Annotated in this window: 58 protein-coding genes, 2 rRNA genes and 1 other annotated feature (2 of these 61 cut by a window edge); of the genes, 1 reads left to right on the forward strand and 59 read right to left on the reverse strand. The window is 47.5% G+C overall.

Annotated features, from left to right (window positions below):
• The 44 genes from rplF to EI981_RS25635 form a co-directional block, all read right to left on the reverse strand.
• On the reverse strand, positions 1–269 hold the 5' end (the start) of the coding sequence (rplF, locus tag EI981_RS25425) for a 50S ribosomal protein L6 (RefSeq protein ID WP_127002984.1). Its footprint begins 274 nt before the window's first position; only the first 269 of its 543 coding nucleotides appear in the window; it begins with the start codon at positions 267–269; its stop codon lies off the left edge, out of view.
• Positions 270–299: 30 nt separating this feature from the next.
• Positions 300–698 carry a 30S ribosomal protein S8 gene (gene rpsH / locus EI981_RS25430; RefSeq protein ID WP_127002986.1) on the reverse strand — a complete coding sequence of 133 codons (399 nt, stop codon included), beginning with the start codon at positions 696–698 and terminating at the stop codon, positions 300–302.
• A gap of 30 nt (positions 699–728) precedes the next feature.
• Positions 729–914, reverse strand: coding sequence for a type Z 30S ribosomal protein S14 (locus EI981_RS25435; RefSeq protein WP_010348808.1), 186 nt, complete (start codon positions 912–914; stop codon positions 729–731).
• Between the two features lie 46 nt (positions 915–960).
• Entirely contained in the window at positions 961–1,503 is a 543-nt protein-coding gene (rplE, locus tag EI981_RS25440; protein WP_127002988.1) for a 50S ribosomal protein L5, read from the reverse strand.
• Positions 1,504–1,535: 32 nt separating this feature from the next.
• The gene (gene rplX, locus EI981_RS25445) at positions 1,536–1,889 is read right to left on the reverse strand and encodes a 50S ribosomal protein L24 (protein ID WP_127002990.1); all 354 of its coding nucleotides are present in this window, start codon (positions 1,887–1,889) and stop codon (positions 1,536–1,538) included.
• Between the two features lie 56 nt (positions 1,890–1,945).
• Positions 1,946–2,317: a 50S ribosomal protein L14 gene (rplN, locus tag EI981_RS25450; protein WP_127002992.1), complete on the reverse strand. Its 372-nt coding sequence runs from the start codon at positions 2,315–2,317 to the stop codon at positions 1,946–1,948.
• Positions 2,318–2,353: 36 nt separating this feature from the next.
• Positions 2,354–2,617: a 30S ribosomal protein S17 gene (gene rpsQ, locus EI981_RS25455; RefSeq protein ID WP_127002994.1), complete on the reverse strand. Its 264-nt coding sequence runs from the start codon at positions 2,615–2,617 to the stop codon at positions 2,354–2,356.
• 50 nt (positions 2,618–2,667) lie between these two features.
• Entirely contained in the window at positions 2,668–2,865 is a 198-nt protein-coding gene (gene rpmC, locus EI981_RS25460) for a 50S ribosomal protein L29 (protein ID WP_068779108.1), read from the reverse strand.
• Entirely contained in the window at positions 2,855–3,289 is a 435-nt protein-coding gene (gene rplP, locus EI981_RS25465; RefSeq protein WP_120463617.1) for a 50S ribosomal protein L16, read from the reverse strand. The genes rpmC and rplP overlap by 11 nt, the downstream gene beginning before the upstream one ends.
• Before the next feature lie 2 nt (positions 3,290–3,291).
• Complete coding sequence (gene rpsC, locus EI981_RS25470) at positions 3,292–3,960, reverse strand: 30S ribosomal protein S3 (RefSeq protein WP_068779107.1); 669 nt, start codon at positions 3,958–3,960, stop codon at positions 3,292–3,294.
• Between the two features lie 13 nt (positions 3,961–3,973).
• Positions 3,974–4,306: a 50S ribosomal protein L22 gene (gene rplV / locus EI981_RS25475; protein ID WP_127002996.1), complete on the reverse strand. Its 333-nt coding sequence runs from the start codon at positions 4,304–4,306 to the stop codon at positions 3,974–3,976.
• Between the two features lie 36 nt (positions 4,307–4,342).
• Positions 4,343–4,621 carry a 30S ribosomal protein S19 gene (gene rpsS / locus EI981_RS25480; protein WP_068779105.1) on the reverse strand — a complete coding sequence of 93 codons (279 nt, stop codon included), beginning with the start codon at positions 4,619–4,621 and terminating at the stop codon, positions 4,343–4,345.
• Between the two features lie 72 nt (positions 4,622–4,693).
• Positions 4,694–5,524 (reverse strand): 50S ribosomal protein L2, encoded by an 831-nt coding sequence (gene rplB / locus EI981_RS25485; protein WP_127002998.1) that lies wholly within the window; start codon positions 5,522–5,524, stop codon positions 4,694–4,696.
• A gap of 28 nt (positions 5,525–5,552) precedes the next feature.
• The gene (rplW, locus tag EI981_RS25490; RefSeq protein ID WP_127003000.1) at positions 5,553–5,843 is read right to left on the reverse strand and encodes a 50S ribosomal protein L23; all 291 of its coding nucleotides are present in this window, start codon (positions 5,841–5,843) and stop codon (positions 5,553–5,555) included.
• Complete coding sequence (gene rplD / locus EI981_RS25495; protein ID WP_127003002.1) at positions 5,843–6,466, reverse strand: 50S ribosomal protein L4; 624 nt, start codon at positions 6,464–6,466, stop codon at positions 5,843–5,845. Before rplD ends, rplW begins: the two co-directional genes overlap by 1 nt.
• Positions 6,467–6,492: 26 nt before the next feature.
• Positions 6,493–7,116 carry a 50S ribosomal protein L3 gene (gene rplC, locus EI981_RS25500; RefSeq protein WP_127003004.1) on the reverse strand — a complete coding sequence of 208 codons (624 nt, stop codon included), beginning with the start codon at positions 7,114–7,116 and terminating at the stop codon, positions 6,493–6,495.
• Between the two features lie 44 nt (positions 7,117–7,160).
• Positions 7,161–7,469, reverse strand: a complete 309-nt coding sequence (gene rpsJ, locus EI981_RS25505; protein ID WP_006676490.1) for a 30S ribosomal protein S10 — start codon at positions 7,467–7,469, stop codon at positions 7,161–7,163.
• A 204-nt stretch (positions 7,470–7,673) separates the two neighbouring features.
• Complete coding sequence (locus EI981_RS25510; protein ID WP_227011589.1) at positions 7,674–9,011, reverse strand: globin-coupled sensor protein; 1,338 nt, start codon at positions 9,009–9,011, stop codon at positions 7,674–7,676.
• 225 nt (positions 9,012–9,236) lie between these two features.
• A complete protein-coding gene (tuf, locus tag EI981_RS25515; RefSeq protein WP_127003008.1) occupies positions 9,237–10,427 on the reverse strand; it encodes an elongation factor Tu in 1,191 nt (396 codons plus the stop codon).
• Positions 10,428–10,527: 100 nt separating this feature from the next.
• Positions 10,528–12,606: an elongation factor G gene (gene fusA / locus EI981_RS25520; RefSeq protein WP_127003010.1), complete on the reverse strand. Its 2,079-nt coding sequence runs from the start codon at positions 12,604–12,606 to the stop codon at positions 10,528–10,530.
• 48 nt (positions 12,607–12,654) lie between these two features.
• Positions 12,655–13,125 carry a 30S ribosomal protein S7 gene (gene rpsG, locus EI981_RS25525; protein ID WP_127003012.1) on the reverse strand — a complete coding sequence of 157 codons (471 nt, stop codon included), beginning with the start codon at positions 13,123–13,125 and terminating at the stop codon, positions 12,655–12,657.
• Between the two features lie 46 nt (positions 13,126–13,171).
• Positions 13,172–13,591, reverse strand: a complete 420-nt coding sequence (gene rpsL, locus EI981_RS25530) for a 30S ribosomal protein S12 (protein ID WP_068779097.1) — start codon at positions 13,589–13,591, stop codon at positions 13,172–13,174.
• Positions 13,592–13,733: 142 nt separating this feature from the next.
• Positions 13,734–13,985, reverse strand: a complete 252-nt coding sequence (locus tag EI981_RS25535) for a ribosomal L7Ae/L30e/S12e/Gadd45 family protein (RefSeq protein ID WP_127003014.1) — start codon at positions 13,983–13,985, stop codon at positions 13,734–13,736.
• A gap of 205 nt (positions 13,986–14,190) precedes the next feature.
• The gene (rpoC, locus tag EI981_RS25540; protein WP_127003016.1) at positions 14,191–17,805 is read right to left on the reverse strand and encodes a DNA-directed RNA polymerase subunit beta'; all 3,615 of its coding nucleotides are present in this window, start codon (positions 17,803–17,805) and stop codon (positions 14,191–14,193) included.
• 56 nt (positions 17,806–17,861) lie between these two features.
• A complete protein-coding gene (rpoB, locus tag EI981_RS25545) occupies positions 17,862–21,407 on the reverse strand; it encodes a DNA-directed RNA polymerase subunit beta (protein ID WP_127003018.1) in 3,546 nt (1,181 codons plus the stop codon).
• 451 nt (positions 21,408–21,858) lie between these two features.
• A complete protein-coding gene (locus EI981_RS25550) occupies positions 21,859–22,458 on the reverse strand; it encodes a class I SAM-dependent methyltransferase (RefSeq protein WP_127003020.1) in 600 nt (199 codons plus the stop codon).
• A 486-nt stretch (positions 22,459–22,944) separates the two neighbouring features.
• Positions 22,945–23,310 carry a 50S ribosomal protein L7/L12 gene (gene rplL, locus EI981_RS25555; RefSeq protein WP_127003022.1) on the reverse strand — a complete coding sequence of 122 codons (366 nt, stop codon included), beginning with the start codon at positions 23,308–23,310 and terminating at the stop codon, positions 22,945–22,947.
• Positions 23,311–23,375: 65 nt separating this feature from the next.
• Positions 23,376–23,885, reverse strand: a complete 510-nt coding sequence (gene rplJ / locus EI981_RS25560; protein WP_127003024.1) for a 50S ribosomal protein L10 — start codon at positions 23,883–23,885, stop codon at positions 23,376–23,378.
• 36 nt (positions 23,886–23,921) lie between these two features.
• Positions 23,922–24,055 (reverse strand) — a sequence feature (ribosomal protein L10 leader region).
• An 81-nt stretch (positions 24,056–24,136) separates the two neighbouring features.
• Positions 24,137–24,829 carry a 50S ribosomal protein L1 gene (gene rplA, locus EI981_RS25565; protein WP_127003026.1) on the reverse strand — a complete coding sequence of 231 codons (693 nt, stop codon included), beginning with the start codon at positions 24,827–24,829 and terminating at the stop codon, positions 24,137–24,139.
• 131 nt (positions 24,830–24,960) lie between these two features.
• Positions 24,961–25,386, reverse strand: coding sequence for a 50S ribosomal protein L11 (gene rplK, locus EI981_RS25570; protein ID WP_044482537.1), 426 nt, complete (start codon positions 25,384–25,386; stop codon positions 24,961–24,963).
• 70 nt (positions 25,387–25,456) lie between these two features.
• Positions 25,457–25,990: a transcription termination/antitermination protein NusG gene (nusG, locus tag EI981_RS25575; protein ID WP_127003028.1), complete on the reverse strand. Its 534-nt coding sequence runs from the start codon at positions 25,988–25,990 to the stop codon at positions 25,457–25,459.
• Between the two features lie 23 nt (positions 25,991–26,013).
• Complete coding sequence (gene secE / locus EI981_RS25580) at positions 26,014–26,205, reverse strand: preprotein translocase subunit SecE (protein WP_068779088.1); 192 nt, start codon at positions 26,203–26,205, stop codon at positions 26,014–26,016.
• Positions 26,206–26,226: 21 nt separating this feature from the next.
• Positions 26,227–26,376 (reverse strand): 50S ribosomal protein L33, encoded by a 150-nt coding sequence (gene rpmG, locus EI981_RS25585; protein ID WP_009226622.1) that lies wholly within the window; start codon positions 26,374–26,376, stop codon positions 26,227–26,229.
• Between the two features lie 263 nt (positions 26,377–26,639).
• Positions 26,640–27,263 carry an RNA polymerase sporulation sigma factor SigH gene (gene sigH / locus EI981_RS25590; protein WP_285861005.1) on the reverse strand — a complete coding sequence of 208 codons (624 nt, stop codon included), beginning with the start codon at positions 27,261–27,263 and terminating at the stop codon, positions 26,640–26,642.
• 184 nt (positions 27,264–27,447) lie between these two features.
• Positions 27,448–27,969: an NYN domain-containing protein gene (locus EI981_RS25595; protein WP_127003032.1), complete on the reverse strand. Its 522-nt coding sequence runs from the start codon at positions 27,967–27,969 to the stop codon at positions 27,448–27,450.
• A gap of 5 nt (positions 27,970–27,974) precedes the next feature.
• Positions 27,975–28,727, reverse strand: coding sequence for a 23S rRNA (guanosine(2251)-2'-O)-methyltransferase RlmB (gene rlmB / locus EI981_RS25600; RefSeq protein ID WP_127005005.1), 753 nt, complete (start codon positions 28,725–28,727; stop codon positions 27,975–27,977).
• Between the two features lie 196 nt (positions 28,728–28,923).
• Positions 28,924–29,412, reverse strand: a complete 489-nt coding sequence (locus EI981_RS25605) for a Mini-ribonuclease 3 (RefSeq protein WP_127003034.1) — start codon at positions 29,410–29,412, stop codon at positions 28,924–28,926.
• Positions 29,409–30,818, reverse strand: a complete 1,410-nt coding sequence (cysS, locus tag EI981_RS25610; RefSeq protein ID WP_127003036.1) for a cysteine--tRNA ligase — start codon at positions 30,816–30,818, stop codon at positions 29,409–29,411. Before cysS ends, EI981_RS25605 begins: the two co-directional genes overlap by 4 nt.
• 42 nt (positions 30,819–30,860) lie before the next feature.
• Positions 30,861–31,520 (reverse strand): serine O-acetyltransferase, encoded by a 660-nt coding sequence (gene cysE / locus EI981_RS25615; RefSeq protein WP_127003038.1) that lies wholly within the window; start codon positions 31,518–31,520, stop codon positions 30,861–30,863.
• A gap of 70 nt (positions 31,521–31,590) precedes the next feature.
• On the reverse strand, positions 31,591–31,755 hold the full coding sequence (locus EI981_RS29135; RefSeq protein ID WP_162616271.1) for a hypothetical protein: 165 nt from the start codon (positions 31,753–31,755) through the stop codon (positions 31,591–31,593).
• 469 nt (positions 31,756–32,224) lie between these two features.
• Positions 32,225–33,679 (reverse strand): glutamate--tRNA ligase, encoded by a 1,455-nt coding sequence (gene gltX / locus EI981_RS25620; RefSeq protein WP_127003040.1) that lies wholly within the window; start codon positions 33,677–33,679, stop codon positions 32,225–32,227.
• Positions 33,680–33,778: 99 nt separating this feature from the next.
• Positions 33,779–34,267, reverse strand: coding sequence for a 2-C-methyl-D-erythritol 2,4-cyclodiphosphate synthase (gene ispF / locus EI981_RS25625; RefSeq protein WP_127003042.1), 489 nt, complete (start codon positions 34,265–34,267; stop codon positions 33,779–33,781).
• 80 nt (positions 34,268–34,347) lie between these two features.
• On the reverse strand, positions 34,348–35,043 hold the full coding sequence (gene ispD / locus EI981_RS25630) for a 2-C-methyl-D-erythritol 4-phosphate cytidylyltransferase (RefSeq protein WP_127003044.1): 696 nt from the start codon (positions 35,041–35,043) through the stop codon (positions 34,348–34,350).
• A gap of 393 nt (positions 35,044–35,436) precedes the next feature.
• Positions 35,437–36,522: a PIN/TRAM domain-containing protein gene (locus EI981_RS25635; RefSeq protein WP_127003046.1), complete on the reverse strand. Its 1,086-nt coding sequence runs from the start codon at positions 36,520–36,522 to the stop codon at positions 35,437–35,439.
• A 231-nt stretch (positions 36,523–36,753) separates the two neighbouring features.
• On the opposite strand from EI981_RS25635, the gene EI981_RS25640 reads away from it, so the two are divergent.
• Complete coding sequence (locus tag EI981_RS25640; RefSeq protein WP_127003048.1) at positions 36,754–37,149, forward strand: nucleoside triphosphate pyrophosphohydrolase family protein; 396 nt, start codon at positions 36,754–36,756, stop codon at positions 37,147–37,149.
• Between the two features lie 96 nt (positions 37,150–37,245).
• Here EI981_RS25640 and pssA read toward each other — a convergent pair whose 3' ends face one another.
• The 15 genes from pssA to EI981_RS25715 all read right to left on the reverse strand — a co-directional run.
• Positions 37,246–37,971: a CDP-diacylglycerol--serine O-phosphatidyltransferase gene (gene pssA / locus EI981_RS25645; RefSeq protein ID WP_127003050.1), complete on the reverse strand. Its 726-nt coding sequence runs from the start codon at positions 37,969–37,971 to the stop codon at positions 37,246–37,248.
• A 52-nt stretch (positions 37,972–38,023) separates the two neighbouring features.
• Positions 38,024–39,100 (reverse strand): DNA integrity scanning diadenylate cyclase DisA, encoded by a 1,077-nt coding sequence (disA, locus tag EI981_RS25650; RefSeq protein WP_127003052.1) that lies wholly within the window; start codon positions 39,098–39,100, stop codon positions 38,024–38,026.
• 11 nt (positions 39,101–39,111) lie between these two features.
• Positions 39,112–40,479, reverse strand: a complete 1,368-nt coding sequence (radA, locus tag EI981_RS25655; RefSeq protein ID WP_127003054.1) for a DNA repair protein RadA — start codon at positions 40,477–40,479, stop codon at positions 39,112–39,114.
• Positions 40,480–40,787: 308 nt separating this feature from the next.
• Positions 40,788–43,232, reverse strand: a complete 2,445-nt coding sequence (gene clpC, locus EI981_RS25660) for an ATP-dependent protease ATP-binding subunit ClpC (protein ID WP_127003056.1) — start codon at positions 43,230–43,232, stop codon at positions 40,788–40,790.
• Between the two features lie 194 nt (positions 43,233–43,426).
• The gene (locus EI981_RS25665; RefSeq protein ID WP_127003058.1) at positions 43,427–44,491 is read right to left on the reverse strand and encodes a protein-arginine kinase McsB; all 1,065 of its coding nucleotides are present in this window, start codon (positions 44,489–44,491) and stop codon (positions 43,427–43,429) included.
• Between the two features lie 12 nt (positions 44,492–44,503).
• Positions 44,504–45,028 (reverse strand): protein-arginine kinase activator protein McsA, encoded by a 525-nt coding sequence (locus EI981_RS25670; RefSeq protein WP_127003060.1) that lies wholly within the window; start codon positions 45,026–45,028, stop codon positions 44,504–44,506.
• Between the two features lie 32 nt (positions 45,029–45,060).
• The gene (locus tag EI981_RS25675; protein WP_127003062.1) at positions 45,061–45,519 is read right to left on the reverse strand and encodes a CtsR family transcriptional regulator; all 459 of its coding nucleotides are present in this window, start codon (positions 45,517–45,519) and stop codon (positions 45,061–45,063) included.
• 432 nt (positions 45,520–45,951) lie between these two features.
• The gene (locus EI981_RS25680; protein ID WP_127003064.1) at positions 45,952–47,169 is read right to left on the reverse strand and encodes a response regulator transcription factor; all 1,218 of its coding nucleotides are present in this window, start codon (positions 47,167–47,169) and stop codon (positions 45,952–45,954) included.
• Between the two features lie 4 nt (positions 47,170–47,173).
• Positions 47,174–48,997 (reverse strand): cache domain-containing sensor histidine kinase, encoded by a 1,824-nt coding sequence (locus EI981_RS25685; RefSeq protein WP_127003067.1) that lies wholly within the window; start codon positions 48,995–48,997, stop codon positions 47,174–47,176.
• A gap of 36 nt (positions 48,998–49,033) precedes the next feature.
• Entirely contained in the window at positions 49,034–50,041 is a 1,008-nt protein-coding gene (locus EI981_RS25690) for a substrate-binding domain-containing protein (protein ID WP_127003069.1), read from the reverse strand.
• 171 nt (positions 50,042–50,212) lie between these two features.
• On the reverse strand, positions 50,213–51,379 hold the full coding sequence (gene mmsB, locus EI981_RS25695; RefSeq protein ID WP_127003071.1) for a multiple monosaccharide ABC transporter permease: 1,167 nt from the start codon (positions 51,377–51,379) through the stop codon (positions 50,213–50,215).
• Positions 51,363–52,916, reverse strand: coding sequence for a multiple monosaccharide ABC transporter ATP-binding protein (gene mmsA / locus EI981_RS25700; protein WP_127003073.1), 1,554 nt, complete (start codon positions 52,914–52,916; stop codon positions 51,363–51,365). Before mmsA ends, mmsB begins: the two co-directional genes overlap by 17 nt.
• 308 nt (positions 52,917–53,224) lie before the next feature.
• The gene (gene chvE / locus EI981_RS25705) at positions 53,225–54,307 is read right to left on the reverse strand and encodes a multiple monosaccharide ABC transporter substrate-binding protein (RefSeq protein ID WP_127003075.1); all 1,083 of its coding nucleotides are present in this window, start codon (positions 54,305–54,307) and stop codon (positions 53,225–53,227) included.
• 839 nt (positions 54,308–55,146) lie between these two features.
• Positions 55,147–55,263: ribosomal RNA gene (gene rrf, locus EI981_RS25710) — 5S ribosomal RNA — on the reverse strand.
• A 101-nt stretch (positions 55,264–55,364) separates the two neighbouring features.
• Positions 55,365–57,671: ribosomal RNA gene (locus tag EI981_RS25715) — 23S ribosomal RNA — on the reverse strand; it runs 626 nt beyond the window's last position.

Below are 57,671 nucleotides of genomic sequence, written 5' to 3' on the forward strand. Positions count from 1 at the left end.
ACTAGTTCAAGAGTCTTGGAATAACCTTCAGTTACCCCGCTCACCATGTTGTTCACTACACTGCGAGTAGTACCGTGCAGGGAACGATGCAATTTATTATCAGAAGGACGTTCTACGAGGATTTGGTTGTCTTCAACCGTTACCTTAATGTCCTTATGAATCTCACGAGTCAAAGTGCCTTTAGGGCCCTTCACTGTAATGACGCTATTGTTAAGTGTGACATCCACACCACTAGGTACTGTAATTGGTTTGCGACCAATACGTGACATTTGCTGCACCTCCTTGTTTTGTGACGTTAATTACCAAACGTAGCAGAGAACTTCTCCGCCGGCTTTCGATTGACGTGCTTCCTTATCGGTCATAACTCCCTTGGAAGTAGAGATAATCGCGATACCCAAGCCGCCGAGAACACGCGGAACTTCGTTGCTCTTCGTATATACGCGAAGACCTGGTTTACTGATTCTTTTCAAACCAGTAATAACACGTTCATTGTTGGATCCGTATTTCAAGAAAACACGAATGATCCCTTGTTTATTATCATCGATATACTCCGCATCACGGATGAAACCTTCGCGTTTCAAGATCTCAGCGATTTGTTTCTTGATCGTGGATGCAGGCATTTCCACCGTTTCGTGACGAACTGTGTTCGCATTACGAATACGTGTAAGCATATCTGCAATTGGATCTGAAATGTTCATTCATGAAACCTCCTTCCCGTTGTTGATGGTTTACCAGCTTGCCTTCTTAACGCCAGGGATCTGGCCTTTATATGCTAATTCGCGGAAGCAAATTCTGCAGATTTTAAACTTTTGCAATACAGAATGTGGACGACCACAACGTTCGCAGCGAGTATAAGCCCGCACTTTGAATTTTGGCGCACGTTGTTGTTTAACTTTCATTGAAGTTTTTGCCACTAAACCTGACACCTCCTAAATAATTTCGGAGCTGATATGCCATTTATTATTTAACAAATGGCATTCCGAGCCCTGTAAGCAGCTCGCGGGACTCTTCGTCCGTTTTAGCTGTTGTAACGATAACGATATCCATACCACGTACTTTATCAACTTTGTCATACTCGATCTCTGGGAAGATCAATTGTTCCTTAAGACCAAGTGTGTAGTTACCGCGTCCATCGAATGCTTTGTTCGATACGCCGTGGAAGTCACGAACGCGTGGAAGCGTTACATTGAACAATTTGTCAAGGAAATAGTACATACGCTCGCCGCGAAGAGTTACCTTCACACCGATTGGCATGTTCTCGCGAAGTTTGAAACCAGCGATGGATTTCTTAGCGCGAGTAATTACTGGTTTTTGACCAGCGATAAGTTGCATATCATTAACTGCAGAATCAAGCACCTTCGAGTTAGCAACAGCGTCACCAACACCCATGTTAATAACTACTTTCTCGACTTTCGGTACTTGCATTACTGTAGAGTAGTTGAATTTTTGAATCAAAGCAGGTGTTACTTCGCTCAAATAGCGTTCTTTCAATCTAGTTGCCATGAATCATGGACCTCCTTTCTTAAGTTCCTGGATTAGTCGATTACTTCACCGGATTTCTTAGCTACACGAACCTTCTTGCCGTTGTCCAATACTTTGTAACCGATACGGGTTACTTTTCCGCTCTTAGGATCAACGTGCATTACGTTCGATACATGAATCGGAGCTTCCTTCTCGATAATGCCGCCTTGTGGATTCAACTGGCTAGGCTTTTGGTGTTTCTTCACCATGTTCACGCCTTCCACAAGAACGCGGTTCTCACGAGGATAAGCGGCGATGACGCGGCCTTTTTTGCCTTTGTCTTTGCCGGAGATCACGATAACCGTGTCGTCCTTCTTAACATGAAGCTTATTGTTATGGGATTCCAGAATCTTTTTCAATCTAGGCATCTATTTACACCTCCTGTTTCGCACAGCTTAACGTACCATAGGATACGCAATCTTTATTAGATAACTTCCGGAGCCAAGGAAACGATTTTCATGAAGTCTTTATCGCGAAGTTCGCGGGCAACTGGTCCGAAAATACGAGTACCACGTGGGCTCTTGTCTTCTTTAACAACTACCGCTGCGTTCTCATCAAATGCGATGTAAGAACCGTCTTTACGACGTACGGAACGTTTTGTACGAACAACAACCGCTCTGACTACATCGCCCTTTTTGACAACGCCGCCTGGTGTTGCTTGTTTCACAGAACAAACGATCAAATCGCCAATTTGTGCTGTGCGCGCACGACCAGTACCACCCAAAACGCGAATACACATCAATTCCTTCGCGCCAGAGTTATCAGCCACATGCAAACGTGTAAATGGTTGAATCATCGTTATATCCTCCCTTCGATCAAAACTACGGTGCTATTAAATAACAATTGCTTTTTCAATAACTTCAACGAGTCTCCAGCGCTTGTCTTTAGACAACGGGCGTGTTTCAGCAATTTTAACAGTATCACCGATTTTAGCTGTGTTATTTTCATCATGTGCTTTAAATTTCTTCGTATATTTCATACGTTTATGATAAAGATCATGCTTCTTGTAGGTTTCTACTGCTACAACAATGGTCTTATCCATTTTGTCGCTTACGACTTTACCAATTTGCACTTTACGGGCGTTACGTTCGCTCATGGTTAGCCTCCTTCCTGAACATTCGCGCTTGGTCCGAGCCAGGCGCAATATTAGCTAATCCCAAGTTCTCTTTGACGTAATACGGTTTTAGCACGAGCTATTTCCTTACGCACATCACGGATCCGAGTCGGGTTATCAAGCTGGCCAGTAGCCAATTGAAAACGGAGGTTAAAGAGTTCTTCTTTAAATCCTGCAACTTTTTGTTCAATCTCAGCAGTGGTTAAGTTGCGAAGTTCATTAGCTTTCATTTGCTTCACCACCCAATTCTTCACGTTTCACAAACTTAGTCTTGATTGGCAGTTTGTGAGCGGCAAGACGCATAGCTTCACGAGCAACTTCCTCCGATACACCGGCAAGTTCAAACATGATCTTACCAGGTTTCACAACTGCAACCCATTTTTCTACGTTACCTTTACCGCTACCCATCCGAACTTCAAGAGGCTTTTGAGTAATCGGCTTGTCAGGGAAAATTTTAATCCATACTTTACCGCCCCGTTTGATGTAACGCGTCATTGCAATACGCGCTGCTTCAATTTGACGGTTTGTAATCCAAGTTGGCTCAAGAGCTTGCAGGCCGTATTCACCGAAGTTCAATTCAGTGCCGCCTTTTGCTTGACCTCTCAGACTACCGCGTTGTTGCTTGCGGTGTTTTACACGTTTTGGTACCAACATGATTAGTTGCCTCCTTCCTGAGCAGCTGGTTGTTTCTTAGCCGTAGGAAGAACCTCTCCACGATAGATCCATACTTTCACGCCAATACGTCCATAAGTCGTATGTGCTTCTGCCGTACCGTAATCGATGTCGGCGCGGAGCGTATGAAGTGGAACAGTTCCTTCACTGTAGCCCTCTGTACGAGCAATTTCAGCACCGCCGAGACGACCGCTGACTGCTGTCTTAATCCCTTTCGCTCCTGAACGCATAGTTCTTTGGATTGCTTGCTTCAAAGCACGACGGAAAGAAACACGACGTTCCAATTGTTGTGCGATGCTCTCAGCAACGAGAATTGCGTCAAGATCAGGGTGTTTAATTTCAGAAATATTGATGTGAACCTTCTTGCCACCTGCAATCTTCGTAATTTCGTTACGCAGATTTTCAACTTCCGAACCACCTTTACCGATAACCATACCTGGTTTCGCAGTGTGGATCGTCACATTCACACGATTAGCCGCTCTCTCGATTTCGATGCGAGATACTGCGGAGTCTTTCAATTTATTCTTCAGGTGTTCACGAATTTTAACGTCTTCAAGCAAGAGATCACCGAAATCTTTACCTGCATACCATTTGGATTCCCAATCACGGATAATCCCTACTCGTAATCCGACCGGATTTACCTTTTGGCCCACACGTTTTCCCTCCTTATTTTTCGGATACCACCAAAGTAATGTGGCTTGTGCGTTTGTTGATCCGGCTAGCACGTCCCATTGCACGAGGGCGGAAACGTTTCATTGTCGGACCTTGGTTTACGTAAGCTTGTGTAATAACCAATTTATTTACATCCATAGAATAGTTGTGTTCAGCATTAGCAATCGCCGAATTCAGAAGCTTCTCCACGATCGGGGATGCGCCCTTTGGAGTATGGCGGAGAATTGCGATCGCTTCGCCAACTTGCTTACCACGGATCAAGTCAACTACGAGTTGAGCTTTGCGGGGAGCAATGCGAACAGACTTTACATGTGCTTTAGCTTCCATGTGTTGTTACCTCCTCTCAAACGAAGAACTTATCGTTTAGCGTCTCGTTTTCTTGTCGTCATCCGTATGACCTTTGTAGGTACGGGTTGGAGCAAATTCACCAAGTTTATGCCCTACCATGTCCTCTGTTACGTATACCGGTACGTGTTTACGTCCGTCGTATACACCAAAAGTATGGCCGATGAATTGTGGAAAAATTGTCGAACGGCGCGACCAAGTTTTAATAACCACTTTCTTGTTCGATGCGCTCGCTTCTTCCACCTTTTTCAACATATATCCGTCAATAAAAGGTCCTTTTTTAAGACTACGGCTCATTGAATATCCTCCCTTCATACTGCTTGTTTCGAACTATAATTCAATGCCGTGAAGTGATCCGCGAGGCGCGGATTACTTCGTGCGGCCACGAACGATATACTTATCAGATGCTTTGCCTTTTTTACGCGTTTTGTAACCAAGGGTTGGTTTGCCCCAAGGAGACAATGGCGATTTACGGCCGATCGGAGCACGACCTTCACCACCACCGTGAGGGTGATCGTTAGGGTTCATAACAACACCGCGAACTTCAGGACGTTGGCCCTTCCAGCGATTGCGGCCTGCTTTACCGATCTTGATCAATTCATGGTCTGCATTACCTACAGAACCGATTGTAGCACGGCAAACTTTGAGAATTTTACGCATTTCGCCAGAAGAAAGACGAACTGTTACGTATTTTTCTTCTTTACCGAGCAATTGAGCTTCAGTACCGGCAGCACGAACGAGTTGTCCACCTTTACCTGGTTGCAGCTCAATGTTGTGGATAACTGTACCCACTGGGATGTTCTCGAGTGGAAGAGCATTACCGATTTTGATGTCGGAACCTACGCCAGACTCGATAACATCGCCTACTTTAAGCCCTTGTGGAGCAATAATGTAGCGTTTTTCACCGTCAGTATAGTGGATCAAAGCAATGTTAGAAGTCCGGTTCGGGTCGTACTCGATAGTAGCAACGCGGCCTGGAATTCCATCTTTGTTCCGTTTGAAGTCGATGATACGATATTTACGTTTGTGTCCACCGCCATGGTGACGCACAGTGATTTTACCTTGGTTGTTGCGGCCAGCTGTTTTGCTCAGCGGCGCAAGCAAGGATTTCTCCGGTGTATCTGTGGTGATTTCTTCGAATGTCGATACGGACATTCCACGTCTTGCCGGAGATGTCGGTTTATACTTTTTAATAGGCACTAGATTTCCCTCCTTACTTCAGACAATTTTATACCGATTCAAAGAATTCGAGCGGTTTGCTGTCCGGAGTCAAAGTCACGAACGCTTTCTTCCATTCCGGAGTATAACCGAAATGACGTCCATAACGTTTTGGCTTGCCAGGAACACGCAGAGTATTCACATTGCTCACTTTAACTTTGAAGATCTCTTCAACCGCTTTTTTAATTTCGGTTTTGTTAGCACGAATGTCAACTTCGAACACATATTTAAGCTCGTTCATGTAATCAGCAGTACGTTCTGTGATTAATGGACGCTTAATAATATCACGAGGATCTTTCATTACGCGAGCACCTCCTCTACCTTCTGAACTGCTTCCTTCGTAATGATCAGTTTGTCGTGCGAGAGCACGTCAAGAACATTAATGCCGTCAGCTGCTACGAATTTAACACCAGGAATATTGCGAGCGGAAAGTGCTACATTGTCATCATAGCTAGGAGCTACTACAAGCGCCTTGCGATCAACCTTCAGGTTGTTCAAGATTGCAGCAAATTCTTTGGTCTTAGGTGCATTCAAGCTCAATGCATCAAGTACGATAATGTCCTGATCAATAACTTTAGCAGACAAAGCCGATTTGATCGCCAGACGACGAACTTTCTTCGGCAATTTGTAAGCATAGCTGCGTGGAGTCGGTCCAAATACGATACCGCCACCAACCCATTGCGGAGAACGGATCGAACCTTGACGGGCACGTCCTGTTCCTTTTTGCTTCCAAGGTTTACGACCACCGCCGCGAACTTCGGAGCGTCCTTTTACTTTGTGGGTACCAAAGCGAAGGGAAGCGCGTTGCATAACAACAGCTTCATGAAGCACATGAGTGTTCGGTTCGATACCGAATACCGCATCGTTCAATTCTACCTCGCCAACTTGGCTACCGCTAACATTAAAAAGTGCTACTTTTGGCATTCTCTGTTCCTCCTTTCTTCAGTTAATTATTTTTTAATGGATTCTTTAACTTTTACGAAACTATTTTTAGGACCTGGGATCGAACCTTTAACGAGCAGCACATTACGTTCTGCATCAACTCTCACGATTTCAAGGTTTTGAATCGTAACAGTGTCGCTACCCATATGTCCTGGAAGGCGTTTGCCCTTAGGAACACGGTTTGCTTGGATGGAACCCATGGAACCAGGTCTACGATGGTAACGGGAACCGTGAGACATAGGTCCGCGGCTTTGTCCCCAACGCTTGATTACACCTTGGAAACCTTTACCCTTCGAAATACCTGTTACGTCAACAAATTCGCCCTCAGCAAAAACATCAACCTTGACCTCCTGGCCAACTTCATATCCTGCCAAGTCAACACCGCGAACTTCGCGAACGTAGCGCTTAGGCGTTGTATTTGCCTTTTTCGCATGGCCAGCTTCTGGCTTAGTTACTCTGCTTTCTTTCTTATCGGAGTAACCAAGTTGGATCGCTTCATAGCCATCGTTCTCTACGTCTTTCTTTTGCAGAACTACGTTAGAACTTGCTTCAATAACTGTTACAGGAATGACATTACCTTCTGGGGTAAATACTTGAGTCATTCCGAGCTTTTTCCCTAAGATACCTTTCATGTTGACACCTCTTTTCCTCTTTCGTTTCCATTCAATAATGGATATTACAATTTAATCTCGATATCTACACCGGACGGCAGGTCCAAGCGCATCAAGGCATCCACAGTTTGTGGAGTCGGGTTCACAATATCGATCAAACGCTTATGAGTACGCATTTCGAATTGTTCCCGAGAATCCTTGTACTTGTGTACCGCACGGAGAATAGTAATCACTTGTTTTTCAGTTGGAAGCGGAATCGGTCCAGATACACCAGCACCCGAACGTTTTGCCGTTTCAACGATTTTCTCTGCGGATTGATCAAGAATTCTGTGGTCGTAAGCTTTCAAACGAATACGAATTTTTTGCTTTGCCATTTCATTCCCTCCTTCTATCGCCCAATTTGAGATCGGACATACTCCGTGGAAATTTTCTAACTGCCCACCCCATGGCAAAGGGGCCGGGTGTGTCAGTAACCTCCCACATCATCGCAACGTCACAGAACAACATTCATTATTATATAGAAAAGCTGTGCTCATTGCAAGCAAAATTTATTATATTTATCTTATAATTGTTGAATCTTATAATTCTGAGGATGCCGCGTTCAATTGCTCTGCTGATCTGGCGACCTGAGACATGGCTGATCCGATTTCTTCTATTATATAGACGAGATGTTTGATCCGGGTCTCCACAGTTACAATCTCATCCGAGCTGCGCTGTACGGACCCTATAATATGAAGAAACACATCTCTGCTTAAATCTGAATACTCTCTTCCTTGACCAGCTGCCTGCTGCGCACCTCCAACAGCCTCAATTACTTCTGTTGTCATTCTCGAGGATTGCTGAAGTTTGTCCTTGATTTGTGCAACCGTAAACCTCGCTTCCTCTGATAGCTTCCTGACCTCCTGCGCTACCACTGTAAATCCTCGCCCATGTTCACCGGCTCTCGCTGCTTCAATGGCCGCATTAAGCGAGAGTAAATGAATCTGTCCAGCGATATTCTCGACCGATTGAGCTACTTGCCCGATCTGCTGTGAGAAGCTGCTTAAGTGTTGTGCTGTCTCCTCCACAGCATGCATGCTCTCAAAAATATAATCGATACGGTTTTTCAGTTCCTGAAGACTCTTTCTGCCTTGTTCAGCCAAGCCTTTAGATGACACAGCAAAATCAGCCAAGTGCTGAATAACCTCATTTACCCCATTTGCATCAGTGATAAGGTTATCTACAGATCGCCGTGTATCTTCACTCTTCAGCTCCAATTCTTTACTGAATATGCTGATCTTTCGTTGGAGTTCCTGTTTGACTTGTTCATACTGTGCTTCCTTCTCGTGAATATTCTCTTTCTCGTAAGCTTCAAGCACTAATTGCTGTTCAAAATTAAGCAGCTTCGTTGTTGTGGTAATCATCTGCAACATTTGCTTCTCATCATGAACCTGCTCACAAATAACCTGAATGACGGCATTTTGCAAATTCTGAAAAGCAGATAAATACCACTTCGGCTCCAGCCCAACCCGCTTATGAACCTTTGCAATTGCCAGCCGCTTCATGATGAATTCCTGACCGATTTCACCGTTGAACATTTCAAGCAAATGCCCCTCCAGCGTCTGTTTAAGTCGTTCGATCGTACTATGTTGCTCTATGATCTCCTTAAGCTTATCTACACCTAGAACAGACTGATAGAAAGAATCGACGATCCACTCCATATGCTTCGCTATAACCGGCCGCATCTGCCTTAGAACGTCCAGATCTGTATCAGTGAAGTGGATCATCTTCAATTGAGCATTGACCTCCGCCTCATCCTCAATAGCATAGGTTTGTTCATCAATTTGCCTATCTGGAGAATTCCCACTGCGATCGTTGAACATAACCTTGTGCTCTGCTAAGAATGAACGCTTCAAATTAGAAAAAGGGCATCTCATCATAATAACCCCCGATTTAAATGTAAGGACCTCGGACTACTTGAGGGCATTATAACGATGATAACCCATAAATGTAAAGCCAAATTACCCTATAATTCGACTTATTACGACATTTTTCTGCTCAATCGACTGAAAGAATAATATTTTGCTTTAATCCAACCAAACTGCACAGTGCAAAAAGACTCGTTCCATAAGGAACGAGTCTCTAAGAAGCATAAGCTTGAATTATTTGCTGATGGATACAACAGCGCCGGATCCAACAGTACGTCCACCTTCACGGATGGAGAAGCGAGTTCCTTCTTCAATCGCGATTGGGGAGATCAGGGCAACAGCAACTTCGATGTTGTCGCCAGGCATAACCATTTCAGTACCTTCTGGCAGGCTGATAACGCCTGTTACGTCAGTTGTACGGAAATAGAATTGTGGACGGTAGCCAGTGAAGAAAGGTTTATGACGTCCGCCTTCTTCTTTAGTCAATACGTATACTTGAGCGGAAAACTCAGTATGCGGATTAACGGAAGCTGGCTTTGCCAATACTTGGCCACGCTCGATTTGTGCGCGGTCAACACCACGGAGCAATGCACCGATGTTGTCGCCTGCTTCAGCGGAATCAAGCAATTTACGGAACATTTCTACGCCAGTTACGACGGATTTCTTAGTTTCTTCCTTGATACCAACGATTTCGATTTCATCGCCGACTTTAACAGTACCACGCTCTACACGGCCTGTAGCAACTGTACCACGGCCAGTGATGGAGAATACGTCCTCGACAGGCATAAGGAATGGCTTGTCAACTGGACGCTCTGGAAGCGGAATGTACTCGTCGATGATTTCGAACATCTCAACGATTTTCTTAGCCCAGTCACCATCTGGGTTCATAAGAGATTCACGAGCGGAACCTTGGATGATTGGAGTATCATCGCCAGGGAATTCGTATTCGTTCAGCAAGTCGCGAACTTCCATTTCAACCAATTCAAGAAGTTCAGCGTCTTCAACCATGTCGCATTTGTTCAAGAATACAACGATGTAAGGAACGCCTACGTTACGGGACAACAGGATGTGCTCGCGAGTTTGCGGCATTGGGCCGTCAGCTGCGGATACAACCAGGATTGCTCCGTCCATTTGAGCAGCACCAGTGATCATGTTTTTAACATAGTCGGCGTGTCCTGGGCAGTCAACGTGTGCATAGTGACGGTTAGGAGTTTCATATTCAACGTGAGACGTGGAGATTGTGATACCGCGTTCGCGTTCTTCTGGAGCCTTGTCGATTTGATCAAACGACATAGCAGCACCGCCGTAAGTTTTGGACAATACAGTTGTGATTGCTGCAGTCAAAGTAGTTTTACCATGGTCAACGTGACCAATTGTACCGATGTTAACATGCGGTTTTGTACGTTCGTATTTAGCCTTTGCCATTTTAAACATTTCCTCCTTAAAAATAAGATTAATATGTTGGACTAACCTGGGAGCAAATCCTTATTCAGGTCATCCACTCCCGGCTAGAAAATACAGAAGATTATTCTGCACCTTTGTGTTTCGATACGATCTCTTCGGAGATGTTACGAGGAACTTCTTCATAGTGAGACAATTCCATCGAGAACACGCCGCGTCCTTGTGTACCGGAACGAAGAGTTGTGGAGTAACCGAACATTTCGGAAAGAGGCACTTTCGCGCGAATGATTTGAGCGCCGCCGCGTGAGTCCATACCTTCGATACGTCCACGACGGGAGTTCAGCATACCCATAACATCACCCATGTACTCTTCCGGAACAGTAACTTCAACCTTCATGATTGGCTCAAGCAGAACCGGTTGTGCTTTTTCCTTAGCAGCCTTAAGCGCCATGGAACCAGCAATTTTAAACGCCATTTCACTGGAGTCAACGTCATGGTACGAACCGTCTACGATTGTAGCCTTTACGTCCACTACAGGGAAACCAGCGAGAACACCGTTCTTCATTGCTTCTTCGATACCTTGTTGAGCAGGTGCGACGTATTCTCTAGGAACCGAACCACCGACAATCTTGCTCTCGAATTGGTTGCCTGAACCTGCTTCAAGCGGTTCGAACTCAACCCATACGTGACCGTATTGACCACGACCACCGGATTGGCGAACGAATTTACCTTCAACGCGCGCAGGAATCTTGAATGTCTCACGGTAAGCAACCTGTGGTTTACCCACGTTGGTATCTACCTTGAACTCACGACGCATACGCTCGATGATGATATCGAGGTGAAGCTCACCCATACCAGCCAAGATCGTTTGACCTGTCTCTTCGTCCGTATGAGCACGAAGGGTAGGGTCTTCCTCAGTCAATTTACCGAGGGCAACGCTCATCTTGTCTTGGTCCGCTTTTGTCTTAGGTTCAACAGCAATTTCGATAACCGGATCAGGGAAGTTCATCGATTCCAGAATTACTGGAGACTTCTCATCACACAGTGTATCACCAGTTCCTGTGTCTTTCAAACCAACAGCTGCTGCGATATCACCAGCGTATACTTCGCTGATCTCTTTACGGCTGTTAGCATGCATTTGCAGGATACGTCCGATACGTTCGCGCTTGTTCTTCGTTGCATTCAGTACATACGAACCGGATTGCAAAATACCGGAGTATACACGGAAGAACGTAAGTTTACCAACGTAAGGGTCTGTCATAATCTTAAATGCAAGCGCGGAGAACGGCTCTTCGTCAGAAGAATGACGTTCAACCTCAGTACCGTCATCCAAGTGACCTTGAATGCTTGGTACATCGATTGGCGCAGGCAAAAAGTCTACGACTGCATCAAGCATAAGCTGGATGCCTTTGTTACGATAAGAGGAACCGCACACAACTGGGAAGATCTTAACTTCTACTACACCTTTACGAAGAGCTGCTTTCAGTTCTTCGATAGTGATTTCTTCACCTTCAAGGTACTTCATAGTTAATTCTTCATCAAGTTCTGCAACCTTCTCTACCAATTCTGCACGAAGTTCTTCAACTTTCGCTGCATAATCAGCAGGAATTTCAGTTTCCTCGATATTTTGACCTAAGTCATCTTTGTACATGTAAGCCTTTTGAGCGATCAAGTCGATAATTCCGACAAAATCATTCTCGGCTCCGATAGGCAATTGGATAGCTACTGCATTTGCTTGCAAACGCTCGCGCATATCGTTAACTACGTTAAGATAATCTGCGCCGATGATATCCATCTTATTGACATAAGCGATACGAGGAACGTTGTATTTGTCAGCCTGTCTCCATACAGTTTCAGACTGAGGCTCTACGCCTTCCTTCGCACTGAACACGCCTACTGCCCCGTCCAATACACGCAGGGAACGTTCAACTTCTACTGTGAAGTCAACGTGTCCCGGGGTATCGATGATATTTACGCGGTGACCTTTCCAAGAAGCGGTCGTTGCAGCGGACGTAATCGTAATTCCGCGCTCTTGTTCCTGGTCCATCCAGTCCATCGTTGCGGAGCCTTCATGAGTCTCCCCAATCTTATGGTTAATACCGGTGTAGAACAAGATACGTTCCGTCGTGGTAGTTTTACCGGCGTCAATATGCGCCATGATCCCGATGTTACGTGTATTTTTCAAGGAGAACTCTCTTGCCATGCAATTTTTCTCCCTTCAAAATAGAAGTTTATTATTAGTTGCTGAATCCTACCAACGATAGTGTGCGAACGCTTTGTTCGCTTCAGCCATTTTATGCGTGTCTTCGCGTTTCTTAACGGAAGCACCCGTGTTGTTGGAAGCATCGATAATCTCTGCTGCCAAACGCTCTTCCATAGTCTTCTCGCCGCGGTTGCGGGAGTAGTTTACGAGCCAACGTAATCCTAAGGAAGTACGTCTTTCCGGTTTAACTTCGATCGGCACTTGGTAGTTAGCACCACCTACACGGCGAGCTTTAACTTCCAAGACTGGCATAATATTCTTAATCGCTGCTTCAAACACTTCCATCGGGTCATTACCCGTACGTTCTTGAATGAGGTTGAACGAATTGTACAGAATGCTTTGTGCAACACCGCGCTTACCATCGATCATAATGCGGTTGATCAAGCGAGTAACAAGTTTGCTGTTATACACCGGATCCGGCAATACGTCTCTTTTTGTAACTGGACCTTTGCGTGGCATAGTTATCCCCCTTTCATTATTAGTCCAAACCTATTTTTCGGAAATATTATTTCTTAGCTTTTGGACGTTTAGCACCATACTTGGAACGAGCTTGCATCCGGTTGTTAACACCAGCGGTATCAAGCGCACCGCGCACGATGTGATAACGTACCCCCGGAAGGTCTTTTACCCGTCCACCACGAATCAAAACAACGCTGTGTTCTTGCAAGTTATGACCGATCCCTGGAATGTAAGCCGTCACCTCAACACGGTTCGTCAAACGAACACGGGCATATTTACGAAGTGCGGAGTTCGGTTTCTTAGGAGTCATCGTACCTACACGAGTACAAACACCACGTTTTTGTGGGGAACTAAGATCGGTAGCTTCACGTTTAAGAGCGTTATAACCTCTTTGCAATGCTGGCGATTTAGATTTGTACACCTTGTCTTGACGTCCTTTACGGACTAATTGGTTAATTGTTGGCATGTTGTTGCCACCCCCTTCCTCGATTCTTTAACATTCTTTACAAACCTTTTTGTTAAGCCCACAGACCCAGGCGGTTCATAAAAGAACAAATGAAAAGTTTTTGCCATTAAGGTATCCCTTCAGCAAAAACATTCCTATCAAACTATGGTTTTACAACCGCAGCCATCGCCGCACCAACTTCAATCCCGCAGGCTTTGCCGAGATCTTGCATCGTATCCACCAAAGTGACTTTGACCGCATGTTGATTGCATAATGCGATGATCTTCGATTTCAAACGTGGATCTGCATCTTCAGCTACATATACTTCCTCGGCTCGTCCAAGCTCGATGATACGAATCGTTTGCTTGGTACCGATCTTAACATGAGCGTCCTGTAATTCTTTATCGTAAGACATATCATCGTCCTCCAAAGTACAGGGAATTCCGTACTCACGCACTACGATATATTAGCATTCTCGTTAGGCGATGTCAAGCAATTTCTATCAATGTTTTTCCCAGCCAAACTTCTTCTCTAAGAGCACTGATAATCAGATTCACTTCCTAAACATGAATCGTGATCCGAACGGAATCATTCCGCTCGGATCACGCATGTTAAGTTAGTTACTCAACGGATACAGTCTCCAGATTTTCCTCAGTCGCCTCGTTGCCTTCCGGCTCATCGAATTGAACACTGCGATACTGGTTCATACCTGTACCTGCCGGAATCAGCTTACCGATGATGACATTCTCTTTCAGGCCGAGCAGTTTATCCACTTTGCCTTTGATTGCCGCATCAGTGAGGACACGAGTTGTCTCCTGGAAGGATGCTGCCGACAAGAAGGAATCTGTCTCAAGAGATGCCTTGGTGATACCCAGCAATACCGGTTTGGCCACGGCAGGCTCTTGACCGGATAAGATCGCGTCTTTGTTGGCTCTCTCGTATTCATGCAGGTCGACGAACGAGCCTGGCAAGAGTGTAGTATCGCCGGAATCGACAATACGGATCTTGCGAAGCATCTGTCTAACCATAACTTCAATATGTTTGTCGTTAATTTCTACGCCCTGGTTACGATATACGCGCTGTACTTCCTGCAGAATGTAGTTCTGTACGCCACGAATACCTTTGATACGCAGAATTTCTTTCGGGTCAATCGAACCGTCGGTCAGTTCATCCCCTGCTTCAATATGCAGTCCTTCGCTTACGCGCAGACGGGAACCGTAAGTAACCGAGTAGGTCTTGGTCTCTGCTTCGCCCTCAACTTCGATTTCACGACGATCCTTAGCTTCGCGAATTTCCTTCACGACGCCATCGATCTCACTAATCGTAGCTTGCCCTTTTGGATTCCGCGCTTCGAAGAGCTCCTGAATACGTGGCAAACCTTGCGTAATATCGTCACCGGCAACACCGCCGGTATGGAACGTACGCATGGTAAGCTGGGTCCCTGGTTCACCGATGGATTGAGCAGCGATAATACCGACTGCCTCACCAATCTCAACGTGTTTACCAGTAGCCAGGTTGCGGCCATAGCACTTCTTACATACGCCATGACGAGCACGGCAGCTAAGAACCGAACGGATCTGCAGCTTCTTAACACCTGCATTCACAATCGCATTCGCCTTGTCGCTATCGATCAGGTCATTGCGGTGAACGATAATCTCACCAGTCTCCGGATGCTTAATCGTCTCGAAGGAGTAACGTCCTTCAATACGGTCATACAGGTTCTCGATGATTTCCTTACCGTCTTCAATCTGGCTAACCATGATACCTTTGTCGGTTCCACAATCATCCTCGCGAACGATTACGTCCTGCGCAACGTCAACTAGACGGCGTGTCAGGTAACCTGAGTCAGCGGTACGAAGCGCTGTATCAGCCAGACCTTTACGCGCACCGTGCGTGGAGATAAAGTACTCCAAGACTGTCAGACCCTCACGGAAGTTCGCTTTGATTGGCAGTTCATAAATTCGGCCAGATGGCGTAGCCATGAGACCCCGCATACCACCGAGCTGGGTGATCTGCGATTTATTACCCCGTGCCTTAGAGTCAACCATGAGCATGATCGAGTTGAAGCGATCCATGGATTTCATCAGGACATCGGTAATTTGGTCCTTCGCCTTCGACCAGATGTCGATAACGCGGTCATACCGTTCTTCATCAGTAATCAAGCCACGACGATATTGATTTGTAATAACTTGCACTTTTTCATCAGACTCACGCATGATTTCTTGCTTCGCATCAGGCACGACAACGTCGGATACCGCGATACTAACACCTGCGCGCGTCGAATACGTAAAGCCGGTTTGTTTGATTCTGTCGAGAATTACCGAAGTTTCCGTCGTCTGATAAATTTCAAAGCAACGGCCGATAATTTCGCCCAAATACTCCTTGCCTACCCCGCTCATTAGCTTCTCGCCCATGATGCGCTCTTGAATATTAGCGCCCTTCTCATAGATGAAGTAATGATCTGGAGTTCCCTCAAGCAAATTGGTACGAGTCGCTTCGTTAATGTATGGGAAGCTAGCCGGGAAGATTTCGTTGAAGATAATCTTACCCACCGTCGTAACCAATAATGCATTTTGTTGTTTCTCAGTAAATGAAGTCTTATTCAGCGCTCTAACCGGAATCGCTACACGTGCGTGCAGGGAAGCAGTACCGCGTTGGTATAATGACACAGCCTCATTTACAGAAGCCAGGAGCATGCCTGTACCTTTGGCTTCCTTGTTATCTACTGTCAGATAGTAGGAGCCGAGGACCATATCCTGAGAAGGTGTTACAACTGGCTTGCCGTCTTTCGGGTTCAAAATGTTGCCCGATGCAAGCATCAGAATCCGAGCTTCCGCTTGAGCTTCTGCGGACAATGGAACGTGCACGGCCATTTGGTCGCCGTCGAAGTCGGCGTTGTAAGCCGTACATACGAGCGGGTGAAGACGAATGGCGCGTCCTTCAACAAGGATCGGTTCAAAGGCTTGGATACCGAGACGGTGAAGCGTAGGCGCACGGTTAAGCAGAACCGGATGTTCCTTAATGACTTCTTCAAGTACATCCCAAACTTCTGGGCTAACGCGTTCTACTTTGCGTTTTGCACTCTTAATATTATGAGCCAGACCTTTGTTAACCAGCTCTTTCATCACGAATGGCTTGAACAGCTCAAGCGCCATTTCCTTCGGCAGACCACATTGATACATCTTCAGATAAGGTCCCACGACGATTACGGAACGACCGGAATAGTCAACCCGTTTACCGAGCAGGTTCTGACGGAAACGACCCTGTTTACCTTTGAGCATGTGGCTCAGGGATTTCAACGGACGGTTACCCGGTCCAGTTACAGGACGACCGCGGCGACCGTTGTCGATCAGCGCGTCAACTGCTTCTTGCAGCATCCGTTTCTCGTTCTGAACGATGATGTCAGGAGCGCCAAGATCAAGCAGACGCTTCAAACGGTTGTTACGGTTTATAACACGACGATACAGATCATTCAAGTCTGATGTGGCAAAGCGGCCACCATCGAGTTGAACCATTGGGCGGAGCTCCGGTGGAATGACCGGAAGCACGTCAAGAATCATCCATTCCGGTTTGTTGCCGGAGTTGCGGAATGCTTCGATAACCTCAAGGCGTTTGATTGCCCGGTTACGACGTTGCCCTTGAGCTGTACGTAGTTCTTCTTTGAGGAAGTCCATTTCCTTATCGATATCGAGATCCTGAAGCAATTCCTTAACTGCTTCCGCACCCATGCCGGCTTGGAATCCGTAGCCATACTTCTCACGGTAGCTACGGTATTCTTTCTCGGACAACAGTTGCTTTTTCTCCAGTGGAGTTTCCCCTGGATCGGTAACAACATAGGATGCAAAATAAATGATCTCTTCGAGAGAGCGTGGCGACATATCGAGTGCCAAGCCCATACGGCTTGGAATCCCTTTGAAATACCAAATATGGGACACCGGAGCGGCCAGTTCAATATGCCCCATCCGCTCGCGACGAACCTTCGCTCTCGTTACTTCAACGCCGCAGCGATCGCAGACAACGCCTTTGTAACGAACTCTTTTATATTTACCGCAATGACATTCCCAGTCCTTGGTTGGGCCGAAGATCTTCTCGCAGAAAAGCCCTTCCTTCTCCGGTTTTAATGTCCGATAGTTAATTGTTTCAGGTTTTTTAACTTCTCCGCGGGACCAAGAACGAATTTTCTCTGGGGAAGCAAGCCCGATTTTCATATACTCGAAGTTGTTGACATCCAACAAGGAGCATCCCTCCTTAACAAGGTTTATCACCATTTGACGGCAAGCCGCCAAAAACTTTATTCTACTCCGACTTCAGCGCCTTCCAGGTTAAGGCTCAGTTTATCCCCTGTTGCATCATCTTCATCATCAAGTTCCTTCATCTCGATCTCTTGCTCATCTCCAGATAGGATCTTAACATCCATACCCAAGCTTTGAAGCTCCTTGATCAAGACTTTGAACGATTCTGGTACACCAGGTTCAGGGACGTTCTCGCCTTTGACGATAGACTCGTAGGTCTTCACCCGGCCGACCACGTCATCGGATTTGACAGTCAGGATTTCCTGCAACGTATAAGCTGCACCGTAAGCTTCTAGCGCCCACACTTCCATCTCACCGAAGCGTTGTCCACCGAATTGAGCTTTACCGCCAAGTGGCTGCTGCGTAACGAGCGAGTAAGGACCTGTTGAACGGGCATGGATCTTATCGTCAACCATGTGCGCCAGTTTGATCATATGCATGACGCCAACAGTAACTTCACGTTCGAATTCTTCACCTGTACGTCCGTCATACAAGATCGTCTTACCATTGCGCTGCATTCCCGCTTCTTCCATCGTATCGAAGACGTCATACTCATTGGCGCCGTCAAATACAGGAGTAGCCACGTGAATACCGAGTTGGAGAGCAGCCATACCCAAATGCACTTCAAGCACCTGACCGATGTTCATCCGTGAAGGAACGCCGAGTGGGTTAAGAACAACCTGTACAGGCGTACCGTCCGGCATGAACGGCATATCTTCCTCTGGCAAGATACGAGCTACGACACCCTTATTACCATGGCGTCCTGCCATCTTGTCACCCTCGGAAATTTTACGTTTTTGGGCAATATATACACGAACGAGTTGGTTAACTCCTGGTGGAAGCTCATCACCGTTCTCACGAGTAAATACTTTCACGTCTACAACGATACCATCAGTACCGTGAGGAACACGAAGTGAAGTATCGCGAACTTCGCGAGCCTTCTCACCGAAGATTGCATGTAGCAAACGTTCTTCCGCAGTCAACTCAGTTACACCCTTCGGAGTAACCTTACCAACGAGGATATCGCCTGCGCCAATCTCGGCACCTACGCGGATAATACCACGCTCATCCAAATTGCGGAGCGCTTCTTCACCGACGTTCGGAATATCACGTGTAATTTCTTCTGGTCCCAGCTTCGTATCACGGGCTTCGGACTCATATTCTTCAATATGAATTGAAGTGTAGACATCTTCTTTGACAAGCTTCTCGCTAAGGAGGATCGCATCCTCATAGTTGTAACCTTCCCAAGTCATGAAGGCAACGACTACGTTGCGTCCAAGCGCCAATTCGCCCATCTCTGTCGAAGGACCATCAGCAAGGATATCGCCTTTCTTGATAACATCGCCGCGCTTCACAATTGGACGCTGATTGATGCATGTCCCTTGGTTCGAGCGCATAAATTTGTGTAGTTTATGTTTAACAAGGTCGCCTTTGACTTCCTTGCCATCCACCATCTCAACGCGACGCAGCCAGATTTCATTAGCTGCCGAGCGTTCAATAATTCCGTCGTATTTGGATACGATACATACACCGGAGTCTTTTGCCGACTTATGCTCCATACCAGTACCAACAAGTGGCGCCTTAGGAATCAGAAGCGGAACAGCCTGCCGCTGCATGTTCGAACCCATCAGTGCACGGTTCGAGTCATCGTTCTCCAGGAACGGAATCAACGCCGTAGCGACGGATACGACCTGTTTTGGAGAGATGTCCATGTAGTCAACCCGCTCACTTGGCATCGTCAAGATGTTATCGGATTGTTTATTGTAACGAACGATAACATTTTCGTCTTTGAATCTGTTATCTTCCGTAAGTTCTGCGTTTGCCTGAGCAATAACATAGTTATCCTCTTCATCTGCAGTCAGATAAGAGATTTGCTCCGTAACTTCTCCTGTCTTCGGATCCACCCAACGATACGGAGCTTCAATGAAGCCGTACTCGTTAATACGGGCGAAGGTAGACAAGGAGTTAATCAGACCAATGTTCGGACCTTCCGGGGTCTCGATCGGACACATCCGGCCATAGTGAGAGTGGTGAACGTCACGCACTTCCATGCCGGCACGTTCCCGTGTCAGACCGCCAGGGCCGAGTGCTGACAGACGACGCTTATGCGTCAGCTCTGCAAGCGGGTTCGTCTGATCCATAAATTGCGACAACTGGGAGCTTCCGAAGAACTCCTTAATCGAAGCAATTACCGGACGAATATTAATCAGAGCCTGCGGCGTGATCAAGTTTGCGTCCTGAATCGACATTCTCTCGCGCACAACGCGTTCCATCCGGGACAAACCGATACGGAACTGGTTCTGCAACAGTTCGCCAACCGAACGAAGTCTGCGGTTACCGAGATGGTCAATATCGTCAGTGCTGCCGATACCATGAAGCAGGTTCAAGAAGTAGCTGATCGACGAGATAATATCCGCTGGAGTAATGTGTTTCACCGATTTATCGATGTTGCGGTTGGCAATTACTTTGACAACCTTCCCATCTTCGATTGGTGAGAATACCTCAATCACTTGCAGAGGGACATCATCTGCATCAAGAACACCATTAGCTACATGATAATCCTTGAAACCTACACCGTTCTCGAGATAGGTTAGAATTCCATCAAGTAAGCGGCGATCTACCATTTGACCTGCTTCTGCAATAATCTCACCAGTCGAAGTATCAATCAAAGACTCAGCAAGACGATGATTGAACAGACGGTTCTTGATATGCAACTTTTTATTAATTTTGTAACGGCCTACGTTGGCCAGATCGTAACGTTTTGGATCGAAGAAGCGCGCCACTAGCAAGCTCTTCGCATTGTCTAGCGTAGGCGGTTCACCCGGACGAAGACGCTCGTAAATCTCGATCAGGGCCTTCTCCGTAGAGTCGGTGTTGTCCTTATCGAGTGTGTTGCGAATATATTCATCATTACCTAGCAAATCGAGAATCTCGGCGTCCGTACCAAAGCCAAGAGCACGAAGCAGTACGGTTACTGGAATTTTACGAGTACGGTCAATCCGGACATACACAATGTCCTTCGCGTCCGTCTCCAGCTCCAGCCATGCGCCGCGGTTCGGGATTACTGTAGCGGTATAGGCTTTTTTGCCGTTCTTATCTACTTTAGTACTGAAATAGACGCTAGGAGAGCGAACCAACTGGCTGACAATTACCCGTTCCGCACCATTAATAATGAACGTACCGGTTTCCGTCATCAGCGGGAAATCTCCCATGAATACTTCCTGCTCTTTGACTTCGCCCGTTTCCTTATTAATGAGCCGGACTTTGACCCGAAGCGGCGCTGCATATGTTACATCGCGTTCCTTTGCATCATCTACCGTATACTTCGGTTCGCCGAGACTATAATCGATAAATTCCAGCACCAAATTACCCGTGAAATCCTGAATTGGAGAGATGTCCTGGAACATTTCCCGCAGTCCTTCTTCAAGGAACCACTCATAGGATTTCTGTTGGATTTCGATCAGGTTTGGAACTTCGAGTACCTCGTTAATTCGTGCATAACTTCGCCGAGTGCGTCGACCATATTGAACAAGATGTCCTGCCAACTTATACTCACCCCTTATGTCTACTCACTTTAAAAATCATTGCGAACCCGTGTTTGTACCCTTATAATAGGTTCTAACGGATTCATCCACATCCACAAATAAAGAAAAGCCCTTATCGAACACTTTCGAAAAAAGAGCGTCATTATCCGTGTCATCACTGTCCTAATGGCTCCGTATCAGTAGATTTACCCAAAATGTACATAATATACGTAGAACTATGCGGTTTTATGCATTGTCTTCGTAAAAAACTCTTGACATTTCAGTAAACTAAAGACATAAAGAGCATTCTAATACTGACATTTTATAATAATATCACAATGAAAATGCCAAGTCAAACATTATTTTCGACTTTTTTATGCCGTTAATATCATAGACGATAGGATTAATCGATGTGTTAATGTCATTATTCTAATGGAATTAATCCTCGCTATTCCCTCTAAAGCTGAATCTCTTATTTGATCGCCCGATAGATACGGTAGCCTTTATCCTTCGTAACTTCCTCGATCTGAGCGAATAATGATTCCAGCTTCTGCTTCGCTGAAGGTGCGCCTTGCTTCTTCTGAATGACGATCCATAAAGAACCTCCTGAACGAAGCCGCTCATAAGCCCCTTCAAAAATGGCATGTACCACTTCTTTTCCAGCACGGATTGGCGGATTCGTCAGCACAACATCGAACTGTGCAGTTGGATCTAAAGCAGCGAACAAATCACTCTCTAGAATCGTGACATTATCTATTTTGTTGTTTCGCGCATTTTCACGCGCCAATTCCACCGCCCGGCCATTTACATCTATCATCGTAACATGACCTTGACTAGCCAGCTTCGCTGCCGTCAACCCAATCGGGCCATATCCACATCCCACATCCAACACTTCCGCGCTTGCCGGAATTTCCATCGCTTCGATCAAAGTACGGCTGCCGTAATCGACGCCTCCTTTAGCAAACACACCGGCATCACTAACAAAGCGCAGCTTATAACCGTGCAGTTCCGCTTCCCAATTTTTCCGGTCATGCGCTGTAGTAGGACGACTGGTATAGTAATGATCAGACATTCTAACAGTTCCTCCGTAACGTCATTTCCTTACGTTTTCCCGACATCATCTTCCTAGTTTAGCCAACATTCTGCAAAATCAACGCACTCCTTTTCAACCCAGGAAGAGTATTCTTCTATCTAACTCTCATACCCAGCCCTCATTTTTGAGTCTGGGGATCCCTTGCGATCCGAACCAATGAACATAGAAGGTTGAACTAGAGAAATAACAGGAACAGGCAGGAGGGAGAAATGATTCTGGAGAAGCGGAGCGTTCGCCTTTGTGAACGGATTTCTACCTCATTGGATTCTACTAGATCAAGAAATCCGCGAACAACAGCGATCGGAAGAACATTTCACCCGGATGCCTTTATCCGGAATATCATTAGTTCGACTTTCTCCCAAGTGCAGTCCGAAGAGCAAAGAGAGCACCAGGATCAAAAATTCAGGATTATTCAAAAACAAACCCCCTGAATCAAGTTCAAGGGGTTTGCTATAGAAGAAACGATTATTTTACTTCTACAGTTGCGCCTGCTTCTTCCAATTTTGCTTTTACAGCTTCTGCATCTTCTTTGCTTACTTTTTCTTTCAATGGTTTTGGTGCGTTGTCAACGAGTTCTTTAGCTTCTTTCAAGCCAAGACCCGTGATTTCGCGAACCACTTTAATTACGTTGATCTTGGATCCACCAGCACTAGTCAAGATTACGTCAAATTCGCTTTGCTCAGCAGCTTCAGCGCCGCCAGCAGCGCCACCTACAACAGCTACTGGAGCTGCAGCAGTTACGCCGAATTCTTCTTCAATTGCTTTTACAAGATCGTTCAGTTCAAGAACAGTCATGCCTTTAATGGCTTCCAAGATTGCTTCTTTACTCATGATAGAACCTCCGTATATTTTTATTTTATTGAATTTTCGTTAGTTAACTAACTTTGGGTAGAAGATTAAGCGCTTGCTGCGCCTTCTTCTTTCTCCGCAACAGCTTTGACTGCCAAAGCGAAGTTGCGAACAGGTGCTTGAAGCACGCTGAGGAGCATCGAAAGGAGACCTTCGCGGGATGGAAGTTCCGCGAGCGCTTTGATTTGGTCTGCGCCAACAACACGGCCTTCAACCACGCCACCCTTCACTTTAAGCGCATCATTCTTCTTAGCGAAATCGTTAAGAATTTTTGCTGGAGCTATAGCATCTTCTACACTGAAAGCGATGGCTGTTGGACCAGTCAACACTTCGTCTAGTTCAGTAAGCTCGGCAGCTGCTGTCGCACGGCGAACAAGCGTATTCTTAAGCACTTGGAATTCCACGCCAGCTTCACGAAGCTGTTTGCGAAGTTCCGTAACTTGAGCAACGTTAAGTCCGCGGTAGTCAGCGACTACTGTAGTTGCGCTCTCACGCAGCTTCGAAGTAACCACATCAACGGCTTCTTGTTTTGCTTGAATCACTTTTGCGTTTGCCACACTGAACACCTCCTATAAGTTTTTGTAGAGGCTCTTCTCTTCATGAAAAAAGCCTCCGTAGAATTACGAAGGCTTGATAAGTCATCATAGGTTGACGCTCTATCAGAACACCTCGGTAGGAAATTAAGCCTTAAGGCACCTACTGTCTACGGTAAACATATTCAAATTCAAATCTCATCTTAGAACAACTCGTTCAGTTTACCAAGAGATTCACCTGAAGTCAATCCCGTTCTCGCTAAGCGAGGCTAGTATTACTTGTAAGAAGCTGTGCTAACATGAGCACTTGGGCCCATCGTCGAGGAGATCGCGATGTTCTTCAAGTATACGCCTTTTGCAGCAGCTGGTTTAGCACGGTTCAGTGCATCAACAAGAGCCTTAAGGTTTTCGTTCAATTGCTCTGCAGTAAAGGAAACTTTACCAACTGGCGCATGAATTTGACCTTGCTTGTCAAGACGATACTCAATTTTACCCGCTTTGATTTCTTGAACCGCTTTGGAAACGTCAAAAGTAACGGTACCTGCTTTAGGGTTAGGCATAAGACCTTTACCACCGAGCAGACGGCCCAATTTACCAACTTCGCTCATCATATCCGGTGTCGCTACGCAGACATCGAATTCGAACCAGCCTTGTTGGATTTTGTTGATCATATCTTGATCGCCAACGAAATCTGCTCCAGCAGCCTCTGCTTCCTTCGCTTTTTCACCTTTGGCGAATACTAATACGCGTTGTGTTTTACCTGTGCCGTGAGGCAAGACTACAACACCACGAACGGCTTGGTCTTGTTTACGAGGGTCTACGCCCAAACGAACTGCTACTTCAACGGTCTCGTCGAACTTTGCAGTCGCAGCCTTTTTCACCAATTCAACAGCTTCCAAAGGCTCATAAAATGCTTCGCTATCAATTAGCTTAGCAGCTTCCAGGTATTTCTTACCATGTTTAGCCATGAATTCGTCCTCCTTTTGTGGTATTAGCGGAAAATCCTCCCACTAGGGATGAATTATCATATCAATACACTTAATATGGTCAATTCATCCTCGGATGAAAATAGTCGATATTCTCATCCGTCCTCCAAGAATTAGTCTTGGATTGTGATGCCCATACTACGAGCAGTACCTTCAACCATGCGCATAGCCGATTCAACGGATGCTGCGTTAAGGTCAGGCATTTTTTGCTCCGCAATTTGACGAACAACGTCACGTTTAACGGTAGCAACCTTCTTCTTGTTTGGCTCACCGGAACCTTTCTCGATCTTCGCTGCTACACGAAGCAATACAGCTGCCGGTGGAGTCTTGGTGATGAATGTAAAGGAACGGTCTTCGAACACCGAGATTTCTACTGGGATAATCAAACCAGCTTGATCAGCGGTACGAGCGTTGAATTCCTTACAGAATGCCATGATGTTGACACCTGCTTGACCAAGCGCCGGACCTACCGGAGGCGCAGGATTCGCTTTCCCTGCAGGAATTTGCAGTTTCACCACTTTAATTACTTTCTTTGCCATGTGAGACACCTCCTTGCCCTAATAGTGGTAGACGGAGCGTTAGCCCCTCCCACGTGAAACCCTAAGAAACCTATATCTTTTCCACTTGATTGTAATCAAGCTCAAGCGGGGTTTCTCGACCAAACATGTTGACATGAACCTTCAGTTTGCTCTTGTCGACGAGAATTTCTTCAATGCTGCCGACAAAGTTAGCAAACGGACCAACTTTGATGCGTACGGATTCTTTGAGATCGAATTCTACAACTGGTTTCGGTTCTTCCATGCCCATATGCTGCAAAATCTGATCTACTTCCTCAGGAAGCAGAGGCGTTGGCTTGGAGCCCGATCCTGTAGATCCAACAAATCCAGTTACACCCGGCGTGTTGCGAACAACATACCAGGAATCGTCAGTCTGGATCATTTCTACCAAGACATATCCCGGGTAAACTTTACGCATGACAGTTTTCTTCTTGCCATCCTTGTTCACCACTTCTTCTTCCATCGGAACAAGAACGCGGAATATCTTGTCTTCCATGCCCATTGACTCGACGCGCTTTTCCAAATTGGCTTTGACTTTGTTCTCATACCCAGAATAGGTATGAACGACGTACCATCTTTTTTCCATATCAAGCCACCTAAGGACCCTTCTTAAATTATCGCTTCGATCACAGCAGAAATGCCGATATCAAGTACCCAAAAATAAACAGCGACAACTACTATTGTACCTAGCACAACAAGCGTATAATTCGTCAGCTCTTTACGATTAGGCCAGCGAACCTTTTTAAGCTCAGCCCAGCTTTCAGAGAAAAAAGAAATCAACGACTTGAAACTGCGTTTCATGCGCGACTGCACCTCCAAAGACTATCTGGTTTCGCGATGAGGAACTTGCTCGTTACAAAACTTGCAATATTTCTTCATCTCCATGCGGTCCGGGTGGTTACGCTTGTTTTTGGTTGTCGTGTAGTTTCTTTGTTTGCAGTTCGTACAAGCCAACGTAATAATTACCCGCATGATGTGCACCTCCCGAAGACATTCTTCAACTGAGAAGTCTCATAAATTAGCCCAAACCCGCAAAAGTGAATTTAGGCCTACCTAAAACACTTTATCATATGGCTTTTTCTGTGTCAACGAGTGGTTCGATCCTGTTCAGCGATTAAATTTAGTATTGGTCACTGTTTTGGAAGATAAACCCGGCCAGGCCTACCAAAAAAGGGCGGCTATGCATCTAGCCTCCCTTTATCTTCCAACTACTAAGTTCCATCGCCTAGGAATTTTTAAATTCCAACATCGCGAATTTCCAAATAGCGTTCTAATTTTCGTTTTACTCTTTGCAGAGCATTATCGATCGATTTGACATGACGGTCTAAATCCACCGCGATCTCCTGATACGAACGGCCGTCAAGATACAGCATGAGAACTTTACGTTCCAGGTCGCTAAGTATTTCAGACATCTTGTCTTCCAGGCCCACGAATTCCTCCTGGTTGATAATTAGTTCCTCAGGGTCGCATACCTGCGAGCCGCAGATAATGTCCAGCAGCGTCCTGTCCGAATCCTCATCGTATATCGGCTTGTCCAAAGAGACATATGAGTTAAGCGGAATATGCTTCTGCCGTGTAGCCGTCTTGATCGCAGTAATGATCTGACGTGTAATACACAGCTCGGCAAAAGCCTTGAACGAAGCAAGCTTATCACCCCGAAAGTCCCGGATTGCCTTATAAAGACCTATCATTCCTTCCTGAATGATATCTTCTCTGTCGGCACCGATCAAAAAATAGGATCTGGCTTTAGCTCGAACAAAACTACGATACTTGTTGATCAAGTACTCCAACGCTTCACTGTCGCCATTCTGAACAGCTTCGACAATGTCCTCATCACTTTGGATTTCATAGTCAAACATAACCCATCTCTCAAGGTTGACACTCACTATAAATCCCTCCGGCTGCAACGCACGGTGCCCCGTCACTCATTCAAGTAATACGAACAGTATATACGAAGGTGCATGATAGCGTCAACAACAAAAGTGCCAAAAGATGTAAGGATAAACAATGTCAAGGGTATAAAGGCGAAAAAATGATAACGTTTTATTCTCTTCGCCATCGTTCGAACATTTTCCGCAATTCCGGACTCAGTTTGGAGTCGATTGTATTGCGACTAGTACTGTTGCTCCGTTCCGCAATCTTGGTCTGGACTTCCTTCTCGCTCTGTTCGATCTGAATTAGCAATTCACGGGCCGACACGCGCAGCGCACCCTGGCCGAAAATCACGTGCTGCTCTACCATATCACTCGTCGCAACATAGATCTGCCGCCTGGGCCTTGCGAACTCGTGACAGAGCCGTTCGATACATTCATCAGCCGTCTCCTTCTCCTTGGTGAAGTGGACTTCCACCTGATTCTGAGTGAAGGATTTGCCTAGTCCGGGCACGCGATAAGCATCAAATACAACGATGACCTGCCTGCCAGAGAAGGCCTGGTAATCCGCCAAACGCTCCAGCAGGGAATCACGCGCTGCCTCTAAATCGTTCTTGGACAAGGCGGCCAGATTGGGCCAACCACCGATCATATTGTACCCATCTACCAGAAGAACATCGCGCTTGTCGCGCATAGGCGTTATCCTTCGGTGCGGCGAATGCGCATGACTTCATACATCATCACTCCGGCAGCAACCGAAGCGTTCAGAGAATTAAGGCGTCCGTTCATCGGCAGCTTGAGCAGTACGTCACAGGTCTCGCGTACCAAGCGCCCCATCCCTTTGTTCTCATTCCCGATGACAATCGCCACGGGTCCACCTAATATTTTGCCGCCCCCATATATTTCTTCCTTCGCCCCGACATCGGTTCCGACGATCCATACACCAGCTTCCTTCAGCTGTTCCATGGTCTGTACAAGGTTGGTAACTCTGGCAACAGGGACATATTCGACAGCACCGGCCGATGTTCTCGATACCGTAGCCGTAACAGCGACGGAACGGCGTTTCGGAATTATGACGCCATGAACCCCCGTACATTCGGCAGTACGTAGAATCGAGCCCAGATTATGCGGATCCTCGAGCTCATCGAGAATGAGCAGGAACGGCGCCTCCCCTCGCTCAGCTGCCTTTGCAAGTAGATCCTCAACCTCGGCATAAGCATACGGAGCCGCCTGGGCTACTACGCCTTGATGCTGCACACCGGGTACCATCGTATCAAGCTTGCGCTTATCGACAAATTGCACGACAATGCCTTGAGCCTTGGCTTCGGCAATAATCGGTTGCGTCAAATGCTTCTGCGCGCCTTCTGCAATCCATATTTTGTTGATTGTTCGTCCGGCTCTAAGCGCCTCCATCAAGGAGTGCTTACCGGCAATCCATTCTTGATCCTCCATCATTATGTCCTCCCAAGGAGCGCATGGCTCCCGTATATTCATCCGTTGTAACGAAACTGGATATCGCTATTATGGTCAATATAAGCCCTAAACCCCTAATTTCATCAAAATAGCGATACGATGTTTCGTTAGTTTTCAATTCCTCTGTTTTTTGTGGAAATAACGTTATGGTGTTTCGTTAGATTAATTTCAAACTTTATCGTTCTTCCTCTAGCAGCTTGAAGCCTTCTGAGATCAGCCCACGCAGGCGATCATGCGCTCCAGTGTAATATAAATATCCGACCAAGCTCTCGAGAGCCGTCGCTTGACGGTAATCGATAACGTTAGCGTTCTTCGGCACGGTGCCCGATTTGGCATTGCGTCCTTGGCGAACGATATCCTTCTCGTCATCAGTGAGCTGGGGCTCAAGCAGAGCGAGCAATCTGGCCTGTGCCTTAGCTGATACATATTTCGTGGATTGGCCGTGTAAATGATGCGGCCGTAAATTAGGCTTGGCCATCACGTGCTGGCGCACGGCTACCTCAAATACCGCATCGCCAATATAGGCGAGCGCCAGCGGCGGAAGCAGCCTGACCGGTTTGGCCGGCTGCTCCGGGAACCAGAGCGGCGCAGGCGAAGCTGAGCCCCCTGCTTCCGCCAAATGTTCTTGCTTCGCGCAATTTACCTCGGTGTTTGGATCTGTCATTTACGACGCCACCTCATACCCTGTGGCGTGTCCTCCAGGATGATTCCTTGCGCATCCAATAGATCGCGGATCTCATCAGCCCGCGCCCAATTTTTCGATTTGCGTGCTTCTGTACGCTCTGCGATCAACACCTCGATCTCATTGTCCAGAAGCTCCGCTTCCGCTTCAACTGCGATGCGGAGAACTCCGTTCATTTCCTTGAACAATTGATAGGCCGCTTCCAGATCTGCAAGGCTCACATCGCTCTGCTGCAGCAAGCTGTTCACTTCACTTGCCCAGTCAAACATAGCTGTGATCGCATCCGCAGTATTGAAATCATCCTGCATCTTCGTATGGAAAGCTGCTGAAATCCCTGCCAGCTTCTGCTCTAACGGCTCCGAAATTCGCAGCTCTGAGCTTTGCCCTTCTGCACTGCTCAATCGATAGAGCAGATTGCTTGCCGCGTTGGAAATCCGCTCCACACTGCGCTCCGCCTGAGCCATAATCTCCGCGGAGAAATTCACCTGATTGCGATAATGAGTCGACAGAATGGCATAGCGAATGGCCTCCGGCCTGTACTGGGTCAGCAAATCCTTGACCAGAACCCCATTGCCAAGCGACTTCGACATCTTCTCGCCATCGATATTAACATAACCATTATGCATCCAATAATTAGCTAACGGCTTGCCCGTCATCGCCTCAGACTGCGCTACCTCACATTCATGATGCGGGAATTCCAGATCCTGTCCGCCGCCATGGATATCAAGCGTATCGCCAAGCAGGAGCCGTGACATCGCCGAGCATTCGATATGCCAGCCCGGACGACCTTGTCCCCACGGGCTCTCCCAATGAATCTCACCTGGCTTGGCAGCTTTCCATAATACGAAATCGACTGGACTCTCCTTACGGGCGTCGACATCGATGCGGATACCGAACTGCAGCTCCTCGATGTTCTGTCCAGATAACTTACCGTAGTCGGCAAATTTGCTAGTGCGGAAGAAGACATCCCCGCCTTTTTCATAGGCAAAGCCTTTGCGCTCCAGCTCATGAATAAAATTAATGATCGTCTCCATATTCTCAGTAACCCGTGGGTTCGCGGTAGCACGCGGAATGCGCAGACCCTCCAAATCGGCATAAAACGCCTCGATGAACATGCTTGCCACTTCAGGTACAGGCAGCTTCATCTCCTCCGCTTTGCGGATCAGCTTATCGTCTACATCCGTAAAGTTCACTACGTAGTTCACATCATACTTCTGATTCTCCAGATAACTGCGAACTACATCGAAGAAAATAGCCGGCCTGGCATTCCCGATATGGATATAACCGTATACGGTTGGTCCGCATACATACATTTTAACTTTTCCCGGCTCCTGAGGAACAAAGTTCTCCTTCGTGCGGGTTAATGTGTTGTAAATTTGCAGTGCCATGCTCTCTATCCTTTCGTGTCCTGAATATATACATTAATCTGCTTATTGCTCCACTCGTGATTCGTCCGGCATATGTTGCCGAAGTGCCTTGATCTCAGCCCGCAATTGTTCAATCTCCTGCTGCATCGCCCGCATCGCATCTACCATTGGATCGGGCAATTGATGATTCAAGCGATCCAGACGTTTGCCGTCCTGACGGACCACCTTGCCTGGAATCCCGACCACTGTGCTGCCTGGAGGGACCTCCTTGAGAACAACTGAGTTGGCGCCGATGTTCGCCTGGTCGCCTACCTTGAAGGAACCAAGCACCTTCGCACCCGAACCGATGACGACGTTGCTGCCGATCGTCGGATGTCGTTTGCCCTTCTCTTTGCCGCTCCCCCCCAAGGTTACTCCCTGATAGATAACCACATCATCCCCAATTTCGCAAGTCTCGCCAATGACAACTCCCATACCGTGGTCGATGAACAATCGCTTGCCGATTGTGGCACCAGGGTGGATCTCTATCCCGGTGAAGAAGCGACTGATCTGCGACACGGTTCTAGCTGCTGTAAACCAGCGATGTCGGTAGAAGAAGTGAGCAACTCTATGGCTCCATATCGCATGCAGGCCGGAATAGGTAAAGACGACCTCGAACCAGCTCCGAGCAGCCGGGTCATTCTCAAATACCGCCTGAATGTCGGATTTGATTGTTTTAAACATAGCTTCCCCTCTTTTCCTTGCGGATCCATCGCTCTGCTATCCCTGCAGTGAGTATTCTTAACACTAATCTTTATTCAGGCGAAGGCAAGCGGGTATTAATGTGATCAACCATAAAAGTATCGCCAGCTTCCCCGAATGTAAAAAAGCGCCCCTGCAGCTTAGAGCTGCAGAGACGCTTCATGCGTGGTTCCACTCTGCTTCGGGTAAGGCGGTCTTCCATAACGCCATAATCCATGACGGATGAAATCCGGATCCTCTCCCCTTTATAGAGATCCTTAACGCGGATAAAACGGCAGTACCTACCGGCCCTGATGGACCCTTCGATTCTGCAGCTCCCGGGTGCATTTCCGCCGCGCGAGATCGAGATAACTTCCAGCCCAAGGCGATAAATATCACCTCACGGTTACCTTCTCTGTTCAATCCGCATTCTTGCGTACTTCTCCCGATCTATGCCGATCACTTACAGAGTTCCCTCTGCAAATAAGTTATACATCCACTTCAACTTCTGTGCTGATATTTACTCTATCTTACCCGAAAGGGGCCAAAACTGACAATATCTTTATAAAGGTAATTCATAAAGTGAGATCAACATCGAATCTTGAATTCACCCAGGCCAAGCGTATGCTTACGAAGTATGTTTCCTCCGGAAGCATAAGCCTCGGTGCTGAAAATTGTACTTTTTGAACTCCGATCAGAGTGGCAGCTTAAATCCGCGATTGCAGAAGCTCCTTTACGCGTTCCTGTCCAAGTAGATAGATCGTCTGGTTCAAATCGCGGCCATGCATTTGGCCGGTCAGTGCAACGCGGATTGGCATGAACAGCCCTTTTCCTTTGACGCCCGTCTCTTTCTGAACCGATTTAATAGAAGCACCAATGTTCTCGACGGTGAATTCATCCATCGCCTCGATCTTGGTCAGAAATGCGCTCAGCACCATAGGCACTTGTGATTCAGTCATCACAGCAGCTGCTTCCTCATCATCAATCGTGACTTCAGTGCGGAAGAACATCTCTGACAGTGAGACGATATCTGATGCGGCCACCATCTGCTCTTGATACAGAGCGACCAGTTTCTTAGCCCATGCCTCCTGCTCGGCAGTCAACTTTGCCGGCAGTCGTGATGCTTCCTGCAGATGCGGGATCGCCATCGCTGCGATCTGTTCAGGATCAGCATTCTTAATATAATAATTATTCAAGTGGGCTAGCTTCTGCTTATCGAATACCGCGGGACTACGCGAAAGACGATTTTCATCAAAGATGGAGATCAATTCTTCCTTCGAGAAGATCTCCTGCTCCCCTTCCGGAGACCAGCCAAGCAAGGCGATGAAGTTGAACATCGCTTCCGGCAAATAGCCGAGCTTGTCGTACTGTTCCATGAACTGAATTACGGATTCGTCGCGCTTACTCAGCTTCTTATGGTTGTCACCAACGATCAAGGTCATGTGTCCGAAGCGTGGTGGCTCCCAGCCGAGGGCCTCGTATATCATCAGCTGACGCGGAGTGTTGGAGACGTGATCCTCACCGCGAAGCACATGCGTAATTTCCATCAGATGATCATCCAGCGCTACTGCAAAATTATATGTTGGGATTCCATCCTTCTTCAGGATGACAAAATCACCGCTAACGTCGGATTCAAACGTAATCGGTCCTTTAACGAGATCATCGAACGTATAGGTTCTTCCTTCCGGAACACGGAAGCGAATGCTGCAAGCACGCCCCTCAGCCTCATAGGCCGTGATTTGCTCTGCACTCAGATGACGACACTTCCCGGAATAGCGCGGAGTCTCGCCGCGAGCCGTCTGCTCCTCGCGCTCTTTCTCCAGCTCCTCTTCCGTACAATAACAACGATAAGCCAAGCCGCGATCCAGCAGATCCTGCCAGTGGTTCTTGTAGATATCAAGCCTTTCCGTCTGCCGATACGGGCCGTAATTACCGCCTACATCGACACTCTCATCCCAGTCCATACCGAGCCATTTGAGGTATTTGAATTGGTCTTCCTCGCCGCCAGCAATATTCCGCTTCACATCGGTATCTTCAATACGAACGATGAACTTCCCGCCATGATGTTTTGCAAACAAATAATTGAACAAAGCCGTTCTGGCATTGCCAATATGTAAATGTCCTGTCGGACTCGGCGCATAACGCACTCGAACTTCCGTCATTCCAATCCCCTCCCGATTCGTATAAATAAATACAGCTAACTGTCGGTACTGGCTATATATTATAATTAGTCAGTTAATTAATAAGTTAACCCTACAACCTCAAGATGATAGCATATCCTTCATCAGACATACAATACATTGTGCCGCAATTCCCTCGCCGCGGCCTGTGAAACCAAGCTTTTCCGTCGTCGTAGCCTTTACATTAATCTGTTCGGGCTTCGCTCCCAGTGCTCCGGCAATAATCTCCACCATCTGCGGAACATATGGCGCCATCTTAGGCCGCTCCGCGATGATCGTCGCATCCAGATTGCCGAGACGGTAACCGCGATCCAGTGCCATCTTCCAAACCAGGCTCAGCAACTCAAGACTGTCCGCATCTTTATAAGCCGGATCGGTATCCGGGAAGTGCCGCCCAATGTCCCCCAGCGCCAGCGCACCCAGAATTGCATCGCTAATCGTATGCAGCAGAACGTCCGCGTCAGAATGCCCAAGCAACCCTTTTTCATAAGGAATCGTTACCCCGCCGATAATGCAAGGTCTCCCCTCCACTAATTGATGCACGTCGAATCCTTGTCCTACAGCTATCATATCATCTCTCTCCCTTATTTAGAGGTAGTTCAAAAAGTAATCTTCTTCGTATTGAAATCGGCCTTTTTGAACTCTTACTTTTAGTTATGTCGTAATATAAATTCGGCGTAATCCAAATCCTCCGGAGTAGTGATCTTGATGTTCCGATATCCCCCTTCAACCACCTTGACGGGAAGGCCAAGCCGCTCCAGCAGCATCGCATCATCTGTGCCGATGAAGCCATCCCGTACGGCCTGTTCATGAGCATCAAGCAGCTGTGAACAGCGAAAAGCTTGCGGGGTCTGAATCGCCCACAAGCTCCGGCGCTCAAGCGTGGCAGTCACCTGTCCCTGCTCATCAACCTGCTTGATCGTATCCTTCACAGGCGCAGCAAGAACGGACGCGCCATAATCCACAGCTGCCTCAATGCAGGCCGTGATCTGCTCCTCCGTCACAAAAGGGCGTACGCCGTCATGGATCAGTACATAGGGGCCTTCGATCTGCCGAAGTCCCAGATATACCGACTCTTGACGCTCCGCGCCGCCCGGAATAACCTTTATTTTTGTTGTAATACCATACTCATCGATCCAGCTCTTGCAGCGCTCAACATCCTGCTCACCGGTCACAAGTACAATTTCTTCTATCGAAGGGTGCCGGTCAAACATTTCCAATGTATGAATGATGATCGGTTTGTTCTGCAGTAGCAAATACTGCTTACTCTCTTTCGTCCCCATACGGGTTCCCCGACCGGCCGCCACTACGATAGCCCCCACACGTGGGCTTGTCTCAGTATTCATGCGCTTTTGCCTCACCCTGACCAGAATTATGCATATAGAGGTAGTTCAAAAAGTCTGCTTTTGATAAGAAAACCGATCGAAGTCATTCATGGATGAGCGACCGCGATTCAAATGTAGGTTTTCTTGCGATATAGAATTTCATCAACTCCGTTGATAACGAATAAATTCTATATCTAACACGAAGTAACACTGAGAGTTATTCGACATCGAATCTTGAATTCAGCCGGGCCTTCTGGTGCTCACGTACCCACTACGTACGCTCCGCTCCTTTCGTCCCTAGCTTCATCCAACCTTCTCGGTGCTGAAAACCAGACTTTTTGAACACATACATATAGGTACCCCTCGCATTAAAAAAACAGGGGCATCCTCACATTTATTCTCATCATACCGAATTTACTGGGCTTTTTCCAACAGTTTCGGCTTGGCAAAGATCATTCGTCCCGCAGAAGTCTGCAATACGCTGGTAACAAGCACCTCAGTAATGTTACCGATAAAATCCCGCCCACCTTCAACGACGATCATCGTTCCATCATCCAGATAGGCTACGCCTTGTCCATGCTCCTTGCCATCCTTGATCACCTGCACCATAATCTCTTCGCCAGGCAGAACGACCGGCTTAACCGCATTGGCCAGATCATTAATATTCAGCACAGATACACCTTGAAGCTCACATACCTTATTTAAGTTAAAATCATTGGTAACGACTTTGCCCTGAAGCACCTTAGCCAGCTTGACCAGCTTGCTGTCCACTTCCGAGATCTCTTCGAAATCCCCTTCATAGATCATGACCTTCACGTCCAGTTCTTTCTGAATCTTATTCAGAATATCCAGACCACGGCGGCCGCGATTGCGCTTAAGCAGATCTGAAGAATCCGCAATATGCTGAAGCTCCTCAAGCACAAATCCTGGGATCACAATCGTCCCTTCAATGAAACCCGTCTTACAAATATCCGCGATACGTCCATCGATAATGACGCTAGTGTCCAATATTTTATGATGCTCTAGCTTCTCTTCTTCCTGCACGGCGCTGCCCCACTGCCCTGATTTCCACAGAGCGGACAGTTCGTCCTTCTTCTCCAGTGCAACATACAGTCCTATGTAGCCAAATAGGGTTGAAGCCGCCAATTGGGCGAATACCTCTAGTGAACCTAGCCAGGACAATACGGGATAGAGCAGTAATGAAAGAAGAAGTCCTGCAGTTAATCCGAGCGTTCCGGCCGCCATTTTATTCATAGGAATCTCCGTCAACCGGGTAATCAGGCGCCCAATTTGTGTAGCAAGCGTCTCAGCAACAAGCGAGTACATGAATAAAAAAAGACAAGCACCAGCAACCGCCAGAATAAGCTGCCCCGCAATCATTGGCATGTCAGCAAACCAGGAGCGAAGCGGTTCCGGGAAAACTCCGGCGAGTCCTGTAGCGGTATATCCGAACCAGGCACCAGCCAGACCGGATAGAATCAATAAACTTTTCTTAAGCATGTCCTTCTCTTCACCTCCAAAAATTGTATACTTTCTTTATCCAGTATGATCCAATTTTTCACAGTGTAATCCAGAGAGAAAGACTTTTTTTCCTCATTTCTCCGTTTGTCTGCCTTTTACGATGATTATATAATTTGCCTCCCTATCCCGTTATTATGGGATTTCTGGTTGATTAGTGAGGAAAATGTGGCATATAATGGACTCAATTCATAATATTGAGGTGGATGGAAAATGAGCGCACCAAGCCTTCATTCTTTTCAAGATCAAGTTTCTGAACTGTTGCTCCGTCACCGCAGTTTGCTGGACGTTATGTCCAAAATGGGACAAACTAATGCCGCAGCGACCCGTTCCGTTACCAAGGCGATTACCGAATGCGGCTGTATCGAGCTGCACGCCACCAAGCAGGATTTTGAGCCTGGTATGAATTTGCAGCAGGCCAAAGAGACGATAAACAAGCATGTTCAGGGCGAGCTATGTGAGAATTGCCGGGATGTGATTACGAATGAGCTTGGTAGAAGCCTGTTCTACATGTCGGCTTTATGCAATTTGCTTGATATCGATATGGAAGAAATTTTGGAACGCGAATCGCAAAAATGCGCAACTTTGGGACTGTTCAACATGTCTTAATCCAGCTGGATGTCAGCATAGGAGTATCAAGCCACGAAAAAAAGGCATCATCTACCGCCGAAGCGGCAAGATGAATGCCTTTTTATTTATACTACGCTATTTCGACCGGAATACCTCATCAGCTTCCTCGTCATGATGTTTTTTGCGGCGAAGCAATCTGTCGAAATTCTGCTTAAGCCCATACCCGGCATAAAGAACCAAAGGAATAAAGACCAGCTTGGAAATTTGCTCCGGAAAGAAAACCGCGACGATGATAGCAACAATAATGACAACGGGAGCGTAGGCAATAGCTTTCTTAGGAATACCAACCTTCTTGAAATTCGGATACTTCACTGAACTGACCATCAGGTATGACAATAGAAGCATCGTGACAATAAAATATGGGGCTCTGATATTGTTATGAAATAAGGCCAATGTTGCTACAACCCCGCCTGCTGCAGGAATCGGCAATCCGATGAAATATCCTGGGATTCCGGACTGAACATTAAAGCGAGCAAGTCTAAGCGCACCGCACATCGGAAATATGGCTGTAACCGTCCAAGCCAGACCAGGCTGGATGTTCTGGAAAGAAATGATGTACATAATGAGTGCAGGAGCTACCCCAAATGAGATCACATCGGATAAAGAGTCGAGTTCCTTGCCAAAATCGCTCTGGGCATTCAAAGCTCTGGCAACACGCCCATCCAAACCGTCCATTAACATTGCCACGATGATCATGATGGAAGCCAGGCTGTACCTCCCGGTCATCGCCAGCATTATAGCGATCATCCCCATGAACAGGTTGCTCAGTGTAAAAAGGTTTGGGATTGATTTTGTAATCATCTCTTCACCTCTAATAATTATTCCCCTTAATCATCACTTCATGATAGGGGAATTATATTTGCCTGTCAATGAACACTTGTTCCTGTATTCGCTTCAGCCCTTCCTTAATCGCACGCGCCCTTGCTTCCCCAATACCGTCAACCTCATCAAGTTTTTCAATCGACGCCATTAGTATTTCCGGCAGCTCGCGGAACCGTTCAACCAAATTATGAATGATGACATTGGGTAGACGAGGGATCTTATTTAATACGCGATAACCACGAGGGGATATGATCTCTTCTGAAGTCGCCGCCGCGGAAGGATAACCGAGCAGACGGGTGATGTGAACATCATCCAATAGCTCATCGTCACTCGATCGCTTCAGACCAAGAATTATCTCCCGGATCGCATCGTCACTATCATCCTTGGCATAATCTTTATAGAGAAGCCAGGCTTCCTCCTCCATATTGCTGACCAGCTCTTCCATTTGCATGCTAATTAGTCGACCTTCAATTCCAAGCTCATTAATGAAACGCTTGATCTCCAGCTTAATACGGATAACCATCTCCACGCGCTGCATCACATTCACAACTTCGGGAATCGTCACTAATTCCTCGAACTCTGAAGCAGACAGATTCGTCAAAGCCTGGTTGAGTACCGCCCTATATTTCTCTAGCGTCTGAATCGCCTGGTTCGCCTTGGTCAGAATTTCACCGCTCTCCTTCAGCGCGTATCGCAGTCCTCCCTGATACAGAGTAATAATATTGCGGCGCTGTGAGATCGATACGACCAGCTTGCCCGTCTGTTTAGCAACACGTTCCGCTGTTCTATGGCGAATCCCAGTCTCCGATGAAGCGATGGACGAATCCGGGATCAGCTGTGTATTTGCATATAATATCCGTTTTAAATCTTCACTAAGAATGATGGATCCATCCATCTTGGCCAATTCGTACAGATAGTTAGGAGAAAAATCGCAATTGATGGAAAACCCGCCTTCTACAACCTCCATCACTTCGGGGCTATAGCCGACTACAATTAAACCGCCGGTCTTAGCACGCAGCACATTTTCCAACCCATCCCGAAAGGAAGTGCCCGGAGCCACGAGCTTCAGCAAATCATTCATTTTCTCTGCCTGAGTTGTTTCTTTCATTATTGTGCCCCCTAATCTAATGCAACAGCAAGCGCATCTGCAACGGTATTTACACCGATTAATTCGATCTCTTTGGGTCCCTGCCAGCCCTTCAGGCTCTTCTCAGGCAGGATCACCCGTTTGAAGCCAAGCTTCGCAGCCTCCTTCACTCTCTGTTCAACGCGTGAGACCGCTCTGACTTCCCCGGTAAGCCCGACTTCGCCAAAGACGACATCATAGGGCTTCGTAGGCACATCGCGGAAGCTGGAGGCTAAACTGACGGCAATTGCTAGGTCTACGGCAGGCTCATCAAGCTTCACTCCACCGGCAAGATTAACATAGGCGTCCTGATTCTGCAGGAACATGCCCATTCGCTTCTCCAGCACGGCAATAATCAGATTCATCCGGTTATGATCCACACCCGTAGCCATTCTACGCGGGGAGGGGAATAAAGTTGACGCAACCAGAGCCTGAAGCTCGACCAGCATCGGTCTGGTCCCTTCCATGCTGGCCACTACTGTAGAACCTGCAACGCCAAGCGGGCGTTCGGAGAGGAATAACTCCGAAGGATTCAGAACTTCCTCTAAACCAGCCTCATTCATTTCGAAGATACCCATCTCATTGGTGGAGCCAAAACGGTTCTTCACCGCACGCAGCAAACGGTATGAATGGTGACGCTCGCCCTCAAAATAGAGTACGCAATCGACCATATGTTCCAGCATGCGCGGTCCGGCGATAGCCCCTTCCTTCGTAACATGTCCAACCAATACCGTAGCGATTCCCTGCCCTTTGGCAACCCGCATGAACCGGGCCGTACATTCCCGCACTTGGGAGACGCTTCCGGGCGCGCTGGTGACCTCTGGCATATATACGGTCTGAATGGAGTCGATGACGAGGAAATCTGGCTTAACTTCATTGATCGCTTCCTCAATTCCATCGATACTGCTCTCGCACATGACGTAGAGATTCGGGGATAATGCCCCGAGCCTCTCGGCCCGCAGCTTCGTCTGACGAACCGATTCTTCTCCGGAGACATAAAGAACTTTCCTGCCTGAATTGGCCATCTCGTTCGAGGTTTGCAGTAGTAATGTTGATTTGCCGATTCCAGGATCCCCGCCAACCAGCACCAGCGATCCAGGGACAATCCCTCCGCCCAGTACTCGGTTAAGCTCTCCAATCCCGGTAAGGATTCGCGGCTCTTGGCCACTCTCTATATTTATGATCGGAAGTGGCTTTTCTTTCGTATGAAATATGCCGGAGGAAATCCCCTGCGTCTTGACCACTTTCTCCGTTTCTTCCACCATGCTGTTCCATGCCCCGCACCCAGGACATTTCCCGTACCATTTCGGTGATTCATAGCCGCAATCGGTACAGAAGAACTTTATTTTTACTTTTGCCATTAATCTCTCCTTCTTACTTTCGCAATATTTAACAAACCTTGCAGGTTGCACCACAAAGCTAATAATCAAAGTTTATCATTGTTATCGATTTGGCGTAAAGTTTTGCGTGCAAACAATTTTCGTTAACTTCTGAAAAAACATGTAAGTATTCTTGAAAATAAATCAAATGAAGAAAAATTATGTATTATATTTGCAAAAAAGCAGCTTCCAAAGCAATCCTGCCCTGGAAGCTGCTTTTATTATGTTAATCGGCAATTTAGTCGCTCTAATGAAGAGATTTAGGTGAAATTTTGGACAAAGTCAACAATTTATACCATTTTCACAAAATCCCCGGTCTTCTTCACGGTTAATTCACCATTTTCTTCATCAATCGTGAGGGAATCGCCCTTTTTCACCTTACCGGTCAGCAATTCCTCAGACAGACGGTCTTCGATATGCTTCTGAATCGCCCGGCGCAATGGACGAGCACCATAAGTCGGATCATAGCCTTCCTTAGCCAGAAACGCCTTCGCTTTGTCTGTCAGCACGAAGTCCACATCGAAGTCGTTCAGCCGTTTCCGTAATTCTTCGGACATCAGCGTTACGATTTCTCCAATATGCTTTTCTTCGAGTGAATGGAACACGATAATCTCATCGATCCGGTTCAGGAACTCGGGACGGAAGCCCTTCTTCAGTTCTTCCATTACCTTGGACTTCATATTATCGTAATCCGCACCTGCATCCGTCACGGCAGTAAAGCCCATTTTGGTATTGCGGCGGATCGCTTCTGCTCCGACGTTAGAGGTCAGAATGATCAGCGTGTTACGGAAGTCGACAACACGGCCCTTGGAATCGGTCAGTCGTCCATCCTCAAGCACTTGCAGCAGGATGTTGAATACTTCCGGATGCGCCTTCTCGATCTCGTCAAGCAGCACTACCGAATATGGCTTGCGACGTACTTTCTCGGTCAATTGACCGCCTTCTTCATAACCGACATATCCTGGAGGCGCGCCAACCAGACGAGCGGTGGAATGCTTCTCCATGTACTCTGACATATCGATACGGATGACCGCATTCTCATCGCCAAACATTGCTTCAGCCAAAGCACGGGCCAATTCGGTCTTACCTACACCTGTTGGTCCAAGGAAGATGAAGGAGCCCATAGGGCGCTTCGGATCTTTGAGTCCGGCACGTGCCCGGCGGATAGCCCGGCTGACCGCCTTAACGGCTTCATCCTGGCCGATAACACGCTCATGCAGGATGGACTCCATATTCATGAGACGCTCGGTCTCTTCTTCTTTCAGCTTGTTGACAGGGATCCCTGTCCAGCTAGCCACAACCTCGGCGATATCCTCCGGAGTCACTTCAGAATCCATGCGCCCTTGCTTTTCTTTCCATTGGTTCTTCGTCACATCAAGCTCTTCGCGAATCTTCTGTTCGGTATCGCGCAGGGCAGCCGCTTTCTCAAATTCCTGACTTTGTACAGCCGCGTCCTTCTCCTTGCGAATATCCTCCAGACGGCTCTCCAGTTGCTTCAAATTAGGCGGTACCGTATATGTGCTCAGTCTTACTTTGGAGCCCGCCTCATCAATCAAGTCGATCGCCTTGTCCGGTAAGAAGCGGTCCTGAATGTAACGGTCGGACAATTTAACTGCTTGCTCAATCGCTTCATCCGTGATTTTTACACGGTGATGCGCTTCGTAGCGATCGCGAAGGCCATGCAAAATCTGAATCGTCTCATCCGCAGATGGCTCGTCGACTGTAATCGGTTGGAAACGGCGTTCCAGAGCCGCATCCTTCTCGATATACTTGCGGTATTCGTCCAGCGTAGTTGCCCCGATGCATTGCAGCTCACCACGGGCCAGGGCTGGCTTCAGAATGTTGGAAGCATCGATGGCTCCTTCGGCTCCACCAGCACCAATCAGAGTGTGTAATTCGTCGATGAACAAGATGATATTACCAGCTTGGCGAATCTCATCCATAATCTTCTTCAAGCGGTCCTCGAATTCGCCGCGATATTTCGTACCTGCTACGACAGAACCCATATCAAGAGTCATGACGCGCTTGTCGCGCAATGTCTCAGGGATTTCATTATTTACAATCTTCTGAGCCAACCCTTCGGCAACCGCGGTCTTACCAACACCAGGCTCACCGATAAGTACCGGATTGTTCTTCGTCCGCCGGCTCAACACTTGGATAACGCGTTCGATCTCCTTGCTACGTCCGATTACCGGGTCGAGGTTACCCTCTTTGGCGGTAGCGGTCAAATCACGAGCAAGGCTATCCAGCGTTGGCGTATTCACATTAACGGGTGCGCCATGATGGCTGGATACGGCTTCGCTGCTGCCCAGCAGTTGCAACACTTGCTGACGTGCTTTGTTCAAGCTGATGCCCAGATTGTTAAGTACGCGTGCAGCTACGCCTTCACCTTCACGGATCAATCCCAGCAGGATATGCTCGGTACCCACATAGGTGTGGCCTAACTTACGTGCTTCATCCATCGACAGCTCGATAACTTTCTTTGCACGCGGCGTATAGGCAATATTAATCGGCTGTTCCTGACCGCGTCCAATTAAAGTCTCAACCTCATCTTGTATTTTCTCCAAACCAAGACCAAGACCGATAAGAGCTTTGGCTGCAATGCCTTCGCCTTCACGGATTAATCCCAGTAGAATATGCTCCGTTCCGATATTGTTATGCCCGAGTCTGACCGCCTCATCCTGAGCGAGTGCCAGTACCTTCTGGGCGCGTTCTGTAAATCTACCAAACATCATATCCAATACACCTCCAAATTAAATCTATTCCAACCGCTTTTAATCACGAAGTAACACTGAGAGCTTATTCGACATCGAATCTTGAATTCAGCCGGGCCTTCCGGTGCTCACGTACAAACTACGTACGCTCCGCTCCTCAGTCCCTAGCTTCATCCAACCTTCTCGGTGCTGAAAACCGGTCTTTTACACACACTTTATTGCAAATTATCCTTCAAATGCTCGCGTATCACCTTGGCGCGGTATATATCCCGCTCTCCTGGCGACATGTTTCCCCCCTGCCTCTTCTGCAAGAAGCCTGGCTGTGTCATGACGTTCAATTCATTTAGAGCATGGAAGGGTACATTCACGAAACCAAGATCCACACCGAGCCGAACGTCTGACAGACGCTGCGCCGCTTCCTTCGAATCGATGATTTCGGAATAGGATAATATTCCATATGAACGCATTATACGATCCATAATACGGATTCGCGAGTCAGAAAGCAATTTTTCCCTGGCTGCTTTTTCATGTTCAATAATTTGTACTACGACACCATACAGGTTGTCAATAATCTCAGATTCATTCTGTCCCAGCGTAATCTGATTGGAGATCTGGAACAGGTTGCCGACGGTCTCGCTGCCTTCGCCATAAATCCCGCGCACAGCCAGACCGACCTGAGTCACAGCCGACAAAATCCGCCCGATCTGACTCGTAAGAGCCAGCGCAGGCAGGTGGATCATTACGGAAGCTCTCAGCCCTGTACCGACATTCGTCGGACAACTAGTCAAGTAACCACGCTTGTCGTCAAACGCATAATCGACATGATCCTCGAAGATATCGTCGACAGCCGACGCCTTTTCCCAGGCCTCTTTGACCTGAAGTCCCGGATACAGACATTGAATCCTCAAGTGGTCCTCTTCATTCACCATGATGCTCAAGCTCTCATCATCGCTTATGAATGCCGCGCCATTTCTTGATTCAGTAACCAAGCTCGGACTAATCAGATGCTTCTCCACCAGAACCTGCTTATCCAGATCGTCCAGATCATCAAGCTCAATCGGATGGAGCTGTCCGAACGGCTGCATCCGTTCATCGCTGAGCACCTGTTCGAACTGGTTCAACACCTCCTCCGATTGCTGATTCGTAGCCAATATAGGAAAAGGACATTCAACCAGGTTGCGAGCGATCCGCACCCGGGTGCTAATTACAATATTCGATTCATTTCCGTCACGATTCATCCACTCGCTAAGCGGCTGCTCTGTAAATTGAAGATTTCCCATCGCAATTCCTCCTTACTCTGCGGAAATGTTCTTCTCGAGTTCACGGATCTGATCGCGCAGTGCCGCTGCTTCTTCGAACTGTTCATGAAGAACCCGGTATTGTAGCTCCCGGCGGAGATCATCCAGCTTACGCTTCATATGGATATGCCCTCCAACCCGTCTTGGCACCTTACCGACATGTGTCGTATTGCCATGAACTCTTCTTAATAGAGGGTCCAGACGATCATTGAAATATTTATAACAGGAGCTGCATCCGAACCGACCCAGCTTGCTGAATTGAGAATAGGTCAACCCGCATTTCTCACAGTGCAGGTTCTCCGCAGGCTTCACACCCGAGGCCTGACTAGAAGTCGCAGGACTAAAATCGAGCAGACCGGATAACAGGCTATGAATCGAGAAGCCTCCCGCCGTTCCAGGAATTAATTCTCCCTTCTCGCGGGCGCATGCTTCACAAATATGAAATTCTGTCTTCTCCCCATTCACGATTTTCGTAAAATGGAGCGTGGCAGGACGTTTACCGCATTCTTGGCATTGCATTATTGGAATCCCTCCTTAACTGGATAGACTCATTAACCTAACAAAGAAATCAACATCGCCTTCATCATTTGCGCCCGGATCTGATCGCGGTACGGCAGCTTCACCATCAGCACTTCCCGAGATATAGCCGCCTTCATTAGCGCTGCTTCCCTTCGGGTGAGGAACCGTGATTCCTCCAGTTGATAGATCAATCCCTCTGCCGCCGTCTGGCCCATCTCATCTCCGATCGTATGCTGAAGATGAGTATGCAAACTAATCGGGCCGGGGAGCTCGATACGACGGATGCGAATATAACCTCCTCCGCCCCTCTTGCTCTCCACCAGATAACCCTTCTCCAGCGTAAAGCGTGTGCTGATGACATAGTTAATCTGAGATGGAACACAGGAGAACCTGTCTGCCAGATCATTACGCTGTATCTCTACAGCGCCCTCCGGACTCTCTTGCAAAATGCTCTTAAGGTGCTTCTCGATAATATCGGAAATATTACGCATCACCCATCCTCCATTGCTCATTACTCCAACATACAGCCAATATTGGATAACCCATATACCTATTATTAACCGCACTGTTCGGTTTGAATATCAGAGGGTGCTTCCAATTTAATACCAAAGGCCTTAGAGGTAGTTCAAAAAGTCACTTTTGATAAGAAAACCAATCGAGGCCAATTCATGGATGAGCGACCGCGATTCAAAGGTAGGTTTTCTTGCGATATATAAATTTCATCAGCTACGCTGATAACTTATAAATTCTATATCTAACACGAAGTTATTCAAGAAGTGATCTCGGCATCGAATCTTTTTGAACCTCACTTTATAACAACTAGCCGTATGTTGACTTTGACTTTCTTTGACTTTGATTTTATTATAGCACAATTTTTGAATTTGCCAATGGGATGTTCATATTCTTAGACTTATAACCATCTGTTATCCCTCGAGAAAGCTCTTGCGGTAAAGATTCGGTGGTATACCGACGACCTTCTTAAAGGAGGTGCTGAAATAATGCTGTGAATCGTAGCCTGTCTTCTCAGCGATCTCATGCATTGTCAGCTTCGTCCCCACCAGCAGGCGGATTGCCATCGTCGTTCGAACATGGGTTAACATTCCAATGAAGGACTGACCTGACTCCTGCTTAAAAATACGGCTCAAATACACGGACGACACGCCAAGCTCATCCGCCACGAACTCTAAATTCAGCTCGGGATCGCTGTATCGCTGCTCGATTATTTCCCGCGCTTTTCTGACGAAATCGGACATGCGCGCTTCCCGGTTGACCATCGTCTTGGCTGCTGTATACAGCTCCGGTAAATTTACATTTCCTTCGTTCAATTGAAAACTGACAAGCACGGCCAGATCCAGATACTTCTCACAGGCTTCAGTAATTCGAGTGCCAATCGTGGTGTCTCGGCTTCCCCAGACCAATACGACGATCATCCCGGTCTGATCACGGAAATGGACGTAATCCTCGGCATCTCTCGTCTCCCCAATCAATTCTTCAATCACGTTCTCGATTGCGAACAGCAAGAGCTGCCGATCCTTCTCGGACATGAACGCCTTCCCCTTGGACTGTTCCGGCCAGCGGACGATCCCAACCATATCGGGCAGCCTCTCCGGCATTTGCAGGAAGGCCAGTTGTCCTGCAATCTCATCCTCGCTTACATCACCTTCGATCCATTCCAGGCAAAAGCGTTCCCGCAACAGCGACACATTCTTGTCAAGCTGCTTCGAGGCAATATCGAGTATTTTCTCATTGGTAGACTCTATCTCCAGCTTCCTAGAAACGCCCGCTAGCACCTCCATTAATTGTCCCGGATTAACGGGCTTCAAGATATAGTCGTCGACGCTGAGCTTGATCGCTCTCTTGGCGTAAACAAATTCATCATGCCCGGTAATAATGATTACTTTACAACCAGGAAGCTGATCGCGAAGCTCGCTGATCAATGTCAAGCCGTCCATAATCGGCATACTGAGGTCCACGATAAGGATATTAACCTGCTCCTTCAGTGCCAGTTCTAATGCTTCTTCTCCATCCTCCGCTTCCCCGACGACCTGCAGATTCAGTCTATCCCAATCTATTGAACCCCTAATTCCCTCGCGGATAATAAACTCATCATCCGCTATAATGACCTTCCACTTCTGATTCATCGCTCTACTCCTCCCGATGCATAATAGGATGACGAATCGTCACTACCGTCCCGCTCTTCCATTGACTATCAATTGATATTCCGTAAGGCTCTCCGTAGCTGAGGCGAATCCGTTCTTGCACATTCCTAAGTCCATAGCTTTTAAGAGGCCCTCCCTCTTCCTCGCCTTTCTCTTGCGGTGTAGGCTGCATGTAATCGGTCTTGCCGACCTGATCTAGCTGTGTGCGCAGTAGGCTCAGTTTATCCTCAGTCATACCGTTACCGTCATCTTCAATCCTAATGACAACCATTCCTTCCTCAGCGGTTGCACGGATTGATATGAAGCCTGGCCCACGCCGCTCCTTAATGCCGTGATAGATGGCATTCTCCACGACGGGCTGCAGGATCAACTTGATTACGAACAGATTCATTAATTCCGGCTCAATATCGATACTGTAGTTCAGCTTGTCTTTATAACGAGTCTTCTGAATCATCAGATAACTACGGATATGTTCAAATTCATCGGCAAGCGGAATAATCTCTTTCCCCCGACTGAGTCCGATCCGAAATAGACGCGATAAGGATTCAACCACTTCTGTTGCCTCATAAGCCCCGTCTTTTCTGGCCAGCCACTGGATCGTATCCAGCGTATTATAGAGAAAATGAGGTTGGATATGAGCCTGCAGACTACGCAGCTCCGCCTCCCGCTTCAAGCGCTGCTCCTCATTAACCTGCCTTAACAGGCGCTTGATCTGCGCAAGCATCTGGTTGAAGCTATTGCCAAGCATGCCGATTTCATCACGGCGTTTGCCGTTATAACGAATGCTCATATTGCCGTTCTCAACTTTATGCATGAACGACGACAGTTGGATAATCGGACGGGAGATCGAGTAGGACAAATAATAGGATGCTGCGATTCCCAGCAAGCTAACGAGAAATACAAAAGAGACGATATACAGATTAATCTCATTGATCCCCTGGATTCTATCCTGCATCGGAAAGACACCGACTGTCGTCCAGCCCGTAAAGGATGATTTTTGATAGATATACTGTATCGGCTTGCCATCTACCTTTTCCGCAAAATCTCCCGCATTGTCCGTTAAGATTCGTTCCCGATCAAGCTGGTCAACGATGGAGTTTTTAGGGGCATAGAGTGCGTCTCCCTTGTCATCCATCACGATAAGATACCCCGACTTGCCGAGTCTGACATCGCGGACCACCTCGGCGATCAGCCGCGATTTGAAATCGATCAGCACGACGCCCTGCACGGCCTGGGTCTCCGGATCAAGCACTGCACGAACGAAGGAGACGACCTCCTCATCCTTGTAATTAGCGTGGCTCGTTACATTTCTTTTGACCGGATGTCCGACGAGTTTGAAGATCCCCTTCGCCTTAACGGCATCCTGATACCAGTTCTCTTCCGTCAAGTTCCGGCTGGTGCGTGCATACATCTCGTTGCTTAAATACTCCCCCTTATGGTTAACGACCATAATCCCAGCGATCTCGGAGTGAAGTGTCGTGAAGCCCTGGAGGAATTTCAGCGTCTTATAGCGCTCCTGTTCCCCTGGAAAAGCCGAGGCGCCTTCAGCAAAGAACTTCCCTATCTCCGGATTAAAGGAAATCAGATATGATACATTCTGCATATTGCTAGCATGATAATCGAGAGATTTATTCACATTGCCAATCAACTGGGATGTCTGCCCGTTGACTTGCTCTTCGATGGTGTAGCTGGTAGCCCATGAAATTAACAGTCCAAGGCAGAGAGCCGGAAAAATGCTAATTAGCAAAATATGCAGGATCAGTTTGTCGCGAATCGACCAGTTATCGAATTGCAGCCATTTGGTTCGCATGCTTGTTCCCCCCAATCCCAAACGAAGATGCAGCGGTTATTTAGCATAGAAATGTTCGACATTGGATTTGGTTACAACGGATATTCCGGTATCCACATAGGTCGGGAGTGGAGGAACCTGAGCCTGCTGCCAATCTCCAACCGGCTCGACCAATGAATTATTCAGATGGAACAGCTGCATTAATGCCCAGTAACCCATGTTCCAGGTGCCCTGAGCCATCGTCGCAGATATAACGCCTTTCTTGATCAAATCCAGCGTCCCTTTATTGGTATCAAAGCTAATAACCTGGATATCGCTGCGATTGTTATTTATCAGCGCATTGCCTACGCCAATCCCTCCAACGGCTTCCGTGACGAAGATTCCCTTCAGGTCTGGATATCTCAGCAACAGTTCCTCTGTCCTGTTCTCGGAGACGACCTGATCCCCCTTGTCCTCAACGATCTCTACGACCTTAAGATGGGGATGCTGGTCCTTGAGCGTCTCGGTGAACCCGGTGACGCGTTGTTGTTGATTCAATTGATTCTGTTGAGTAAGGATGGCTACGGTCCCCGACTCTCCAATCAGCTCATCCATCTTATGGGCTGCCACGACCCCTGCATTATAGTTATCCGTACTCAAAAAAGAGTATGCCTTGCTATTAGGGACATTGGAATCGAACAGCACAACCGGTATACCTGAAGAAACTGCTTTATCGATGACGTTAATCAGCGCCTCGGAGTTAATGGCCGAGACGGCAATTCCAGCAGGTTTTTTGGCAATGACCTGTTCAAGCACGGTGACTTCCTCATGCTCGTCATATTGAGTGGCTCCGCGGTATTCCACGGTTACGCCCAACGCCTCTGCCGCATCCTCGAAGCCCTTCAGCGTATTTTTCCAATACTCGTTGCCAGCGAGGTAGTTCACCATCACATACTTCTCATCCGATTCTCCCCGAAGTCCAACGGCCGATTCCATCGGATCGGCTGCTCCGCGGGTATAAGCCGAGTACAAATAGATCAAGAAAAGACTGATCAGAACAAAATATAGAATAACTAGTTTCTTCACTACTTCCCCCTCCGGTGCTATCAAGGTAGTCGGTTCACCAGCTGGCTTGACCCCTTTCAATTATACTTCGTTCCACCTGAAATAAAGCGCTCTCTTTTTATGAGAAGAGAAAAACCGTACCCTCAATCAGGTCAATGATCGCGGTACGGTGATAACTCTATTTTGCTTCGGTTATGCCGCTGTTTTATTTTTATTGTAAATATCGAAGGCTACGGCCAGCAGCAGAACAAGCCCCTTAATTCCTTGTTGATAATCGATACCAAGCCCGATTAGAGACATCCCGTTGTTCATCACGCCCATGACGAGGCCACCGATCATCGCACCAATCACGGTACCGACACCGCCCGATGCCGAAGCCCCGCCGATAAAGCAGGCCGCAATCGCATCAAGCTCGAAATTGACGCCCGCCTTAGGAGTAGCCGCATTCAAGCGCGCGGTAAAGATCAGCCCCGCAAGAGCTGCCATAACGCCCATATTGACGAATACCCAGAAGGTCATCTTCTTCGTCTTTACGCCTGACAGTCTAGCCGCCTTCTCATTGCCACCAACGGCATAAATATGGCGTCCCATAACCGTCTTACGCATAACGAAGGTGTATAACACAACCAAGGCGAACAGGATAACAAGTACATTCGGAATTCCGTTATACGCGGATAATACGAAGGTGAATAAATTTATAATGATAACTATAAAAGCTACTTTAGCAATAAATAAAGGTAGTGACAGCACTTCAAATTGGTAGCGTGACTGAGTAATCCGACCTCTCCACTCCATAAAAATATACAATAGCGACAGCACGGCGCCTAGCAGCAGGGTCAGCATATGAACATTCCAATTGCCGGGAATATCCGGAATGAAGCCCGAGCTAATGCTGCGGAACCCGCCCGGGAATGGACCGATGGATTGACCGCCAAGCACTAGCATCGTAAGACCGCGGAACAGCAACATCCCTGCCAGTGTGACAATAAAGGACGGAATCCCGACCGCGGCAACCCAGAAGCCCTGCCATGCACCGATCAGTGCTCCCATCAACAAGCATAACAGCATGGCGAGCGGGAAGGGCATGTGGTAATTGACCATCATGACGGCCGCCATAGCCCCAATGAACGCTGCGATCGAGCCAACGGACAGGTCGATATGCCCCGTGATAATCACCAACAGCATGCCGATAACTAGAATCAGGATATAGCTGTTCTGCAGTACCAGGTTCGTAATATTCAGAGGCTTAAGCAAAGTACCGTCCGACAAAATTTGAAATAGTCCCATAATTAGTACAAGGACCAGGAACATTCCATATTGTCGTACATTGTTGCGCAGCAGTTTAGTTATGGTGCTCATCTTGGATCTTCCCCCTACTCTTGGTCATCAATCTCATCAATGCTTCCTGCGTTGCATTCTCTCTTCGCATCTCCCCGGTAAATCTTCCTTCGCTCATCACATAGATTCGGTCACACATACCGAGCAGCTCTGGCAATTCGGAGGATATCATCAGGATGCCTTTGCCGGAATCGGCAAGCTCATTGATAATCGAATAAATCTCATATTTCGCGCCTACATCAATCCCTCGCGTAGGCTCATCTAGGATCAGCAGGTCTGGCCCCGAGAATATCCATTTGCTAAGTACTACCTTCTGCTGATTGCCCCCGCTCAAATTGCCGGTCTTCTGTAGAATGCTCGGTGCCTTAATGTTCAGTTTCTTGCGAAAATCCTCAGCTACGATGATTTCCTGGTTATCATTAATAACAAACCATTTCGATATCTTGTTCATCGCCGCGAGTGTCGTATTGCGCTTGATATCTTCATTCAGAATCAGGCCGTATTCCTTGCGGTCCTCTGTCACATAGGCAATGCCTTCCTTGATGGCTTGGGTAATACTCTTCAAGTGAAGCTGCTTCCCGTCTTTACGGATCTCGCCACTAATGCGTCGTCCATACGATTGTCCGAACAGGCTCATCGCTAGTTCCGTTCGCCCCGAGCCCATCAGACCGGCAATACCCACGATCTCACCGCGGCACACTTCAAAGCTGCAGTTATCGATCACTTTGCGATTCGCAAGTACGGGATGGTATACGTTCCAATTTTTCACCTCAAAAAATAGATCGCCCAGCTTCGGAGTATGCTCCGGATAACGATTCGTCAGCTCGCGCCCAACCATTCCTTTGATAATCCGATCCTCTGTCACGTTGTCCTTCTTCATATCCAATGTCTCTATCGATTTGCCGTCCCTCAGAATCGTGATCGAGTCAGCGACCCTCGTAATTTCATTGAGTTTATGAGAGATCAGTACCGAGGTAATTCCCTGCTTTTTGAATTCCAGCAGCAGATTCAACAGATTCTCGCTGTCATCCTCATTCAGCGCTGCTGTCGGCTCATCCAGGATGAGCAGCTTCACCTGCTTGGAGATGGCCTTGGCGATCTCCACCAGTTGTTGTTTCCCAACACCGATCTCCGCGATTGGCGTATTCGGCGACTCATTCAGACCAACAAGCTGCAGCAGTTCTCTCGTCCGGACGATCGTTTCGTTCCAATTGATGATTCCTCTTCTTGTCTGCTCATTTCCAATAAATATATTTTCTGCAATCGTTAATTGAGGAACTAACGCCAACTCCTGATGGATGATGACGATCCCTTTATTCTCACTCTGCTTAATATCCTTGAATTCGCACACTTCATCTTTGAATAGGATGTCACCCTCATAAGTGCCATGTGGATATACACCGCTCAATACCTTCATCAGCGTCGACTTGCCGGCGCCATTCTCACCGATCAGCGCGTGTATCTCACCCTCTTGCACACGAAGGTTCACATTCTCGAGAGCTTTAACACCGGGGAAGGTCTTTGTAATCTTCCTCATTTCCAAAATTGCTGTCGTCAATGATGCTGCACCCCGCTTTCGGAAATATCGTCATAAATGATTTAGCGACAGCCATGAAGAGGCCGCCACTAAATCATTGAAGAATTATAATGTAAGTTCAAAAAGGCCGGTTTCTAGCACCGAGAAGGTTGGATGAAGCTAGGGTCTGAGGAGCGGAGCGTACGTAGTTTGTACGTGAGCACCTGAGATGTTTCCGGAGGAAACATACTTCGTAAGCATGCGCTTGACCCGGCTGAATTCAAGATTCGATGCCGATCTCACTTCCTGATTCACCTCGTGATCAAAAGTGGACTTTTTGAATTACCTTACTACTTTAGTTGATCTTCGGTGTAGTAGCCCGAATCAACCAAAATCTTCTTATAGTTGTCTTTGTCTACAATAACCGGTTCCAATAGATAGGAAGGAACAACCTTCTCGCCATTGTCATACGTCGTTGTATCGTTGACTTCTGCCTCTTCACCCTTCATGATGCTTTGTACCATTGTGACGACCTTCTTCGCTAAAGCGCGTGTATCCTTAAAGACAGTCGACGTCTGCTCGCCAGCGATAATCGATTTTACAGAGGCAAGCTCTGCGTCTTGACCAGTCAGAATCGGCATTGGCTTATTCGCCGAACCATAGCCTACACCCTTCAGGGAAGAGATAACCCCAATGCTGATCGCATCATTCGGTGCCAGAACAGCATCTACCGTAGCATCTGCATAGTTGGCGCTCAGCAGGTTATCCATCCGTGCTTGGGCTGTAGCACCATCCCAACGCATTGTGGCAATTTTATCCATTGAGGTCTGGCCGCTGCGAACAACAAGCTTGCCACTATCAATATAAGGCTGCAGCACGGACATCGCTCCATCGTAGAAGAAGTAAGCATTGTTATCGTCCGGTGAGCCCCCAAACAACTCGATGTTGAACGGACCTTTGTCATCCTTAAGACCCAGTTTGTCTACAATATAGTTCGCTTGCAGCTCGCCTACTTTAAAATTGTCGAATGTAGCGTAGAAGCTTACATGCTTGCTCTTCTTGATCAGCCGGTCATAAGCAATGACATCGATATTTGCCTCTGATGCTTTATCCAATACATCGGTCAATGATTCTCCATCGATCGGAGCAATAACAATGACCTTAACACCCTTGGTAATCATGTTCTCGATTTGGGAGACCTGATTCTCAACAACGTCCTCTGCATACTGCAAATCGACGCCATAGCCGATGTCCTCGAATTCCTTTTTCATGTTGGCGCCATCGCTTACCCAGCGCTCCAATGTCTTGGACGGCATCGCAATCCCGATCGTCCCGTTCTTTCCGCCGCTGCTCTTCCCCTCCCCACTGTTCCCGCACGCTGCCAGAACCATAATTAAAGCGGTTACAACCAACAACGATAGTCCCTTTCTCATCAATTGATACGCCCCTTTTCCATCGCTATTTGTATTCCTATCTCTATCATAAGGAAAGCTGCCGCGCAGGTCTTTTGACGTATTCAACTTGTTTTTATAAAAATTCAAAGTAAAGCAGGATCGGGGTGAGGTTCAGTCGGTAATGGAAAGCCGTAGTAACAGGATGTAAGATCTCATAGGTAAATCAGGGTAAGAAAGACGTAAAAAGTTCGAGGAAGAGTGGATACGGTGAGCTTTCTAGGGAGTATATTTGTTGCTTTGCTATAATCGAAAAAACTATATATCCAGAGGAAAATAATAAAAGGATGCAAAAATACATCCTTTTATCGGTAAAACCTATGAATTTAGTAAAATAACTGCATTTTTGCAGTAATTTGATCATCGCGAATATCGATGTTTGCTTCAGGCATCTAATTTCGATCGATACAAACCTGAAATAGCCCATCCGTTAGAGCTGCTATTGCTGTTATATCACTTGTAAGGAAATTAGAACGTAGAATCCAGAGACCTGTGGATATCTATATAGCGAATCATCAAACCAAAAGTCGCTACGCTTTCTGTGGATAATAAATTTGTAGTGGAGTCGATATTGACTTGTTTATGTGGATAGAAGTATATAATTCTGATATATCAACTGAATATGTGAATAAGACTGTGCATAGTTCATGCTGAATTGATATGTTTCGTAGTTGGGCTGGTGAATATCAGATCTATACAGAGGAAAATGTGAACAACTGTGTACAATTTGAGGATAACCATAGGCTAGCGTTGATCTCCATCGTCAGTTATCCACTTGGGGATAAAAAAACCACCACCGGTTATCGGTAGTGGTTCTTATTGCTTGGCGGCCTCCTACTCTCCCAGGACCCTTCGGTCCAAGTACCATCGGCGCTAGAGGGCTTAACGGTCGTGTTCGGGATGGGTACGTGTGGAACCCCTCCGCCATCGCCACCAAACGTGATTTTGTGCTCGTTACAATCAGTAACTCGCTTCAAAATCGGATCAGATGTTTGATCACCTGAAAACTGGATACGAAACTCATTTTGCATTTAAGATATTGGATAAGCCCTCGACCGATTAGTACCTGTCAGCTCCATACATTGCTGCACTTCCACCTCAGGCCTATCAACCTCGTCGTCTTCAAGGGGTCTTACTAGTTGGGAAATCTCATCTTGAGGGGGGCTTCACGCTTAGATGCTTTCAGCGCTTATCCCTTCCGCACTTAGCTACCCAGCTATGCTCCTGGCGGAACAACTGGTGCACCAGCGGTGCGTCCATCCCGGTCCTCTCGTACTAAGGACAGCTCCTCTCAAATTTCCTACGCCCACGACAGATAGGGACCGAACTGTCTCACGACGTTCTGAACCCAGCTCGCGTACCGCTTTAATGGGCGAACAGCCCAACCCTTGGGACCTACTTCAGCCCCAGGATGCGATGAGCCGACATCGAGGTGCCAAACCTCCCCGTCGATGTGGACTCTTGGGGGAGATAAGCCTGTTATCCCCAGGGTAGCTTTTATCCGTTGAGCGATGGCCCTTCCATGCGGTACCACCGGATCACTAAGCCCGACTTTCGTCCCTGCTCGACTTGTCAGTCTCGCAGTCAAGCTCCCTTTTGCCTTTGCACTCTTCGAATGATTTCCAACCATTCTGAGGGAACCTTGGGGCGCCTCCGTTACTCTTTAGGAGGCGACCGCCCCAGTCAAACTGCCCGCCTGACACTGTCCCCGCACCGGATCACGGTACTAGGTTAGAACTCCGACACGATCAGGGTGGTATCCCAACGGCGCCTCCACCGAAGCTGGCGCTCCGGCTTCCTAGGCTCCCACCTATCCTGTACAAATCGTATCAAAGTCCAATATCAAGCTGCAGTAAAGCTCCATGGGGTCTTTCCGTCTTGTCGCGGGTAACCTGCATCTTCACAGGTATTAAAATTTCACCGGATCTCTCGTTGAGACAGCGCCCAAGTCGTTACGCCATTCGTGCGGGTCAGAATTTACCTGACAAGGAATTTCGCTACCTTAGGACCGTTATAGTTACGGCCGCCGTTTACTGGGGCTTCGGTTCATAGCTTCGGGACGAATCCCTAACCACTCCCCTTAACCTTCCAGCACCGGGCAGGCGTCAGCCCGTATACTTCGCCTTGCGGCTTCGCACAGACCTGTGTTTTTGCTAAACAGTCGCTTGGGCCTTTTCACTGCGGCCCCCTCGTGCTATTCACACTACCGGGGCACCCCTTCTCCCTAAGTTACGGGGTCATTTTGCCGAGTTCCTTAACGAGAGTTCTTCCGCGCGCCTTAGAATTCTCTTCTCGCCTACCTGTGTCGGTTTGCGGTACGGGCACCTTCACCTGGCTAGAGGCTTTTCTTGGCAGTGTGAGATCATGACCTTCGGTACTATAAATTTTCCCTCCCCATCACAGCCCAGCCTTATCGATGTGCGGATTTGCCTACACATCAGCCTCACTGCTTGGACGAGCATCCATCAGCTCGCGTCACTACCCTCCTGCGTCACCCCACTCACTCATAACGGTTTACGGTGGTACAGGAATTTCAACCTGTTGTCCTTCGACTACGCCTTTCGGCCTCGCCTTAGGTCCCGACTTACCCTGAGCGGACGAACCTTCCTCAGGAAACCTTGGGCTTTCGGCGGATCAGATTCTCACTGATCTTTTCGTTACTCATACCGGCATTCTCACTTGTATGCAGTCCACCAGTCCTTCCGGTCCAACTTCAATCCGCATACAACGCTCCCCTACCCCTGATACATAGTATCAAGCCATAGCTTCGGTGGTGTGTTTAGCCCCGTTACATTTTCGGCGCAGAGTCACTCGACCAGTGAGCTATTACGCACTCTTTAAATGGTGGCTGCTTCTAAGCCAACATCCTGGTTGTCTGTGCAACTCCACATCCTTTCCCACTTAACACACACTTGGGGACCTTAGCTGATGGTCTGGGCTGTTTCCCTTTTGACAATGGATCTTAGCACTCACTGTCTGACTCCCGGATAATAAGTCTATGGCATTCGGAGTTTGACTGAGCTTGGTAACCCTTGGCGGGCCCCGCACCCAATCAGTGCTCTACCTCCACGACTCTTCTTTCCGAGGCTAGCCCTAAAGCTATTTCGGGGAGAACCAGCTATCTCCGAGTTCGATTGGAATTTCTCCGCTACCCCCACCTCATCCCCGCACTTTTCAACGTACGTGGGTTCGGGCCTCCAGTGCGTGTTACCGCACCTTCACCCTGGACAGGGGTAGATCACACGGTTTCGGGTCTACGCCTACAAACTAATTCGCCCTATTCAGACTCGCTTTCGCTGCGGCTCCGTCTTCTCGACTTAACCTTGCTTGCAAACGTAACTCGCCG

Origin of the sequence: Paenibacillus lutimineralis, assembly GCF_003991425.1 — a bacterium.
Taxonomy (GTDB): Bacteria; Bacillota; Bacilli; order Paenibacillales; family Paenibacillaceae; genus Fontibacillus; species Fontibacillus lutimineralis.

Excerpts from the sequence above, each read along its gene's own strand:
- rpsJ (WP_006676490.1), bottom strand. The coding sequence starts at position 7,469 with ATGGCAAAGCAAAAAATTCGTATTCGTTTGAAAGCTTACGACCACAGA.
- EI981_RS25510 (WP_227011589.1), bottom strand. The coding sequence starts at position 9,011 with ATGAGATGCCCTTTTTCTAATTTGAAGCGTTCATTCTTAGCAGAGCAC.
- chvE (WP_127003075.1), bottom strand. The coding sequence starts at position 54,307 with ATGAGAAAGGGACTATCGTTGTTGGTTGTAACCGCTTTAATTATGGTT.
- EI981_RS25635 (WP_127003046.1), bottom strand. The coding sequence starts at position 36,522 with ATGCTTAAGAAAAGTTTATTGATTCTATCCGGTCTGGCTGGTGCCTGG.
- rplW (WP_127003000.1), bottom strand. The coding sequence starts at position 5,843 with ATGAAAGATCCTCGTGATATTATTAAGCGTCCATTAATCACAGAACGT.
- rpsQ (WP_127002994.1), bottom strand. The coding sequence starts at position 2,617 with ATGAGCGAACGTAACGCCCGTAAAGTGCAAATTGGTAAAGTCGTAAGC.
- rplN (WP_127002992.1), bottom strand. The coding sequence starts at position 2,317 with ATGATTCAACCATTTACACGTTTGCATGTGGCTGATAACTCTGGCGCG.
- mmsB (WP_127003071.1), bottom strand. The coding sequence starts at position 51,379 with ATGAGCACCATAACTAAACTGCTGCGCAACAATGTACGACAATATGGA.
- nusG (WP_127003028.1), bottom strand. The coding sequence starts at position 25,990 with ATGGAAAAAAGATGGTACGTCGTTCATACCTATTCTGGGTATGAGAAC.
- EI981_RS25675 (WP_127003062.1), bottom strand. The coding sequence starts at position 45,519 with ATGCGTAATATTTCCGATATTATCGAGAAGCACCTTAAGAGCATTTTG.
- EI981_RS25680 (WP_127003064.1), bottom strand. The coding sequence starts at position 47,169 with ATGAATCAGAAGTGGAAGGTCATTATAGCGGATGATGAGTTTATTATC.
- EI981_RS25640 (WP_127003048.1), top strand. The coding sequence starts at position 36,754 with ATGAGCGCACCAAGCCTTCATTCTTTTCAAGATCAAGTTTCTGAACTG.
- rplA (WP_127003026.1), bottom strand. The coding sequence starts at position 24,829 with ATGGCTAAACATGGTAAGAAATACCTGGAAGCTGCTAAGCTAATTGAT.
- gltX (WP_127003040.1), bottom strand. The coding sequence starts at position 33,679 with ATGACGGAAGTTCGAGTGCGTTATGCGCCGAGTCCGACAGGACATTTA.
- cysE (WP_127003038.1), bottom strand. The coding sequence starts at position 31,520 with ATGTTTAAAACAATCAAATCCGACATTCAGGCGGTATTTGAGAATGAC.
- rpsG (WP_127003012.1), bottom strand. The coding sequence starts at position 13,125 with ATGCCACGCAAAGGTCCAGTTACAAAAAGAGACGTATTGCCGGATCCG.
- secE (WP_068779088.1), bottom strand. The coding sequence starts at position 26,205 with ATGAAACGCAGTTTCAAGTCGTTGATTTCTTTTTTCTCTGAAAGCTGG.
- rpmC (WP_068779108.1), bottom strand. The coding sequence starts at position 2,865 with ATGAAAGCTAATGAACTTCGCAACTTAACCACTGCTGAGATTGAACAA.
- ispD (WP_127003044.1), bottom strand. The coding sequence starts at position 35,043 with ATGAATACTGAGACAAGCCCACGTGTGGGGGCTATCGTAGTGGCGGCC.
- rplD (WP_127003002.1), bottom strand. The coding sequence starts at position 6,466 with ATGCCAAAAGTAGCACTTTTTAATGTTAGCGGTAGCCAAGTTGGCGAG.
- fusA (WP_127003010.1), bottom strand. The coding sequence starts at position 12,606 with ATGGCAAGAGAGTTCTCCTTGAAAAATACACGTAACATCGGGATCATG.
- rplC (WP_127003004.1), bottom strand. The coding sequence starts at position 7,116 with ATGAAAGGTATCTTAGGGAAAAAGCTCGGAATGACTCAAGTATTTACC.
- cysS (WP_127003036.1), bottom strand. The coding sequence starts at position 30,818 with ATGGCACTGCAAATTTACAACACATTAACCCGCACGAAGGAGAACTTT.
- EI981_RS25535 (WP_127003014.1), bottom strand. The coding sequence starts at position 13,985 with ATGTCTTACGATAAAGAATTACAGGACGCTCATGTTAAGATCGGTACC.
- rlmB (WP_127005005.1), bottom strand. The coding sequence starts at position 28,727 with ATGGAGGATCAAGAATGGATTGCCGGTAAGCACTCCTTGATGGAGGCG.
- rpsL (WP_068779097.1), bottom strand. The coding sequence starts at position 13,591 with ATGCCAACAATTAACCAATTAGTCCGTAAAGGACGTCAAGACAAGGTG.
- rplL (WP_127003022.1), bottom strand. The coding sequence starts at position 23,310 with ATGAGTAAAGAAGCAATCTTGGAAGCCATTAAAGGCATGACTGTTCTT.
- sigH (WP_285861005.1), bottom strand. The coding sequence starts at position 27,263 with ATGTTTGACTATGAAATCCAAAGTGATGAGGACATTGTCGAAGCTGTT.
- pssA (WP_127003050.1), bottom strand. The coding sequence starts at position 37,971 with ATGATTACAAAATCAATCCCAAACCTTTTTACACTGAGCAACCTGTTC.
- tuf (WP_127003008.1), bottom strand. The coding sequence starts at position 10,427 with ATGGCAAAGGCTAAATACGAACGTACAAAACCGCATGTTAACATCGGT.
- rplE (WP_127002988.1), bottom strand. The coding sequence starts at position 1,503 with ATGGCAACTAGATTGAAAGAACGCTATTTGAGCGAAGTAACACCTGCT.
- EI981_RS25665 (WP_127003058.1), bottom strand. The coding sequence starts at position 44,491 with ATGGGAAATCTTCAATTTACAGAGCAGCCGCTTAGCGAGTGGATGAAT.
- EI981_RS25670 (WP_127003060.1), bottom strand. The coding sequence starts at position 45,028 with ATGCAATGCCAAGAATGCGGTAAACGTCCTGCCACGCTCCATTTTACG.
- radA (WP_127003054.1), bottom strand. The coding sequence starts at position 40,479 with ATGGCAAAAGTAAAAATAAAGTTCTTCTGTACCGATTGCGGCTATGAA.
- EI981_RS25685 (WP_127003067.1), bottom strand. The coding sequence starts at position 48,997 with ATGCGAACCAAATGGCTGCAATTCGATAACTGGTCGATTCGCGACAAA.
- disA (WP_127003052.1), bottom strand. The coding sequence starts at position 39,100 with ATGAAAGAAACAACTCAGGCAGAGAAAATGAATGATTTGCTGAAGCTC.
- ispF (WP_127003042.1), bottom strand. The coding sequence starts at position 34,267 with ATGATAGCTGTAGGACAAGGATTCGACGTGCATCAATTAGTGGAGGGG.
- rplX (WP_127002990.1), bottom strand. The coding sequence starts at position 1,889 with ATGCCTAGATTGAAAAAGATTCTGGAATCCCATAACAATAAGCTTCAT.
- EI981_RS25595 (WP_127003032.1), bottom strand. The coding sequence starts at position 27,969 with ATGCGCGACAAGCGCGATGTTCTTCTGGTAGATGGGTACAATATGATC.
- rpsH (WP_127002986.1), bottom strand. The coding sequence starts at position 698 with ATGAACATTTCAGATCCAATTGCAGATATGCTTACACGTATTCGTAAT.
- rplP (WP_120463617.1), bottom strand. The coding sequence starts at position 3,289 with ATGTTGGTACCAAAACGTGTAAAACACCGCAAGCAACAACGCGGTAGT.
- EI981_RS25550 (WP_127003020.1), bottom strand. The coding sequence starts at position 22,458 with ATGTCTGATCATTACTATACCAGTCGTCCTACTACAGCGCATGACCGG.
- rplV (WP_127002996.1), bottom strand. The coding sequence starts at position 4,306 with ATGGAAGCTAAAGCACATGTAAAGTCTGTTCGCATTGCTCCCCGCAAA.
- rpsS (WP_068779105.1), bottom strand. The coding sequence starts at position 4,621 with ATGAGCCGTAGTCTTAAAAAAGGACCTTTTATTGACGGATATATGTTG.
- rpmG (WP_009226622.1), bottom strand. The coding sequence starts at position 26,376 with ATGCGGGTAATTATTACGTTGGCTTGTACGAACTGCAAACAAAGAAAC.
- EI981_RS29135 (WP_162616271.1), bottom strand. The coding sequence starts at position 31,755 with ATGGATTATGGCGTTATGGAAGACCGCCTTACCCGAAGCAGAGTGGAA.
- rplK (WP_044482537.1), bottom strand. The coding sequence starts at position 25,386 with ATGGCAAAGAAAGTAATTAAAGTGGTGAAACTGCAAATTCCTGCAGGG.
- EI981_RS25605 (WP_127003034.1), bottom strand. The coding sequence starts at position 29,412 with ATGACAGATCCAAACACCGAGGTAAATTGCGCGAAGCAAGAACATTTG.
- clpC (WP_127003056.1), bottom strand. The coding sequence starts at position 43,232 with ATGATGTTTGGTAGATTTACAGAACGCGCCCAGAAGGTACTGGCACTC.